We start from the raw sequence: 57,671 nt of genomic DNA, 5'->3' as shown, positions 1-57,671 counted from the left end.
TTTTCGTTTGCGCCTCCGGAAGTCGTGCGCCCGTTCGTGGTGAATACTTTTTTTCGCAAAGTGCTGGTGGGACAGGACCCGTTTAACCGTGAGCGTATCTGGCAGGATCTTAACCACTGGCAGCGCGGCAGCGCACATCAGCTAACGGAGCGCGCGCTGTCGTTTGTTGAACAGGCGCTGTGGGACCTGATCGGCCGCAGCCTTAAGATGCCGGTTTATAAGCTGCTCGGCGGCTATCGCGACACTGTCCCGGCTTACGGTAGCACCATGTGCGGCGACGATCTGCCGGGCGGCCTGTCGACCCCGGAAGAGTATGCCGCTTTTGCTGAGAAGCTGGTCGCCCGCGGCTACAAGGCCATCAAGCTGCACACCTGGATGCCGCCAATCTCTTTTGCGCCCAATCCCAAAATGGACATTAAAGCCTGCGCGGCGGTGCGCGAAGCCGTAGGGCCGGATATTGACCTGATGATTGATGGCTATCACTGGTACAGCCGCGCCGAGGCGCTGTGGATCGGCAAAGAGCTGGAAAAACTCAATTTCGCCTGGTTTGAAGAGCCGATGGAGGAGGATTCGATGTCCTCCTATGCGTGGCTGGCGGAAAACCTGTCGATTCCCATCGTCGGGCCGGAGAGCTTCGGCGGCAAGCACCACATGCGCGCCGAATGGGTGAAAGCCGGGGCCTGCGACATTCTGCGCGCCGGCGCTAACGGCGTGGGGGGGATTACACCGACCATGAAGGTGGCGGCGCTGGCGGAATCTTTCGGCATGGATTGCGAAGTCCACGGCAACGGAGCGGCAAGCCTGGCGGTGGTGGGCGCGATCCGCAACTGCCGCTGGTACGAGCGCGGCCTGCTGCATCCGTTCCTCGACTACGATGAACCGGCGGCCTATCTCAACAGCATTGTCGACCCGATGGATGACCAGGGATTTGTGCATTTGTCACAACGTCCGGGTCTCGGTGAAGACATTAATTTTGCGTATATCGAAGCCAATACCGTTAGCCACGACTGATTTAAAAAAATAAATACCCGATGGCGCTGCGCTTATCGAGCCTGCGGCCCGGTAGACCGGATAAGCCGAAAATGCCGCCATCCGGCAACATGTACCCTACAGTACAGGCAAACAGAGATATGAAAAAAAACTCCTTACTGGGAGCGTGTATTCTCGCGCTCGCCATGTCGATGGGGAGCGGGGAGGCGGTGGCGAAAACGCCGCCCGACCAGCTGATCATCGGCATGAATATGAATAACCTGCTCACCCTTGACCCGGCGGCGATGACCGGTAACGAAGTGGTGGGGATCGTGGTCAACCTCTACGACTCGCTGGTGGAGCTTGACCCTGAGCAGCTCACCACCGTCAGGCCCGCGCTGGCGAAATCCTGGGATATCAGCCCCGACGGCAAAACCCTGACCTTTCATCTGCGCGATGACGTTAAGTTTCACTCCGGCAACCCGCTGACCGCCGCCGACGTCGTGTGGTCAATGCGGCGCATCCTGCACCTCAACCTGGCCCAGGCCTCAGTATGGAAATCCTATGGCTTCAGTAAGAAAAATATCGACAGCCAGGTCAGCGCGCCGGACCGCTTCACGGTGCAAATCGTATTACCCAAAGATAACGATCCGCAGCTGGTGATTTACTCGCTGGCGGCGCTGGGCAACCTCGGAGTGCTGGACAGTAAAACGGTGCAAAGCCACCAGCAGGGTAACGACTGGGGTAACCGCTGGCTAACCACCCATGAAGCCGGTTCCGGGCCGTTTATCCTCGAAACCTGGCAGGCGAAAGATGTGCTGCGCATGAAGCGCAACCCTGACTACTGGCGCGGCGAGGCGAAAATGAGCCGCGTGGTACTGCGTCATTTCCAGGAGTCGCAAACTCTGCGCCTGATGATCGAAAAAGGCGACCTTGATATTGCCAACAATATGGCGGTTTCCGATATCAACGCCCTGCGCAGCGATCCGCAGCTGACCGTCGATGCGGTGCAGCGCGGCACCATGTACTACGTGGCGATGAGCATGAAAGAGGCGCACTTCGCCAATCCGAAAGTGCGCGAGGCGGTGCGCTATCTGATTGATTACCAGGGTATCAATAAAGCGCTGATGCCGGGCTACGGCGTGCTGCACCAGCGGCCTATCAAAGCGGGAATGCCGTCCACGCTACCCGATCCCGGCTACAGGCTGGATGTGGCGCGGGCGAAAAAGCTGCTGGCGGAAGCGGGATATCCCAACGGCTTTGATACCACGCTGCGGGTACTCTCCGATCAGCCATTTCTTAACATCGCTATCGCCGTGCAGTCGACGCTGATGCAGGCGGGGATTAACGCCAAAATCATCACCGGCACTGGTAACCAGATCTACGGCGCAATGCGCGAGCGTAAATTTGACCTGCTGGTGGGACGCGGCGGCAGCGGGATGGAGCCGCATCCGCACTCCAGCCTGCGCGCGCTGGTCTATAACCCGGATAACAGCGATAAGGCGCGCCTGACCAACTTCCAGGGCTGGCGTACCGGTTTTTACGACCCGCAACTGAATACGATGATTGACCAGGCCCTGCTGGAACGCGATCCGCAAAAACAGGTGGCTGACTACCAGGCCATCCAGACACGCTACGACCAGCTGGTTCCGGCTTTAATTCCGCTTTCGCAGATGGTTGATTCGGTCGTCGTGCGCAACGAGGTACGGGAGTATCAGCCGCACCCCTCCGCCACCACTTTTCTGCGTGACGTCTATAAAGTCCGCGAAGGAGAGAAAGGATGAGTACCGCAATCCTTGCGCCCGGCTCACGCGGCCGGCGCTTATCAAAACGGCTACTGCAGGTGGTGATTACACTGTTCGGCCTGCTGCTGCTGACCTTTACCATTGGCCGCGTCATGCCCATCGACCCGGTGCTGGCGATTGTCGGCCCGGATGCTGACCAGAGTACCTATCAGCAGGTTTACCAGCAGCTGGGGTTTGATAAATCGCTGACCACCCAGTTTGGCATCTATTTCGTCAACCTGTTGCACGGCGATCTGGGCAACGCGCTGCTGACCGGGAAACCGGTGGTGGACGATATTATCCGCGTCTTCCCGGCCACCATGGAGCTGGCAACGATGGCGATTATTGTCGGCGCGGGTCTTGGTATTCCGCTGGGCGTGTTGGCGGCGGCGCGGCGCAATAGCGTCTCCGATTATGTGGTACGCATTATCAGCCTGGCGGGCTACTCGATGCCGATCTTTTGGGTCGGGATGATGGGGCTGCTGGTGTTCTATGCCTGGCTTGGCTGGGTAGGCGGCGCCGGGAGGGTAGAGCTCGGGCTGGATGGTGTGGTGCCGCGCTGCACCGGGCTGATGACCGTTGATGCGCTGCTGGCCGGCAACGGCCAGGTGTTCTGGAACGCCATTAATCATCTGATTCTTCCCGCCTCGCTGCTGGGTTTTCACTCGCTGGCTTATATCAGCCGTATGACCCGCAGCTTTATGCTGGCCCAGCTGTCGCAGGAGTTCATTATTACCGCCCGGGTGAAAGGGCTGATCGAGCGCCAGGTTATCTGGAACCATGCGTTTCGTAACATCCTCGTGCAACTGCTGACGGTGGTGGCGCTGGCCTACGGCGCGCTGCTGGAAGGCGCGGTGCTGATTGAAACCGTCTTCTCATGGCCGGGGTTTGGCTCCTACCTTACCGGAAGCTTGCTGCTGGGCGATATGAATGCGGTGATGGGCTGCGTGCTGCTGGTGGGGGTGATCTTCGTGATGCTCAACCTGCTCTCCGACATGCTGTATCAATTCTTTGACCCGAGGACAAAATCATGACCGTTTCTCTGGATTCGCCGCTTTCGGGTGGTGCGGGCGAAGGCCGTCAGCGGCTGCAACGCGCGGCGGCGCGGGCCGTCGGGTTTATCGGCAAAATGGCGCGCAATCCGCTCACGGCCATCGGCGGAGGAATTATCTTTATGCTGCTGGTGGTGGCGATTTTCGCGCCGCTGATTGCGCCTTATAACCCGCTGGTACAGGACCTGAATAGTGCGCTGGTCGCGCCGAATGCGCAGCACTGGTTCGGCACCGATGAGTTTGGCCGAGATATCTTTAGTCGCCTGGTGTACGGCTCCCGCATCACGCTCTATATCGTGCTGCTGGTCTCAGTGACCGTCGGTCCGCTCGGACTGCTGCTGGGCGCCAGTGCCGGCTATTTCGGCGGTAAAGTCGATATGGTGCTGATGCGCGTCACCGATATTTTCATCTCCTTCCCGAGTCTGGTCCTGGCGCTGGCGTTTGTCGCCGCTTTAGGACCGGGGCTGGAGCACGTGGTTATCGCCATCACGCTGACCGCCTGGCCGCCGATTGCCCGTCTGGCGCGCGCCGAAACGCTCTCTCTGCGCCAGGCTGATTTTATCTCCGCCGTGCGTCTGCAGGGCGCTTCATCGGCCCGCGTCCTCTGGCGCCATATCGTGCCGCTGTGTCTGCCCTCGGTCATTATCCGTATCACCATGAATATGGCCGGGATCATTCTGACCGCGGCCGGCCTAGGCTTTCTCGGCCTCGGCGCGCAGCCGCCAGAGCCGGAGTGGGGAGCGATGATCTCCAGCGGGCGCACTTATATGATGGAGTGCTGGTGGGTCGTAACCATTCCGGGGCTGGCGATTTTGATCAATAGCTTAGCGTTCAACTTCTTAGGAGATGGCCTACGTGACATCCTCGATCCCCGTAGTGAATAATGCACCGCTACTCGACGTGCGCGATTTGTGCGTCGACTTTGTTAACGGTAGCGCGGTGACCCACGCCGTGCGCGGCGTCTCCTTCCAGCTTGGGCATGAGAAGCTGGCTATTGTCGGCGAGTCCGGTTCGGGTAAGTCCACCGTTGGGCGCGCGCTGCTGCAGCTGCATCCGAAAAAGGCCCGCGTCAGCGCCAGCCGGATGCAGTTTGCCGACCTCGATCTGCAGCATCTTAGCGAAGCGCAGATGCGCGGCGTACGCGGCAAACGTATCTCTATGATTATGCAGGACCCGAAATATTCGCTTAATCCGGTGGTCTGCGTGGGTAAGCAAATCGCCGAGGCCTGGCTTACTCATCATCCCGGGCGCAAAGATGAGGCGAAAGCCAGGGCGCTGGAGATGCTGGAGGTGGTGCGTATTCGCCAGCCGGAGCGCGTTTATCAGCTTTATCCGCATGAAATATCCGGCGGACAGGGGCAGCGCATCATGATCGCCATGATGCTGATTACCGACCCGGAGCTGATCATTGCCGATGAGCCCACCTCCGCGCTGGACGTGTCGGTGCGCCTGCAGGTGCTGGGCCTGCTGGATGACCTGGTTCAGTCGCGCGGGCTGGGGCTGATTTTTATCAGCCACGATATCAACCTGGTGCGCAGCTTCTGCGACCGGGTGCTGGTGATGTACGCCGGACGGGTAGTGGAGTCCATCGCCGCTAAAGATCTCGATCACGCCCGTCACCCCTACACTCAGGGATTGATTAACTCGCTGCCGGATATGCAGCATCGTCGCCCGATACTGCCGGTGCTGCAGCGTCAGGCCAGCTGGTTAACGGATTAAGGAGCGGATAATGATTGAAGTTCAACATCTCAACCTCGCGTTTGGCGAGGGGGAGAAGCGTAACCAGGTGCTGTATGACGTCAGTTTCCACGTTAAGCCCGGCGAGATCTACGGTCTGGTAGGAGAGTCCGGTTCCGGTAAAACGACGGTGCTCAAGTGCCTGGCGGGGCTGTTTACCCACTGGCAGGGGGAACTGACCATCGATGCTCAGCCCTTAGGGCATGAAATTAGCCGCGAGCGCTGCCGTCAGGTGCAGATGGTATTTCAGGACCCTTACGGATCACTGCATCCCCGTCACACCATTGGCGATATCCTCGAAGAGCCGCTGCAGATCCATCGTATCAACGACCGCGACCGGCGGATCAATGTGCTGCTGGATAAAGTTGGCCTCAACCGCGCCTTTCGCGAGCGCTATCCGCATCAGCTCTCCGGCGGGCAGCGGCAGCGCGTGGCGATAGCCAGAGCGCTGATTCTTGAGCCTCAGGTGCTGCTGCTGGATGAGCCGACGTCGGCGCTGGATGTGTCGGTGCAGGCTGAGATCCTTAACCTGCTGGCAGAATTGCAGCGGGAGGCTAAGCTCACTTACCTGATGGTCACCCACGATCTTGGGGTTATTGCCCACTTATGCCAGAAAGTGGCGGTGATGCAGTACGGGAAGATCCTCGAAACCCTGACGGTCGATGCGCTGGTCAGCGGCCAGGCGCAGACGGCCTATACGCAGATGCTGGTTAACGCCAGTCGGCAATATACGCGCGAAATGGCGCGTGAGGTGGCGGAATACTAAGCTTTATGGCGCATTGTCTCACGGAAGATGCGCCCATTTTAATAGGTAACTATTTGATGTTATAGGTTTTTTGTGGTTGTAGGTATCGTCTATTAATGTAAGCGCGTTGTTTGGATCGATATCCTGCCCAGGTTTTTCCTGCAGCCGCAGGTGCCGTTTTACCTTAACATTCAGAGGCTCAATCAACGAACCCGGCTGCTGTATACCAGCCGGGCACCGTCTTTGCTTTGCGAAGCCTGATCAGCGTAGCAGCGGGCAGTCGGGCGGCAGCCGGCAGCGCAGGGCCGCCGGTAACAGCTCCATACGGAAGGTTTTTCCGCTGAGCGGCTCGCCGTCGAGGTTAAACGTCATCTCATGGGGGGCGGTGATCTCAAACCAGGAGGAGACGCCGTCGACAATATTCGGCGAGTTTTCCGGATTCGCCAGGGTGCTGAAGAGGGCAGGGATCAGCTCTTCGCCGGTGAAAATGCGCAGATGCAGCAGACCATCGTTAATCAACGCCTCCGGACATAGCTGCTGGCCGCCGCCCGCCTGGCGGCCGTTGCCGATGCCGATGACCAGCGCATCGCCCTGCCAGTGAAAGTTCTCCCCGCGGATCTCGCAGCGGTCCGGCTTCAGGGTATCCATGCGCATCAGGCCATGGATTAAATAAGAGACACCGCCGAGCGCGGCTTTGAGCTTTTCCGGTGTTTCGGTGGTGATCCGGGTGCCGAACCCGCCGGTCGCCATATTAATAAAGCCGGTCTTATCATTAACCCGGGCGATATCTATCGGCACATCGCGACCGACGATCGCCAGCTTGAGGGCGCTGGCCAGATCCTGTGGAATACCGACGCTGGTGGCGAAGTCGTTGGCCGTGCCCAGCGGTAAAATCCCCAGCGCCATGTTGCTGCCGCGCTCCACCAGCGCGGTCGCCACTTCATTAATCGTGCCGTCGCCGCCGCCGGCGATCACCGTTTCAACGTTCAGCTGCAGGGCTTCATCGATAAACCGCGCGGCATCGCCCTTTTCCCAGGTCACGCGGACGTGAATATCAATCCCTTCATCGCGTAACAGGTTAACCGCTTCGCGTAGCTGCGGTTCATTGGCACCTTTGCCGTTAAGGATCAGTAAGCTGGCAGGAAACGTAGACATCATCAAGGGAACCTTTATTGCTCAATGTTGCATAAAGTGTACCGCATGACGCAAGTGAAGGCCGGAAGAGAGGCAAAAAAATAAGCCCGCGTAAGGGAGATTACGCAGGCTAAGGAGGTGGTTCCTGGTACAACTAGCATTTATGGGTTATGTTTTTCAGCGAAATGGATGATACCTGTTTCGATCGAAACGGTATGTGATCCGATTCTAATATCCTTACATCGTGAAAAAATAACGCAAATTAACTAGTTACCGTGCGGGTTTCTGGTTGTCTGACCAGTAAAGTTGCGCATCAGCAGCGCATACTGCAGGGGCAGGTCGTCCGGCACAGGCAACCATACGGTATAGCCGTCGCCCGGGGCCACCGGCATGGCTTCGCCTTTGCCATTTTCCATGTGCTCGAGGGTGAAGTTGACGTTACCCTGCGGAGTCATCAGTTCAAGGCTGTCGCCAACGCTGAACTTATTTTTGACCGCCACTGCCGCCAGCGGGCCGTTCCGCTCCCCGGTGAATTCGCCGACAAACTGCTGGCGTTCGGAGAGGGAGTAGCCATATTCGTAGTTCTGGTAATCGTCATGGGTATGGCGGCGCAGGAAGCCTTCGGTGTACCCGCGATGGGCCAGCCCCTCAAGGGTTTCCAGCAGGCTGGTATCGAACGGTTTGCCGGCGGCGGCATCATCGATCGCCTTGCGGTAAACCTGGGCGGTGCGCGCGCAGTAGTAGAAGGATTTGGTGCGGCCTTCGATCTTCAGCGAGTGAACGCCCATCTGGGTCAGACGCTCAACGTGGGCGATAGCCCGCAGATCTTTCGAGTTCATGATGTAGGTGCCGTGCTCATCTTCGAAGGCGGTCATGTACTCGCCCGGACGTTTGGCTTCCTCGATCATAAAGACTTTATCGGTCGGCGCGCCAATGCCGAGGGTTGGCTCCACGGTCTGCACCGGAATCGGCTCATATTTGTGAACGATATTGCCGACGTCGTCCTCTTTACCTTCCGCCACGTTGTATTCCCAGCGGCAGGCGTTGGTGCAGGTTCCCTGATTCGGGTCGCGCTTGTTGATATACCCGGAGAGCAGGCAGCGGCCGGAGTAGGCCATGCACAGCGCGCCGTGGACGAAAATCTCAATTTCCATCTCCGGCACCTGGCGGCGGATCTCTTCGATTTCATCCAGCGACAGTTCACGCGACAGGATCACGCGGCTGAGGCCCATCTGCTGCCAGAATTTGACCGTCGCCCAGTTGACGGCGTTGGCCTGCACCGAAAGATGGATCGGCATATCCGGAAAGTTTTCCCGCACCAGCATGATTAAACCCGGATCGGACATGATCAGCGCGTCCGGACCCATCTCCACCACCGGCTTCAGATCGCGAATAAACGTTTTCAGCTTGGCGTTATGCGGGGCGATGTTGACCACCACATAGAATTTTTTACCCAACGCGTGGGCTTCATTGATGCCGAGCTGCAGATTTTCGTGATTGAATTCGTTGTTACGCACGCGCAGCGAGTAGCGCGGCTGGCCGGCATAAACGGCATCAGCGCCATAGGCGAAAGCGTAACGCATATTCTTCAGCGTTCCCGCCGGGGAAAGGAGTTCTGGTTTAAACATGGTGTTCTCGTTCTGATGACAGGTCAGATTCGCCGCACCGGGTGCGGCGAGTTGGGGAGTGTCCCCACATTAAGGGCGGGCATTGTAGCGCCGCGGCGAAGGGGAGTAAATATCAGATGGGTATCTTTCAGTATGGCTAATTTGTTTGCCATTTTGAACCTGGGCAGTGCTCACACTGACAGCGCTCATAACGCTTGGTGTCATAGTCGCTACGGAGTTTCCCGGGTTGCGGCGTAAACGCCTTACCCGGGCTACGGATTGCAGACGGCGGTGGACTTGTAGCCCGGCTAAGCGCAGCGCGAGCCGGGAAAGGCTCACTACGCCAGCCGGCAGGCGTCGGCTTCCCAGCGGTAGCCAACCCCGTACACGGCGCGGATAAACGACTGTTCGGCGTCCAGCGCCTCCAGCTTGCGCCGCAGGTTCTTGATGTGGCTGTCGATGGTGCGGTCGGTCACTACCCGATAGTCGTCATACAGATGGTTGAGTAGCTGTTCGCGGGAGAACACTTTGCCCGGCTCCTGGGAGAGGGTTTTCAGCAGCCGAAACTCGGCGGGGGTGAGGTCCAGCAGCTTGTCGCGCCACGAGGCCTGAAAACGGCCCTCGTCGACAATCAGCGGACTCTGCGCGTCCAGCGCCTGCAGGTCGCGCTGCGGCTTGCAGCGGCGGAGAATGGTTTTCACCCGGGCGACCACTTCCCGCGGGCTGTAAGGCTTGCAGATATAGTCGTCGGCGCCAATCTCCAGCCCCAGCAGGCGGTCGATCTCTTCGATTTTCGCCGTCACCATCACCACCGGAACGTCGGAGAAGCGGCGAATTTCGCGGCACAGCGTCAGGCCGTCGGTACCGGGCAGCATCAGATCCAGCAGGATCAGGTGCGGCGGAGTCTGGCGAACGTAGGGCAGGACCTTGTCGCCATGGTTAATCAGCGTAGGCGCATAGCCGGCGGCCTGCAGATAATCAATCAGCAGCTGGCCGAGCTTGGGTTCATCTTCCACGATAAGAATGCGCGGGGTGTTTTCATCTACAGGCAATTCAGTCATACGTCTCTCGGTAAATCATGTTCCAGAGGTAACTCAACTTTAATGCTAACCCCGCCAAAAGGCGAATGGTCGGCACGCAGGGTGCCGCCGTGGGCCGCTACGATATTGAGGCAAATCGCCAGCCCAAGGCCGGAGCCGCCGCTGGCGCGGTTGCGCGATCCTTCTGCCCGGTAAAAGCGCTCGCACAGGCGGGCCAGCTGCTCATCGCTGACCCCGGGGGCGCTGTCGGCGAAGTCGATCACCAGCATCCGTCCGCTGCGGCGGGCGGTGATGTGCAGGCTGCCGCCGCTGTCGGTATAGCGCAGGCTGTTTTCCAGCAGATTGTTGAAGAGCTGCATCAGGCGGTCGCGGTCGCCGAAGATCATCGCCTGCTCCGGGAGCGACACCTGGATGCTCAGCTGCCGGCCGGCGAAGCGCTCGCGAAAAGCGCCTGCGGCTACCTCCAGCAGGGTGATGATATCCAGCGAGGTTTTCTGGTAGGCCAGCGCTCCCTCATCGGACATCGACAGCTGATGGAGATCGTCTACCAGCTTGGTGAGGGTGGCCACTTCAGCCTGCAGAGAGGGAATGGATTCAGGGGTAAAACGCCGGACCCCGTCCTGAATCGCCTCCAGCTCGCCGCGCAGCACCGCCAGCGGGGTACGCAGTTCATGGGAGATATCGGCCATCAGGTCGCGACGCATCTGCTGGTTGCGCTCCAGGGTGCTGGCAAGCTGGTTAAAATCCTGCGCCAGGCGGCCGAGCTCATCGCCGCCGGTCACCGTCACGCGGGTGGAAAAGTCGCCCGCCGCCAGCTTATGGGTGCCTTCCACCAGCCGTTTCACCGGCGCCAGCAGGCCGCGGGCCAGCGGGAAGGTGGCCAGCGCGGCAAGCAGGGTGGCGAGGGCGACAATCAGCCAGCTGGTGCGCTTCTGCTGCCGGTCGAAGTTAATGTCGGTATTGCGGGTTAGCCGCTCCACCGGCGAGGCGATCACTCTGCCTACCTCCACGCCGTTGACCATAATGCTGCGCTGGCTGCCGTCCTCCGGCACACGCTCGCGGGGGCCCACCAGCACCCGGCCAGACTGATCGACCACCCAGAACATGGTGCGCCAGCCGTGGGGCGGCATTTCCGGCCTCGGGCGCGGGCCGTCAGGGGGACCATCCGGCGGCGGCCCATCGGGACCGGCGTCCGGCGCGTCCATCGCCCCCGGCTTCATGGCGTGCCCCGGCGGCGAGCGGTCGTCATTATCCCGTTCGAAGGTGCGCAGCAGCTGGAAGATAAAGCGGTCATTGTTGCGCAGAAACGCCCAGCTGCCGTGCTGGGCATACTGCTCGCTCAGCGCGTCGCTAAGCATGGTTAACCGCTGCTCATTGCCGCGCTTGATGTAATCGATAAACCCGCGTTCGAAACTGATGCGCACCGCCCAGTGCATGCTGATCAGCAGCACGATGCAGGTGGCGAAAATAGCGAGGAACAGCTTGCCGGTAATGCCCGGGCGCCAAAATTTCACGATCCACTCCTGTTGCGTCGACGGATGACGGTATTGCTGCCGACGTCATCCGGTACCCGGGAAAAGATGAGCGCCGGCAGGGCGATGATCGCCGCCATGCTCAGATAGGTATAGAGAAAGACCTGATGGGTGCCGGCGGCGTCGAGGTTCAGATGCTGCTGGCCGTACAGCCCCAGCAGCAGCCCGGCGATGGTCACGCCAATACTCATCGACAGCTGCATCACCATCGACAGCAGGCTGTTGCCGCTGCTGGCCAGATCGTCCGGGAGATCTTTCAGGGTCAGGGTATTCATCGACGAGAAGCGGCTGGCGTTGATCATCCCCTGCAGAAACAGGATCAGCGGCAGCGCGTAATACCAGCCCGCCAGGGCGCAAAACATAAACAGCAGGCTGACCGCCGCCAGCCCCAGAGTGCTGGCGACCAGCACCCGACGGTAGCCGAAGCGGTTGACCACCTGGACCACGATCCGCTTCATCCCCATGCTGCCGAGCACCATCGGGATCATCATCAGCCCGGCGTGGAAGGGGCTAAAACCGAGGCCGATCTGCAGGAACACCGGGGTCATAAACGGCAGCATGCCGCTGCCGATGCGCCCGGCGAAGCTGCCGCCGAGGCCAAGGGAGAAGGTGCGGTTGCGAAACAGGTTAAGGCTGAACAGCGCCCGGGCGTTACCGCGGGCGTGCCACAGGTAGAGCAGCAGGGCGGCGAGGCCGACGGCCACCAGTCCCGCCAGCCAGGCGGGGGAAATGCCGAGCCCTTTCTGGCCATCCAGCGCCAGGGTCAGGGTCGCCATCCCGGCCGCCAGCAGCACAAAGCCGGCGAGATCGAAGCGTCGGGTCTGCATGGTGTAGTTGGGCATCAGGCAGAGGGTGGCGATGGCGCCGACGATCCCCACCGGGATGTTAATGAGGAAGATCCAGTGCCAGGAGGCGTACTCCACCAGTACCCCGCCCAGCGCCGGGCCGAGCAGCGGGCCGACCTGGCCCGGCAGGGTAACGAAGGTCATCGCCGCCATGTACTGATCGCGCGGGACGATCTTCATCACCGTCAGGCGGCCGACCGGCACCATCATCGCGCCGCCGATACCCTGCAGCACCCGCGCCATCACCAGCTGGTCAAGGGTGCTGGCCTGGGCGCAAAACAGCGATCCAGCGGTAAACAGCACGATGGCGGTAAAGAAAATATTGCGCACCCCGACCCGGTCGGCCAGCCAGCCGCTGGCCGGCAGCATCACCGCCACCGTCAGGACATAGGAGACGATGATCATATGCATATGCAGCGGACTCTCCCCGAGGCTTTTGGCCATCGAGGGGAGGGCGGTGTTGACGATGGTGGTGTCCAGCGACTGCATAAAGAAGCCGAACGCCACTATCCATAGCTGCCAGCGCACGCTGGCCGGGAGGTCTGTCATCTTATTCGCTTACCGGTTGAGTGGAATGACGCGAAAAACGCAGCCGCAAACGGTCAAAGAAAAGATAGACCACCGGCGTGGTGTAGAGCGTTAACAGCTGGCTCATCACCAGACCGCCGACGATAGTGATCCCCAGCGGCTGGCGCAGTTCGGAGCCGTCGCCGCCGGAGAGCACCAGCGGCAGGGCGCCGAACAGCGCGGCGAGGGTGGTCATCATAATCGGCCGGAAACGCAGCAGGCAGGCCTGGAAAATCGCCTCTTCCGGCGTCAGGTTGCCGGTGCGCTGCGCCTCAAGGGCAAAATCAACCATCATGATGGCGTTTTTCTTCACGATGCCAATTAATAACATGATCCCGATAAGGGCGATTAGGCTGAACGGGGCATCGAATATCTCCAGCGCCAGCAGCGCGCCCACCCCGGCGGAGGGTAGCGTCGAAAGGATGGTCAACGGATGTACATAGCTCTCGTAGAGCATCCCCAGCACGATATAGACCGTGGCAATGGCCGCGAGGATCAGGATCACCTGCGCGTTCATGGTCTGCTGGAACACCTGAGCGGTACCGGCAAATGAGCCACGTACGGTGGACGGCACCCCGAGCTGGGTCATCGCGCGGTTAATCGCCTCGCTGGCTTCCGACAGCGAGCGGCCGGTGGGCAGGTTAAAGGAGATTGTGGACGCCGCCGACAGCCCCTGGTGGTTCACCGACAGCGGGGCGTTGGCCGGCTGCCATTTGGCGAAGTAGGCCAGCGGGATCGGCTTGCCCTCGCTGTTGATGACAAACATCTTATCCAGGGCGCTGACGTCCTGGGTGTAGGCCGGATCCACCTCCATCACCACCTTGTACTGGTTAAGCGGCTGGTAGATGGTGGAGATCTGCCGCTGGCCGAAGGCGTTGTTCAGCAGGTTGTTGGCGTCCTAAACGCTGATGCCGAGGCGCGACATGGTATCCCGGTCATAGACCAGGTCCATTTCGGCGCCATTGTCCTGCTGATCCGAGTTGACGTCCGCCAGCTCAGGCAGCGCCGCCAGCGCTTTGCGGATCTTCGGCTCCCACTCGCGCAGCGCCGACAGGTCATCGGATAGCAGGGTGTACTGATAGCTGGCGTTCGACTGCCGGCCACCGACGCGGATATCCTGCACCGCCATCAGGAACAGGTTAGCCCCGGGCTCGTTGGCCAGCTTTTTGCGCAGTCGGTCAATCACCTGCTGCGCCGTCTCGTGGCGCTGGTCGCGCGGCTTGAGGGTGATAAACATCATCCCGCTGTTGACCCGCGAGCCGCCGGTAAATCCGGTGACGTTATCCACCGCCGGATCTTCGCGAATGATTTTCATAAAGTCCTGCAGCTTGCCGCGCATCGCCTGGAAGGAGATGCTCTGGTCGGCCTGAATGCCGCCCATCAGCACCCCGGTGTCCTGCTCCGGGAAGAAGGTTTTCGGGATCGAAATGTAGAGCCAGACGCTGAGGGCGATGGTGCCGAGCACCACCAGGCCGGTCAGGCGGCTGTGCTTCAGCACCCATTTTAACGATTTACCATAGCCGCCCTGTACGGCCACCAGCAGGCGGCCAAAGCCGCGGTTGCGCGTCGGCTGGTGGGGTTTGCCGCTTTTCAGCAGCCAGCCGCACATCATCGGCGTCAGGGTGAGGGAGACCGCCAGCGAGATGCCGATCGCCACCGACAGGGTGACGGCGAACTCGCGCAGCAGGCGGCCGGGCAGGCCGCCCATCAGCAGCAGCGGCAGAAACACCGCCACCAGCGACAAGCTCATCGACAGCACGGTAAAGCCGACCTCGCGGCTTCCCTGCAGCGCCGCCTGCAGCGGTTTCATCCCCGCCTCCAGATGGCGGGAGATATTCTCCAGCACCACGATGGCGTCATCCACCACGAAGCCGGTAGCGATAGTCAGGGCCATCAGCGACAGGTTATTGAGGCTGAAACCGCATAAGTACATCGCGGCGAAGGTGCCGATTAAGGAAACCGGAACGGCGACGGCGGGGATCAGCGTGGCGCGTCCGGAGCGCAGGAACAGGAACACCACCAGGATCACCAGCGCCACCGAGATCACCAGCGTCTGCTCCACCTCCTCCAGCGAGGCGCGGATGGTCGGCGAGCGATCCTGGGCGATCTGCAGGTCGATGGCCGCCGGGATGGTCTGCTGTAGCTCCGGCAGGCGGGCGCGGATGCTGTCCACCGTCTGAATGATATTGGCTTCCGGCAGTTTGCGGATCATCAGCAGGATCGCCGGCTTGGCGTTGGTCATCCCGGCGTTGCGCACGTCCTGCACCGAATCTGAGACGGTGGCAACATCCCCCAGCCGCACCGCGGCGCCATTCTGGTAGTGGACGATCAGCGGCTGATAGTCGGCGGCGGTCTTCAGCTCATCGTTGGTATGCACCTGCCAGCGGTGGGCGCTGTCCTCCAGCGCCCCCTGCGGCTTGCGCACGTTGGCGTCGCTGATGGCGGTGCGCACCGCGTCCAGCGACACGCCCTGGTTGAACAGCGCCTGCGGGTTGAGGTCGACGCGCACCGCCGGCAGGGAGCTGCCGCCGACGTCGACATCGCCGACGCCGTCAATCTGCGCGATGGTCTGCGCCAGCTGGGTGGAGGCGAAATCATACAGCTCACCCTGGGAGTAGGTGTCGGAGGTCAGCGTCAGGATCATGATCGGCGCATCCGACGGGTTGGCTTTGCGGTAGGTCGGCCGGCTGGGCATCCCGCTCGGCAGCAGGCTTTGCGCGGCGTTGATCGCTGCCTGGACATCGCGCGCCGCGCCGTTGATATCGCGGTCGAAGTTAAACTCGAGAATGATGCGGGTGCTGCCGAGTGAACTGGAGGAGGTCATCTCATTGACCCCGGCAATCCGCCCCAGGGAGCGCTCCAGCGGGGTGGCCACCGACGAGGCCATGGTCTCCGGCGAGGCCCCCGGCAGCGAGGCGCTGACCATAATCACCGGGAAATCGACCTGCGGCAGCGGGGCCACCGGCAGCAGCCGGAAGCCGAGAATGCCGCACAGGGTGATGGCCAGCGAGATGAGGATCGTCGCCACCGGGCGGTAAATGAAGAGGGCGAATAACTTCACTTACGCCTCCTCTTCCTGACGCGGGAAGCGGCGCTTCAGGTGCAGCGACAGGCGGTCGAACAGCAGATAGATCACCGGGGTGGTGAACAGGGTCAGCACCTGGCTGAGCATCAGGCCGCCAACCATGCCGATCCCCAACGGACGCCGCAGCTCCGCGCCGACGCCGGTGCTCAGCATCAGCGGCAGGGCGCCGAGCAGGGCGGCGAGGGTGGTCATCAGGATCGGTCGGAAGCGGAGCAGACAGGCCTGGTAGATCGCCTCCCGCGGCGGCATGCCCTGCTCGCGCTCGGCGGCCAGCGCGAAGTCGATCATCATGATGGCGTTCTTCTTCACGATGCCGATCAGCAGAATGATGCCGATGATGGCGATCACGTCCAGCTCGCTGCCCGCCAGCCACAGCGCCAGCAGCGCCCCGACCCCGGCGGTGGGCAGGGTGGAGAGAATGGTGATCGGATGGATAAAGCTCTCATACAGCACCCCCAGTACGATATACATCGCCACCACCGCGGCCACGACCAGCCAGACGGTGCTGCCCAGCGCCGACTGGAAGGCCAGCGAGCTGCCCTGGAACTGAGTTCGAATATCGCTCGGGAAATCCAGCGACTGTTCGGCGGTGAGGATTGCCTCTACCGCTTCGCCCAGTGAGTAGTTGTCCGGAACGTTAAACGAGATGGTGGTCACCGGGAACTGATCGAGGTGGTTCACCGACAGCGGGGTAAAGCGCTGCTCCACCGTGGCGATGGCGGTCAGCGGCACGATGCCGCCGTCGCTGCTGGTCAGGCGGATATTATCCAGCGCCGCCAGGCCCGGCGTCGCTTCGGTATCCTGCTCTAGCACCACGCGATACTGATTCGCCTGGGTGTAAATGGTGGAGATCAGCCGCTGGCCGAAGGCGTTGTACAGCGCGTTATCGACATCGGCCATCGAGATGCCGAGGCGGCTGGCGCTGTCGCGATCCACCTTGATATAGGCGGCCAGGCCTTTGTCCTGCCAGTCGCTGCTGACGTCGGCCAGCTGCGGCTGAGCCTGCAGGCGACTGAGCAGCGGCGGCACCCACGTGCTCAACGCCTCGAGGGAGTTCGCCTGTAGAGTGAACTGGTACTGGGTGCGGCTCACCGTGGTGTCGATGGTCAGATCCTGGGTCGGCTGCAGATAGAGCGCCACGCCCGGGACACCGGCCACCGCCTGCTGCAGACGGCTAATCACCGTCTGGACGCGGTCGTCGCGTTCATCCAGCGGCTTGAGGTTGATCTGCAGGCGGGCGCTGTTCAGCGCCGGGTTGGTGCCGTCGACGCCGACGAACGAGGTCAGGCTCTCCACCGCCGGATCCTTGAGAATAATGTCGGAAACCTGCTGCTGGCGCTGGGCCATGCTGGCGAAGGAGACCGACTGCGGCGCCTGGAGGGTGCCCTGGATAATGCCGTTATCCTGGATCGGGAAAAAGCCTTTCGGGATAAAGACCCACAGCAGAATCGACAGCGCCAGGGTGCTCAGGGCGACGCCGAGCGTCAGCCACGGGTGGTTCAGCACCCGACTCAGCCAGCGGCCATAGACGGCGATCACCCGGTCAAAGAAGCGCTCGCTGGCCCGCGAGAAGCGGTTCTGCTTACGCAGCGATTCGTGGCTTAACATGCGGGCGCACATCATCGGCGTCAGGGTCAGGGAGACCACCGCCGAGATCAGGATGGCGACGGCAAGGGTAACGGCGAATTCGCGGAACAGGCGGCCAACGATATCGCCCATAAACAGCAGCGGGATCAGCACCGCGATCAGCGAGAAGGTGAGGGAGATAATGGTGAAGCCGATTTCTCCCGCGCCTTTCAGCGCAGCGGCCAGCGGCTTCTCGCCTTTCTCGATATAGCGCGAGATGTTCTCGATCACCACGATGGCGTCATCCACCACAAAGCCGGTGGCGATGGTCAGGGCCATCAGCGTCAGGTTGTTGATCGAGAAGTCGAGGAACACCATCACCGCGAAGGTACCCACCAGCGACAGCGGCACCGCGACGCCGGGAATAATGGTCGCCGGCACGTTGCGCAGGAACAGGTAGATGATCATCACCACCAGGGCGATGGCCAGCATCAGCTCAAACTGGGTGTCGCGCACCGAGGCGCGGATGTTGGTGGTCCGGTCGGAGAGAACCTGCACCTTCACCGATTTCGGCAGGCTCTCGGTAAGCTGCGGCAGCATCTGGCGAATGCTGTCGGCGGTGTCGATAATGTTGGCCCCCGGCTGGCGCTGGACGTTCATCACGATCGCCCGCTGCTGGTTGGCCCACGCCCCGAGCCAGCTGTTTTCGGCCCCTTGTTCGACGCTGGCGACATCGCCGAGCCGGATCGGCGCCCCGTTCTGATAAGCGATAATCAGGCGGCGGTAATCCTCAGCGGACTGCATCTGATCGTTAGCGGAAAGCGTTACCGCGCGGGCCGGGCCGTCGAGGCTGCCTTTCGCCGAGTTAACGTTGGCGCTGGTGATGGCGGTGCGCACGGTTTCGCTGGTCAGGCCGAGGGCGGCGATGGCCTGGGCGTTAAGCTTCACCCGCACCGCCGGGCGCTGGCCGCCGGCGAGGGTCACCAGACCGACGCCGGAAACCTGAGAGATCTTCTGCGCCACCCGCGTCTCCACCATATCCTCTACCTGGGTCATCGGGATCGCGGAGGAGGTAACGGCGAGGGTCATGATCGGCGGATCCGCCGGGTTCACCTTGCTGTAGACCGGCGGGTTGGGCAGATCGTTCGGCAGCAGGTTGGTGGCGGCGTTGATGGCCGCCTGCACTTCCTGCTCGGCAACGTCCAGCGGCAGGGTCAGCTGGAACTGGAGCGTGACGACCGAGGCGCCGCCGGAACTTTGCGATGACATCTGCTTAAGCCCGGACATCTGGCCGAACTGGCGTTCCAGCGGGGCGGTGATAGCGGAGGTCACCACGTCCGGGCTGGCGCCCGGATAGAGGGTGACTACCTGAATGGTCGGGTAATCCACCTCCGGTAACGCGGAGACCGGCAGAAAGCGGTAGCCGATGATCCCGGCTAACAGGATCGCCACCATCAGCAGAGTGGTGGCCACCGGACGCATAATAAACAGCCGGGACGGGCCGCCGGTGCGGCCTGGGGGTAACACCTGCATCAGGAACGCGCTCCGTGTTTACCGCTCTGCCGCGGGGCGGGCTGCGCCTGCTCGCTGCCGCTGGCGGTGACAACTTCCACTTTCGCCCCTTCGGTCAGGCGGTCAATCCCGTCGGTGACCACGCGATCCCCGGCGGAAAGCCCGGCGCTGATGACCACTTTCTGGCTGTCCTGGATCCCCGGGGTGACGCTGTGTTTGCTGACCTTATTCTCATCGTTCAGCACCCATACAAAATGCCCTTCGTTGCCCATCTGCAGAGCGGCGGCAGGGATGACTACCGCGTTCTGCTGGGTGTCCACCAGCAGGCGGGCGTTAACGAACTGGTTGGGGAACAGGGCGTCGTCCAGATTGCTGAAGCGCGCCTTCAGCTTGATGGTCCCGGTGGTCGCATCGATCTGGTTGTCGAGGCTCAGCAGCTCCCCGACGCTGATTTTCTGCTTATTGGTACGGTCCCAGGCTTCGACGCTGAGCGCTTTACCCGCTTTCTGCGCCTGCACCACCGTGGCGATGCTGTTTTCCGGCAGGGTAAAGACCACGTCGATCGGATGCGTCTGGGTGAGAACCACAATCCCGGTGGTATCCCCGCTGGAAATCTGGTTGCCGATATCGACCTGCTTTAAGCCGACGCGGCCGTCGATCGGCGCGGTAATGCGCGTCCAGTCGAGCTGCAGCTGGGCGCTGGCGACGGCTGCTTCATCGGCTTTTACGGTGCCAGCGGATTCCACCACCAGCGACTGCTGGGTGTCGAGCTCCTGGCGGGAGACGAGATTGGTTTTCACCAGCTGCTGGTAACGGGCGAGATCGCGGCGGGCATTCGCCAGAGTGGCGTTATCTTTCGCCAGCTGACCCTGCGCCTGGGCGAGGGCGACTTTAAACTGGCTGGGATCGATCTGCGCCAGCAGATCGCCGGCTTTGACCTGCTGACCCTCCTGGAAGTGAAGGCTAAGCAGCTGGCCGTCGACCCGGCTGCGGACGGTGACGGTATTGGCCGCCGTCACGGTACCCAGCCCGGTGAGATAGCGCGGGACCGCTTGTTCGGTTGCGGTGGCGGCCTGCACCGGCGCCAGCGCGCCGCCAAAGCGGCCATGGCGCGCGCCGCCCGGACCCTGCGGACCCTGCCCGGTGGCGGGCGTCCCGCTGCCGCTCGTTCCACGATCGTGCCAGAACCAGTAGGCGGCCCCGGCGATAATCACTACCGCCAGCGCGGCGCCCCAACGACGTATGTTACTGCCTTTCATTAGTTTACGGTCTCATCCTGAAGCGTTTCGCTGAATGATACTAGTTTAGTGAGGGAAGGGGCCGTAAAAATGGAGGAATTATGAAAAGAAGGTTGAGAAATGTCTGGATAACGGCCGCGACGCCGGGCGTTCTCGCCGCTGATTTCCGGGGTGATATCAACTTTTAGTTTAAAAAAGCAAAAAATAGTTGTATCCGCGGGGGCTTTAATTAGATTTATGCGGTGAATAAATCAGTGCATTCTCATAATAATAAAATATGCACTTAAAAATCAACGTGTTAAATAATCAGGGGTCATTGCTGTGGCAAACGCAAACAAACTCACGCTCTTCATCGTCGTTTTTATGCTGATGGGGATCCTCTCCGGCGCGGCTATCCATGCCTACGCGACGCCGACTACCATCTCCGCCTGGGCAGACAACATCACGCTGCTGACCGATCTGTTTCTGCGCTTAATCAAAATGGTTATCGCGCCCTTGGTGTTCAGCACCCTGACGGTCGGGATCATGCGTCTCGGCGAGACGGCGACCATCGGCCGGGTGGGTGGTAAGGCGATGGTGTGGTTTATCACTTCATCGGTATTATCCATTCTCGTCGGGCTGGTGATCGTCACCTTCCAGCACCCGGGCGCCGGGCTGAACCTGACGGTACCGAAAGAGGCGGTGGATACCGGCCTGGCGGTCAGCGGCATGACCCTGAAAGGCTTCCTGTCGCATACCATCCCTACCAGCATCACTGAGGCGATGGCCAACAACGAGATCCTGCAGATCGTGGTGTTCTCGATGTTCTTTGGCATCGCCGGCGCGTCGCTGGGCGAGAAGTTTAATGCTCCGCTGGTGGCGGCCCTTAACGTGGTGTCGCACATTATGCTGAAGGTGACCGGCTATGTGATGTACGTTGCGCCGCTGGCCATCTTCGCCGCCATCTCGTCGGTGATTGCCTCGCAGGGGTTGGGGATTTTGCTCAACTACGCTTCGTTCATCGGCGGTTATTACCTGGCGGTGCTGTTGACCAGCGCGGTGCTGATTGCCGTCGGCTATATGGTGCTGAAGAAAGAGGTCTTCCGTCTGCTGAACATGCTGAAAGATCCGGTGCTGGTAGCCTTTACCACCAGCAGCTCGGAAGCTGCCTATCCGAAGACCCTCGAACGGCTGGTGAAGTTTGGTTGTTCGCGCAATATCGTCTCGTTCGTTCTGCCGATTGGCTACTCGTTTAACCTCGTCGGCTCGATGGTCTACTGCTCCTTCGCCGCGATGTTTATCGCCCAGGCCTATAACGTCCCGCTGAGCTTCAGCGAGATTACGGTCATGATGTTGACCCTGATGCTGGCCTCGAAAGGCATCGCCGGGGTACCGCGCTCGGCGCTGGTGGTGCTGGCGGCCACTATCCCCAGCTTCCATATCCCGGTTGCCGGGATCCTGCTGCTGATGGGCATCGATCATTTCCTCGATATGGGGCGCTCCGCCATCAACGTACTGGGTAACGGCATCGCCACCGCTATGCTGTCGAAAAACGAAGGTCTGCTGACCGACGAGGAAGCGCAGCCGGACTGGCAAGTGGAGAAAGTGGAAGCCTGATCCTGCCGCGCCCTCGTGCAGAGGGCGCCATTCCACACCGAAAAAAAGCCCCCTGACAGGCACGTCAGGGGCAATGTGACGAAGTATCAGTTTTCCTCGTAAATAGTCTTTTTTCTTATATAAAGGCGCGCGGTAACGTCTTTATACCGAGGAAGCGTCAGAGTTTAACGTTATGTCTGGCAGCGCTGGCGCTTTTTTAGCATCCTGTGGCTATTTTCGGATTTACGACAATATCGCCAGGCGAATATCTTATTCTCTTCTGCTCGCTATTTACCTACCAGCGCTCTCGTAACAGATTCATAAACTGGAAAAAGTCATGGTTATTATTCAGACTGTATTTTTCCATAATCTTATTTTTATGATAGGCGGCGGTACGGGGACTGACGCGCTGCAGGGCGGCGATTTTACTCATATCCATCCCTTCGAGAATACCGTGCACCACGGCGGTCTGCGAGCGCGACAGCACGCGGTGCGGGCAGCTGGCGCAGCTGAGTTCCCGACCCGCGGCGTCGGTGGCTGACGGGCTCATACAATGCTGGAGCTCGCTTTTAATGATCGTCAGCAGTTGCGGAATACTGGCGGTTTTTAGCGAAACAAAAATAACCCCTTTCAGGCAGTTAATCATGAAATCATCTTCCGGCAACTGGTCGTAGCTGTGGAGGATAATCAGCGAACTGCCTTTTTTCCTGTTTTTAATCAGCGTATTGCACAGGTAGATTTCGCCGGGGATCACTTCGCAAATGATGATGTCTTCCCCTGACAGGTCATTATTACGCCAGGAAAAACGCGCCCGTATTTCGCCCTGCGTGAGGTCATTGACCATAGCCATCAGCGATTCACGGACAAAGGTATTGCGGGTGTTGATGGTGACATTAATGTTTCTCATGGCGTTATTTCCTTACGCAAAAACATAACGCCATGCTGTGACACATCCTCCGGGCGTATGCGGTGTGTTGACTGTATTAAAGTACCTACAATATGTTTTTATTATTCTACAGTGAATTATTTACGACGCATTGAACGCTTATCGTTAAAGGTAAATTTCTGCCGTCTCCTGTCTTTCAGATAGGAAATAAAACTGTATACAGAGATGCTGAAGAAAAAAATGCATAGCAATAAAACTAACCACGTTTGCATGGCCATTGTTTATACCTTGTTTGTGTTGCATGGTGTCAGAATTTGCCGCGAACGGCTAATACGTTTTGTTATATGCTTTTCTGTCCGATGAAAATCATACGACATCATCCTGATGTAGTAGCACTATAAGAAAGTTCTGGTAATGCTGTCAACCTGTTGATGACTATTTTAATCTGTAGTCATTCAATCCTTGTAACATCAGGATGATCCTGGTGTCAGTGAAAATACGAAATCAACACGTTGGTATCATTACCGAAAGTTCTTAAGGTCATCGTCAGTCTCATTCCTCTCATTTCTCTCAGAAAATGAGAAAAATTAACACTTGCGAGTCATTCATATCCCGCGCGGCCGCCGACATGCCCCGTCGTTCAGGAGATAAAAGCCAGCCCCTTACCAAAGATTGCGCGTACGGGCAGGTGGATCCCCTGCTGGCGAGCCTTGTGGCGCAGGCGGCTAACCACCACGTCGATACGGTGCAGGTCAGGCTCGCTTTCATGGGCAAACAGGCAAGCATGAAGATCCAGTTTGCTACACACTTCGTTGCGATTGCGCATTAAGAGTTCCACCAGGCGATATTCCTGCTGGGTTAATTCCAGCGTCCGGGCGTCTGGGGAGATCAGTTTATCCTCATGCAGACGCCAAAGCCCGGTAGCGGGAGCGGGAGCGGGAGCGGGGGCGGCGCTGGCCATCTCTGGCTGCTGAGGGGCCGGCCGATCCTGCTGCAGGCGGGCGCCGAGGGCGGTCAGGGTCTCCGCGAGATGGGCGAAGTTAACCGGCTTGATCAGATAGGCATCGGCCCCGAGGCTCAGCGCCTGCAGTTTATCCTGCTGTTGGCCGCGGGCGCTGACCACCACCAGACCGTAGTGCCCCAGCTCGTGCAGGTAGCTCAGCACGCTGAAGCCATCCTCGCCGGGCAGACCGATATCAATCAGCACGATGTCCACCGGATGGCTGTGCAGTTGCCGCCAGAAGGCCTCAGCGCTCCGCGTCCCCCATACCTCGAAGCCGCGATAGCCCAACCAGGCCAGCAGTTCATCCAGCAGATCGGGGTTATCTTCAATTATCGCCAGCCGTAAAGCCATGCGTCGTTCTCCTCTTAAGCAACCGTGGGGAGGGTGAGAATAAAGGTGCAGCCGTCCGGGCCATGCTCGGCCAGCCACAGTTTGCCATCATGAGCCTGCACGATCTGACGCGCAACATACAGTCCGAGACCGGTGCCGCCCGGCACCGGCGACGTATGTTCCCCGCGGCGATAGCGCTCAAAGATCAGTTCCGCCTGTCCGGCGGGGAGCCCAGGGCCGTAGTCGCGAATGCGCAGCTCTGTTTGCCCGGCATCAGCGTGAATATCGATGGTGATTTCGCCCGGCGGCGAATACTTGACCGCGTTATCCAGCAGGTTAGCGATGGCGATGCACAGCAGACCGGCATCGGCCTGCAGCTGGGGGCTTTCCACCGCGCCGTGATGGCGGATGTTCAGGTAGTGATCATGGGAGATGGCTACCACCGAGGCGGCCATGTTGATCACCGCCAGCAGGGCGGTCTGCTGGCGGTCAACGTGTAGATCGTGGGAGGCGAGGCGCGCGTCGGCGAGGCAGTTATCGGTGAGCTGTACCAGACGGGTGGCGGCGCGGCCGATGCGATCGAAGCGCGCCTCCTGGCTGGCGGAGGCCGCCGAGAGGCGGAGATTCTCCAGCGCTGCCTGGATCACCGCCAGCGGGGTGCGGAATTCGTGCGCCACCATGCCCATAAACTGCCGCTGGTGGAAGCTGGCCTCGCGCTCAATCTGCAGCTCGCGCGCCAGGCGCTGCTTCTGCTCCAGCTGGCGGTTTTCAGCCCGCACCCGCAGGATGGCAATGATCAGCACCGTAATGATGTGGACGATCAGCGCATACTGCCAGAGGGAATAGATCGCCATATGAAACGGGATAATACCGTGGATCGACAGCTGCACCAGCACCGCGGCGGCGACATAGAACGGCGGCAGGAGCCCCAGCAGGAGAGTGTTGCGGTCGATAGCTTTTTTGCGCCACAGCCACCAGGAGGTGAACAGCAGCACCGGAGTGATAATGATAAAGATCACTCCTTCAATCTGCATCGCGAGGCCGTAAAAACCCAGCGGAATACTGACCTGCAGCAGCAGGTTGAGCACCACGGCGGCGATCAGCAGCCGGTAAAGCCGCGGCATATTTTTCTTTAAATCGAATATCTCACTGTGCAGCCAGAGGGCGGTGGCATAGCTGAACAGCGAGAGGCTGCTGATCATAAAATCCTGGAAGGGCAGCGCGGCGTGGCCGAAGAACCACTCCGGGAAGCCGTGCAGGGCAGCCACCAGCGGATAATTGAGCGAGAAGAAGCAGATGCCCCATAGCAGACGCCGGCGCAGGGCCAGGGCCAGCCACAGCGCCACGCCGCTGGCGACCGCCGCGAGACCAAAATAGAAGCTCCAGAAGGCGGTGTCGGCGGCGGCCCGTTGCACATAGGCCTGCGGCGAAGAGAGCGAGGCCAGCAGGATCAGAGTGCTGGTGCTCTGCAGACGAAAGACTATCTCATAGCCGGCGGCGGTCGGCGGCGGAGGGAGGATCAGCACGCTTTCCCGATAGTGAAGATCGCTCTCGCGGGCCGGGTCGCGGTCGCCAAAGGTACGCGCTGTCCACGGCGCGTCGCTGCCCAGTGGCCGGTAATAGAGAGTCAGGTGGTCGACGAAAGAGGGACCAATCTGCAGCCAGCGCGACTCGTCGGCAAACCAGCTGCCAGGCAGCTCGCTGCGCAGCCACAGGGTTTTGCGCGAATAGCCAAAAGAGGGGATCTGCCGGGTGGTGGCGAGCCGGTCCGCGGGCAGGTCGGCAAAGCGATCGATGGTCATCCGACCGCTGTCGTCCGCGTACCATTCGACGGGGATATCCGTCCCCAGTTGTCGGGGCGCCGACTGCGCCTGCGGAGCGATCAGCAGCAAGAGCAATCCGCAGCTGACCAGCCAGCCTGCCAGGAACTGCGGCCGGCAACGCCGGACCGCCGCGAAAATCGCAGACACCCTTTTCAATCACGCCCCCTTGCGGCATGGAAAGATTACTGACCGCAGACGACTGGCTACGGTATGGATAATACGCCCCCGGAAGCGGAGGAAAGTGGACAGGCCTGTCCGGAAGAACAGGCCATTTTGCGTGGGAGACCAGGAATATTCCAGCGTAATCTGCAGCGCCACGATCAGGACAGACCTGCTGCGCGGCAGCGCCGGGGGGGACTAGCGGAAAACCACCTGCGCCCAGCGGGCCAGCCCGGCGGTTACCGAGCCAAAATCATCGCCACCGGCCAGCGGAATACCGGGCAGCCGGGCCGCCAGCGCCTTTTTGATCAGCGGCGAGCGGGCGCTACCGCCTGTAAGATAGATCACATCCGGGGTGGTCTGGCTGCTGTCGAGGGCGAGCTGCACCTGCTCCATAATGCGGGCCAGAGGCTGATCCAGCGCCGCTTCCAGACCCTGCTGAGCGATATCGGTAGCCAGCTCGTCCTGAATAAACGGCAGCGCGGTCTCAACGCGGGCGGCGCTGGAGAGGGCGATTTTGCTCTCTTCGGCGCTGCGCACCAGGCGATAGCTCAGACGCTGACGCCAGACCTTCAGCAGCAGGGCCACCTTATCGGCATCCCGGGCGCTGCGCAGCAGATCGTTCAGCAGTCGGCCATTGGCGGTACTGTAGAAATCGCTCTGCGCCGGGACGTCGTTGATCGCCACCGCATTCCACCACGGGAGGATCGGCAGCGCGGTGCCTTTCTCCGTTTCGCCGCCCATGCCGAGAAGGGGCATCAGGCATTTAAAGGCCAGGGCAATGTCGAGGTCGTTACCGCCGATGCGGCAGCCGCTGTGACCGAGCAGGCTCTGCTGGCGGTCGGCGCGCTCCCGCCACTGCGGACCCATCAGCAGCAGGGAACAGTCGGTGGTGCCGCCGCCGATATCGACGACCAGCACCCGCTTCTCTTCATTGAGGGTAGCTTCGAAATCCAGGCCGGCGGCCACCGGTTCAAACTGGAAGACCACGTCGCGAAAACCGGCGCGGAGGGCTGCCCGCTCAAGGATCCCCTGCGCCTGGGCGTTGGCGTCGTCGCCGCCGAGGCCCTGGAAGTTAATCGGTCGGCCAATCACCGCCTGGTCAATCTGCTCGGGCAGCTGGCTTTCCGCCTGCAGTTTGATGTGCAGCATCATGGCGCAGACCAGGTCTTCAAACAGGGCCACCTGCTGCGGCTTGAGGCCGCTGGCGCCGAGGAAGGACTTTGGCGATTTAACGAAGTAGACCTCTTGCGGATCTTCAACATATTGATGCAGTGAGGCGAGGCCGAACTGCACGCTGTTGCGCAGCACCTCGATGTCTTCGTCGCGGTTGGCGGCAATCGCCCGGCGCAGCAGCGCCTGGTTTTCGTCGCTGTGGGTGGGCACATCGTGATGGCGATAGAGCCACTCGCTGACCGCTTCGCGCGTCGGCGCGCAGAGCATGGAGGGCAGCAGGGCGCTGCCGTTTTCCAGCGTCAACAGCTGGGGATTGTTTTCCCGCATCACGGCCACCGAACAGTTGGCGGTGCCGTAGTCAAAACCAATAAACATCGTCTGCAAAATCCCCATGCCGGTGAAGAAGGGGGGCGACTTTAGCGGATCGCCGTCATGCCGACAACCGGAATTTAAAAGCAAGGCGCTGACGCTGAAGGGCGACTATCATTGAAACGCTATATAAAGGAGAGCTTATGGTGTTGTTACCCTGGACCCCGCCTTACGACTGGGCGTGGATGGTTGGTTTTCTGCAGGCGCGTGCGGTCGCTGGCGTCGAGCGTTTTCATGACGGCGGCTACAGCCGCAGCTTTCGCGTAGCAGGCCACGGCGGGCTGATTCATCTGGCGCCGGACGAGGAGGCGCAAGGCCTGCGGGTGACGCTCTCCCCGGGGCTGCAGCCGGTGGCAGAGATCTGCTACGCGCGAATTGGCCAGCTGTTCGATTTGGCCTGCGACCCGCAGCAGGTCGCTCGCACGCTGGGCGACCTGGCACAGGCGCGACCGGGGCTGCGCCTGCCCGGGGCGCTGGACGCTTTCGAACAGGCGGTGCGCGCGGTGCTCGGCCAGCTGGTGAGCGTGGCGATGGCCGCCCGGCTCACCGCCAAAGTGGCGGCCGGCTGGGGCGAACCGCTGGCGGACGCCCCCGGCTATGTCTTATTTCCGACGCCGGAGGCGCTCTCCCGGGCCGATCCGCAGGGGCTGAAGGCGCTGGGGATGCCGCTTCGCCGCGCGGAGGCGCTGATCCACCTCGTCCGGGCGGCGCTCAGCGGCGAGCTGCCCCTGACGGCGCCGGCCGAAATCGACGCCGGGCTGCGTCAGCTGCAGGCGCTACCCGGGATTGGCCGCTGGACGGCAAACTACTTTGCCCTGCGCGGCTGGCAGGCGAAGGATATCTTTTTGCCGGACGACTACCTGATTAAACAGCGCTTTCCGGGAATGACGCCAGCCGCCATCGCCCGCTATGCCCGCCGCTGGCAGCCGATGCGATCTTATGCGCTGTTGCATATCTGGTATACCGATGACTGGGCGCCGGCGGCGGAATAGCCGTCCGGGGCGCATACCACTGGTATCGGGACGCTGAAATCCCTATAATTGCCGCGTTTGGCGGTCCGCCGCCACCCTCCATCTCTATCCAGGTTAATCAGGTCGCAAAAATTTATGACTGATATGTCCCATCAGTGCGTCATTGTAGGTATCGCCGGCGCATCGGCTTCTGGCAAAAGTCTTATTGCCAGTACTCTCTATCGCGAATTGCGTGAACAAGTTGGCGACGAACATATTGGCGTCATTCCGGAAGACAGCTATTACAAAGATCAAAGTCATCTGTCGATGGAAGAGCGCGTCAAAACCAACTATGACCACCCGAGCTCAATGGACCACAGTCTGTTGTTCCAGCATTTGCAGATGCTGAAAAGCGGCCAGCCGATTGAACTGCCGGTCTATAGCTACGTCGAGCATACCCGCACGCCGAACACCATTCACGTCGAGCCGAAGAAGGTGATTATTCTTGAAGGGATCCTGCTGCTGACCGACGCGCGTCTGCGTAACGAGCTCAACTTCTCTATTTTCGTCGACACCCCGCTCGATATTTGCCTTATGCGCCGCATTAAGCGCGACGTAAACGAGCGCGGCCGCTCCATGGACTCGGTGATGGCCCAGTATCAGAAAACCGTGCGCCCGATGTTCCTGCAGTTTATTGAGCCGTCGAAGCAGTATGCCGACATCATCGTGCCGCGCGGCGGCAAAAACCGCATCGCGATTGATATTCTGAAGGCCAAAATCAGTCAGTTCTTTGAATAACCTGGCCGAATTGTGTAACGTGCAAAGAGTAGCCCTGTTGCCCTCTCCGCCGCGAAGCGTGCGGGAAGCAGCCTTATAAGGAGAAAGCCCATGCGTCTGTGTGACCGAGATATTGAAGCCTGGTTGGATGAAGGGCGACTGGCCATCAATCCGCGCCCGCCCGTTGAGCGTATTAATGGCGCGACGGTTGATGTACGGCTGGGTAATAAATTCCGCACCTTCCGCGGCCACACGGCGCCGTTTATCGATTTAAGCGGCCCGAAGGCCGAGGTCAGCGCCGCGCTGGACCGCGTGATGAGCGAAGAGATCGTTCTGCCGGAAGGGGAGGCCTTTTTCCTGCATCCGGGCGAACTGGCGCTGGCGGTGACCTACGAGTCGGTCACCCTGCCTGCCGACCTGGTGGGCTGGCTTGACGGACGCTCCTCGCTGGCGCGCCTGGGGCTGATGGTGCACGTGACTGCGCACCGCATCGACCCGGGCTGGTCCGGCTGCATCGTGCTTGAGTTCTACAACTCCGGCAAACTGCCGCTGGCGCTGCGCCCGGGGATGCCCATCGGCGCGCTGAGCTTTGAACCCTTATCGGGCCCGGCGGCGCGGCCATATAATCGCCGTGAAGACGCCAAATATCGCGACCAACAGGGCGCGGTGGCGAGCCGAATCGACAAGGATTGATAACGTCAACGGGGTGTTGCTGAGGGTGCCATGAGACGAATACTGACAACGCTGATGATCCTGCTGGCGGTCATTGTCGCCGGGCTTACCTCGTTGGTATTGCTGGTCAATCCCAACGATTTTCGCGCCTATATGGTGCATCAGGTGGCAGAGCGCAGCGGTTATCAGCTTGAACTCGATGGCCCGTTGCGCTGGCACGTCTGGCCGCAGCTCAGCATTCTCAGCGGACGCATGACGCTGACCGCCCGAGGCGCCGAAGAGCCGGTGATCCGCGCCGACAACATGCGCCTCGACGTGGCGCTGCTGCCGTTGCTGTCGCACCAGCTGCAGGTGAAGCAGGTGATGCTCAAGGGGGCGGTGATCCAGCTGACCCCGAAAACCGAAGCGGTTCGCGATAGCGCTGCGCCGGTGGTGCCGCATGACAACACCCTGCCGCAGGCCCCGGAGGACCGTGGGTGGTCCTACGACGTGCGCCAGCTGCAGGTGGCCGACAGCGTGCTCTTCTTCCAGCATGAGAACGGCGAGCAGGTGACCGTGCGCGACATCCGCCTGCAGATGGAGCAGGATGAGAACCACCGGGCCACCGTTGATTTCTCCGGCCGCGTCAACCGCGACCAGCGCGACCTGGCGCTGAGCTTCTCCGCCACCGTGCAGGGTGGCGACTATCCGCACTCGTTAAAAGCCGACTTTAGCCAGCTCAGCTGGCAGCTGCGCGGCGCCGAGCTGCCCCCCGACGGCATCAATGGTCAGGGGAGCCTGCAGGCCAGCTGGCAGGAAGATAGCAAGACTCTGCGCTTTGATAATCTGAACCTGATGGCCAGCGGCAGCACCCTCACCGGCAACGGCAGTGTGGTGCTGGGAGACCGCCCGGACTGGTCATTGGATCTGCATGCCACCACCCTGAATCTCGACAGTCTGCTGGCATCCTCTTCGCCGGCGACCGACAGCAGCGCCAGCCAGCAGGGCCAGAGCCAGACGCGACCGCTGCGTCCGGTGATCGCCGACAGCGATGAGCGCGAAGATTATCAGAGCCTGCGCGGCTTTAACGGCCGGATGGCCCTGAGCGCCGACCAGCTGCAGTGGCGCGGCCTGAACTTCACCCAGGTGCAGAGCGAAATCAGCAATCAGCAGGGGCTGCTGACGGTCAGCAAAATGCAGGGCAACCTCGACGGCGGCCAGCTCTCCCTCCCCGGGACCCTTGATGCCCGCGGCGACACGCCGCAGGCGACGTTCCAGCCGGCGCTGCAGAACGTGGAGATCGGTTCGCTGATCAAAGCCTTCAACTATTCATTAAGCCTGACCGGCAAGCTGTCACTGACCGGCGAGTTTTCCGGAACGCGCATTGACGCGGATGATTTCCGCCGTCACTGGCAGGGCCAGGCGCAGCTCCAGATGACCGATACCCGAACCGAAGGACTTAACTTCCAGCAGCTGGTGCAACAGGCCGTGGAGCGCAGCATCAACGTGCGGGCGCAGGAAAACTATGACAATGCCACCCGCCTGGATGCCGTGAGCAGCCAGCTGACGCTGGATAACGGGCTGGTGACGCTGAACCGCCTGCAGGGGCAGTCCGATGTGATGGCGATGACCGGCGAAGGTCAGCTCGATCTGCAGAAAGAGAACTGCGATATGCGCTTTAACGTGCGCGTGCTCGTCGGCTGGAAAGGCGAGGGCAAACTTATCGACCGCCTGAAACAGACCGCTATCCCGCTGCGCATCTATGGCGACTGGCAGTCGCTGAGCTACAGCCTGCAGGTCGACCAGATCCTGCGCAAACAGCTGCAGGATGAAGCGAAGCAGCGCCTCAACGACTGGGTCGAACGTAATAAAGGCAGCAAAGAGAGCAAAGACGCCAAAAAGCTGCTCGATAAGCTGTAATCGTCCAGACCAGCAGCTCGGGACTTCCGGGCTGTGTCATTGCCGTCAAAGGGTGATGTCATGTTGATGCCGGGCGGCGGCTACGCCTGATCCGGCCAGGATTGTGCGGCAGGGGGTAATTCCCCGGTTTGTGTCGCCCTCCCGTAGGCCTGATAAGCGAAGCGCCATCAGGCAGTGTGGCGGCTGTAGAGCATCAATTCCTGTGATGTGAGCATGTCGTCAAAGTGTGATGTCACGTTAATGCCGGGCGGCGGATACGCCTGACTAGGCCTGGGTTGTGCGGCAGGGGGTAATTCCCCGGTTTGTGTCGCCATTCCGTAGGCCTGATAAGCGAAGCGCCATCAGGCAATAAACAGGGTACCTGGCTATCAATTTTACGGCCCGGGATACCCCGGGCCGTTATTTATCCCTTAGGATTACACCTCATAATCCAGCTCATCCTGCTTTACCGGCGGGACGATCTGCACCTTTTGCACCCGATGGCTGTCGACCTGCAGCGTGCGCAGGGTATAACCGTCAATCTCAATGGTTTCTCCCACCTGCGGCACATGCTGCAGATACTCCATCAGCAGACCGGCAACGGTGTGGTACTCACGCTTATCATCCAGCGGCAGCGGAACGTACTGCACCAGGTCCTCCAGCGGCATATGGCCGTTGACCGTCCATGAACCGTCCTGATGATGCTGAATATCATGTCGGGCGTCGATCTCCTCCACCTCGTTGGGCAGATTGCCGGCGATAGTCTCCATCACGTCGCTCAGGGTCACAATCCCCTCGACGGAGCCAAACTCGTCCACCACAAAGGCAAAGTGGGTGCGGGCCTGACGGAACTGCTCGAGCGCGGAGAGGAGCGGCAGCCCCTCCGGAAAGACCAGCGGCTGCCGCACCAGCGCCTGCAGATCCAGCGGCTCCTGGCGCAGGGACTGCTGGAGCAGATCGATAACATGCACCACTCCCAGCAGGTCTTCATTATCTTTCCCGCCGGTCACCACCAGGCGGGTATGCTGATTCTTTTCCACCAGGCTGCGGATCTCTTCCTCCGGCGCACTGAGGTTGATGCGCTCGATATCATGGCGGGAGGTCATAATACTGCTGACGCTGCGCTGATTCAGGTTCAGCACCCGCTCAATCATCAAGCGTTCCTGCGGATTAAACAGTGGATGATGATCCTGATCGGCGACCAGCGACGCCGTGTCAGCATCCAGTTCAGCTTTTTCTTTCTGACCGCTCAGCAGGCTCATCACCGCCTCGGTGGTGCGCTGACGCAGCGTCATATTGGCGGAAAGAAAGCGACGGCGGTTAAACAGCGCCAGCTGGTTAAGGGCTTCAATCATCACCGAGAAGCCAATTGCCGCATATAAATAGCCTTTCGGAATAATAAAGCTGAAGCCTTCAGCAATCAGGCTGAAGCCGATCATCAGCAGGAAGCTCAGACAGAGGATTACGATGGTCGGATGGCTGTTAACAAAGCGCGTCAGCGCCTTGCTGGCCATCAGCATCAGGCTGATGGCGATAACCACGGCGGCCATCATCACCGCCAGGTGATCGACCATGCCGACGGCGGTGATCACCGAGTCGAGCGAAAAGATGGCGTCGAGCACCACGATCTGCGCCACCACGGCCCAGAATTTCGCCCCTTTGCGCTGGGTGGGGTTATCGCTGTCTTTCCCCTCCAGTCGCTCATTAAGCTCAACGGTCGCTTTGAACAGCAGGAATAAGCCGCCAAACAGCATGATTAAATCGCGGGCGCTAAAGCTGAAGTCGCGAAAAGCAATTAACGGTTTGGTCAGGGTGACCAGCCAGGAGATAGAGGCCAGCAGCAGGAGACGCATGACCATCGCCAGCATCAGACCAGTGATCCGCGCGCGGTCGCGCTGGGCGGGCGGGAGCTTCTCGGCGAGGATAGCGATAAAGACCAGGTTATCGATGCCCAACACCAGTTCGATAACCACCAGCGTGACGAGACCTGCCCAGATTGACGGATCGGCAATCCATTCCATATGTATTAAAACCTGTACGACTGCGGTATGTGTTACCACGATCATGGATAAGATGAGTCTAAAATGCAATAACGACGCGGATATCGCCCTGCCATGGATGGATATATTTCCAGCACATAAAGCGAACCGATAAGAATTATGTTCCGGTAAAGAACAGTGAAAAAATAACACCATGGCGACTGCTCTGGAATAAGCGAGCCGGTATCAGAACTTTTTCGGCTGCGTATCAGCGTAGGCGGTAAAAGGGCTTCATCCCACGGTTCGTCACGACGAGCATTGATGCGCACAGGAGAAGCGAAGCGCGAAGCCCGCTCACAAAACCGGCAAAATTCATATTATGAAGTGAGCGCAGAATAGGGCAGATCGCAGTTCATAGACGCGGAATTGCGGTAATATGTCACCATATCTGGCTGTTTATGCTGAAATATATTGTCTGGCGAAATTTATTATCTATATCTATTCTTTGCGGGCACAGGCGCGGCGTGGCGGGCACGGCGCCCCGGAAAGCCCGCCTGGCGTGCCTCTCCGCCACATGGCGCGGTGCAGGAAACGAGCCGCTGAATAACCTGAACTAAAATAAGATTATTCTCAGCTCTAACTGTTGGTAAATGGAAGTTGTGTGTATTCTTTTACGTGACAGTGAATTTAAGAATTTGGCGGGCAGATGCCCGGGCAGTATCCGTGTATTATCAGTTTCAATGGATTTGTGACATGTACAATTTTGCATAACTGCGTGTTTTGCAACCAAACAGGTGAAGATGAATATGGCGAATTTGAAAGCGGTTATTCCGGTCGCAGGACTAGGCATGCATATGCTGCCGGCCACAAAGGCAATTCCAAAGGAGATGCTGCCGATCGTTGATAAGCCAATGATTCAGTACATCGTTGATGAAATCGTCGCCGCCGGGATCAAAGAGATTGTCCTGGTGACGCACTCCTCGAAGAACGCGGTGGAAAACCACTTCGACACCTCCTACGAGCTGGAAGCCCTGCTTGAGCAGCGCGTGAAGCGCCAGCTGCTTGCGGAAGTCCAGGCCATTTGCCCGCCGGGCGTGACCATCATGAACGTGCGCCAGGCACAGCCGCTGGGTCTGGGCCACTCCATCCTCTGCGCCCGCCCGGTCGTCGGGGATAATCCGTTTGTCGTGGTGCTGCCGGATATCATCCTCGACGGCGGCACTGCGGACCCGCTGCGCTATAACCTCGCCGCCATGGTCGCCCGCTTTAACGAGACCGGCCGCAGCCAGGTGCTGGCGAAACGCATGCCAGGGGATCTGTCCGAATACTCCGTTATCCAGACCAAAGAGCCGATGGTGGCGGAAGGGCAGGTGGCGCGTATCGTCGAGTTTATTGAAAAACCGGACGAGCCGCAGACCCTGGACTCCGACCTGATGGCGGTGGGGCGCTACGTGCTGTCGGCAGATATCTGGGCCGAACTGGAACGTACCGAGCCGGGCGCATGGGGCCGTATCCAGCTGACCGACGCCATTGCCGAACTGGCGAAGAAGCAGTCCGTTGACGCGATGCTGATGACTGGCGAAAGCTATGACTGCGGTAAGAAAATGGGCTATATGCAGGCCTTCGTCACCTACGGAATGCGTAACCTGAAAGAAGGTGCCAAATTCCGCGAAAGCATTAAAAAACTGCTGGCCTGACAGCTGGCGTGACGATGAGCGGCAGGGCAGAACCTTTCGCCACGCCGCTCATAACGTTATGCAGAAATTATTCATAACGTGAATGTTATAACGATTGTAAAGAAACGTATGGCTTCGGAGACTTCTGGTAGTTTGTCTCTGGCCTCTGTGGTGCAATGGTCGGAGTAGCGGCAATAATGCTTTATGAATAGTCACTTAGTGCGACAATTCCTAAAGGGCAGGGAAAGCGGTCAACGTCAGCAGAAAATAAAACTTGACTGCGATCATGTTTCCGCTTTAAACATCTCACTTGCATGCATAAAAATGTGAAATGAATTGGCATGCGAGCTGGTACAGACATTACGGATAATCCCTGAGCACGGCAGTGGACATCATCGAAGGATCACAGGTATATGAACTGGCAACTCATCTCATTTTTTGGCGATAGCACCGTTTTGCTGCCCAGCGCAGCGGCGCTGTTTATTGTCCTGATACTGCGTAAAACGTCGCGGTTGCTGGCGTGGCAGTGGAGTTTGCTGTTCGGCATCACCGGCGCCATTGTCTGCGCCTCCAAACTGGCCTTTATGGGCTGGGGACTGGGTATTCGCGAGCTGGATTACACCGGCTTCAGCGGCCACTCAGCGCTCTCCGCGGCCTTCTGGCCTATCTTCTTATGGCTGCTCAGCGCTCGTTTTTCGGCGGGTGTGCAAAAAGCAGCTGTCGCCGCCGGCTATGCTTTAGCCGCAGTGGTGGGGTATTCACGGCTGGCCATCCATGTGCATTCTGTCTCGGAAGTGATCGCTGGCCTGCTGCTCGGTGCTGCTGGCAGCGCTTTGTTCCTGATGCTGCAAAAACGTACCATCCATTCGGAAAGCGTGAGTATTTCCTGGGGCGGCGTCGTGTGCCTTGTGATGGTCCCGCTTATCCTGTTGCATAGTGGCAATAAAGCGCCGACTCAGTCCCTGCTGGGGCAAATCGCCACTGCAATTGGACCGCTGGATAAACCCTTTACTCGAACTGATCTACATAAGCAGGTCTGGTAATCGCCATTTGTTTTACAGGGGAAATTAAGTTTTCGCCGGTTAATTAGACAAATAAGAAAATAATCTACTATATGCCAGGCAATTGATAATTCATATTTATGAAATAATGAAGTGCTACTACATTGCTATTGCATATTTGCCTGGATATAGCAGGTATGAGACGTTTCTTAAATGCACTGAGAAAGGACCTGGAGCACGTCTGCTGAATATTCTGATACCAGGAAACTATTAGAAATTGTAGTTGACTTAGACGCCATCATCTGATTTTTGAATGTCGCGACCTTTCCGTAAAATGTGTTGTTTTACAGATGGTTAGCTTCATGCTTGATAGTGTGGCAACAACGTGACACTGTTTGGCCGTTTAACGTAGTGAATAATCTTAAGCGTTGATCCGCTTATTTTCGCCAATAAAAGGGCAAGCAGCATTAATTGGCAGATATTCGGCAGCAAGACTCCCAATTGTGACCGAAATCCCGTAGACTTAACGCCGCAAAAAATAAAGGCCTGACCAATTTATCACCCACAGGCCGATTAAATACGCCGTTCAGGTAGTCAGTGCGCTGGTAGCTGTTAAGCCAGGGGCGGTAGCGTCGCTGAAACCGCCTGCTGCAACACAAAACACTTTCTTTGAACGGCTATAAAAATCGACATACTCTGGGTGATCAGCGCCAAAGATATCAATCATGCTCATCAGATATCCTCATAAAGAGGTCAGGAGCGGCTGCTGATATCGCCTGTTCACCAATTTTCCCGTCTCATTGATAGCCTGTACGGTAAAATTCGCCTACATTGTGAGCTGGGTGGATGTTATAAGGGTGACAAGCAGCTTAGGGTAACTGTACTTGCCTCGCCGGTGTTGCACAGTGAAGTCAGCTGGTGCCGCGAGCGCTTTCTATCTTGGTATTCCCCTCATTCTCATTGAGATACGACAGCGGGGCTGAAAATGGATCTTGTACAATGATAAAAATTGCGCGCATTGCCGTGACGTTGGGCTTGCTTTCCTCACTGGGAGGCCAGGCTTACGCGGCCGGGTTAGTAGTAAATGATAACGATCTGCGAAACGACCTTGCCTGGCTTTCCGATCGCGGGGTTATCCATCTGAGCCTGTCGACCTGGCCGCTAAGCCAGGAAGAGATCACCCGGTCGTTAAAAAAAGCTAAACCGTCCTATTCTTCTGAGCAAGTGGTGCTGGCCCGTATCAATCAGCGACTGTCAGCGTTAAAAGCCGATTTTCGGGTCACCGGCTACACCTCAACCGACCAGCCGGGCACTCCGCAGGGGTTTGGTCAGACGCAGCCGGCAGATAACTCCTTAGGCCTGGCGTTCAACAACAGTGGCGAGTGGTGGGATGTCCACCTCCAGGGCAACGTTGAGGGGGGAGAGCGGATCAGCAACGGTTCGCGCTTCAATGCCAACGGCGCCTACGGCGCGGTGAAGTTCTGGAACCAGTGGCTCTCTTTTGGTCAGGTTCCGCAGTGGTGGGGGCCTGGATATGAAGGGAGCCTGATCCGCGGAGATGCGATGCGGCCGATGACCGGCTTTCTGTTGCAGCGAGCCGAGCAGGCGGCGCCGGAAACCTGGTGGCTGCGCTGGGTGGGACCATGGCAGTACCAGATCTCTGCCAGCCAGATGAATCAGTACACCGCTGTGCCGCATGCCAAAATTATTGGTGGCCGCTTTACCTTCTCTCCTTTCCAGTCACTTGAACTAGGCGCATCGCGCATTATGCAGTGGGGCGGGGAAGGGCGTCCTGAATCACTCAGCAACTTCTGGGATGGTTTAACAGGCAAAGATAACACCGCCGCGAATGATCCCAATGAACCGGGCAACCAACTGGCCGGTTTTGACTTTAAGTTCAAACTGGAACCGACCCTTGGCTGGCCGGTGAGCTTCTACGGACAAATGATTGGCGAGGATGAGTCCGGCTATCTACCCTCGGCCAACATGTTCCTAGGTGGGGTGGAAGGGCACCACGGCTGGGGTAAGGACGCGGTGAACTGGTATATTGAAGCGCACGACACGCGGACCAATATGAATAGCGTTGGTTACAGTTACACTCACCATATTTATACGGATGGTTACTATCAGCAGGGCTACCCTCTTGGTGATGCAATGGGTGGGGATGGTCAGTTATTTGCCGGTAAGGTGGAGGTGATTACAGAGGATAATCAGCGCTGGAGCACGCGTCTGGTGTACGCCAAGGTGAACCCAAAAGATCAATCAATTAATAAAGCATTCCCTCATTCAGACACACTTAAAGGTGTACAGCTGGGCTGGAGCGGGGATGTTTACCAGTCAGTTCGTCTGAATACCTCGTTGTGGTACACCAACGCTAACAACAGCGATAGCGATGACGTTGGGGCCAGCGCAGGGATAGAAATACCGTTTAGTTTATAAGGCTGAATGCTGAAAACAGGGGAGAGAGGGTGGTAGCGCTGCAGGACGCAGTCAGCTTTATCTCTCCATAAGCCAGCAGGGAAGCAACGGCTATGACAGCTGCTCAGGAATTGGCAAATTTTGATTTACTGATGATGTGACATTATGAAGAAAAAAATTGTTAGATTTTCGGCATTAGCACTGGCAATTGGGTTTTTATCTGGTTGTACGATCATCCCTGGTCAGGGATTAAACAGTCTGCGTAAGAACGTGGTTGAGCTTCCGGACAGTGATTACGATTTGGATAAATTGGTCAATGTTTACCCGATGACGCCGGGCCTTATTGATCAGCTTCGGCCGGAAACCGTTCTTGCTCGCCCAAATCCGCAGCTGGATAACTTACTTCGTAGTTATGAGTATCGCATTGGCGTTGGTGACGTACTTATGGTTACTGTATGGGACCACCCGGAGTTGACTACTCCTGCAGGCCAGTATCGTAGCGCCAGCGACACCGGCAACTGGGTCAACGCTGATGGTACTATTTTCTATCCCTATATAGGTAAGGTACAGGTAGCGGGTAAAACGCTTAGTCAGGTACGCCAGGATATTGCCAGTCGTCTAACCACATATATCGAAAGCCCACAGGTAGACGTTAGTATTGCTGCATTTCGTTCGCAAAAAGCATATGTTACTGGAGAAGTAACAAAATCAGGGCAGCAACCTATTACGAATATCCCGCTGACAGTGATGGATGCGATTAATAATGCTGGCGGTCTTGCACCTGATGCTGACTGGCGAAATGTTGTATTAACACATAACGGAAAAGATATAAAAGTCTCATTGTATGCATTAATGCAAAAAGGAGACTTAACACAAAACCACTTGCTCTATCCAGGCGATATCCTTTTTGTACCTAGAAATGATGATTTGAAAGTATTTGTCATGGGTGAGGTGGGTAAACAAAGTACTTTGAAAATGGATCGAAGCGGTATGACTGTAGCAGAGGCACTAGGCAATGCTGAAGGAATGTCGCAAGCATTCAGTGACGCTACTGGAGTATTTGTGATCCGTCAGTTAAAAGATGACAAGCAGGGTAAAATTGCTAACATTTATCAATTAAATGCTCAAGATGCTTCAGCAATGGTATTGGGCACAGAATTCCAGTTACAGCCCTATGATATTGTTTATGTCACAACTGCTCCGCTGGTACGTTGGAATCGTGTTATTTCCCAATTAGTACCGACTATTACCGGGGTGCATGATATGACCGAAACTGGTAAATTTATTAGGACTTGGTGACAGTAATGTTTGACTCTATTCTAGTCGTATGTACTGGGAATATCTGTCGCTCACCTATAGGTGAGCGCTATTTGCAAGCAGTTATGCCTGGTAAAATAATCAAATCTGCAGGAACTAATGCTTTAGTTGGCCATGCTGCGGATGCTTCCGCTGTGAGAATTGCTTTAGAGCACGGATTATCCCTAGAGGGGCATGAAGGTACTCAATTTACTTCAACTCTTGGCCGTCAGTTCGATTTGATATTAGTAATGGAAAAATCCCATCAAGAACTTTTGAGTAAAATAGCTCCTGAGGTGCGTGGCAAAACAATGCTTTTTGGTCATTGGTTAAACCAAAAAGAAATCCCCGATCCTTATAGGAAAAGTGATGAGGCATTTGCATCAGTTTATAAATTAATCGAGCAATCAGCACAGCGCTGGATAGAAAAGCTGGGTGCATAATTAGGAATTTACTCATGGCTTCAATGAAAAATAAAACATCATCGGAAAACACAGAACAAGTTGATCTCGGACGTCTAATTGGCGAATTCATTGATCATCGAAAATTAATCATATCTGTTACATCATTGTTTACTCTTTTGGCTCTAGTTTATGCGATTTTCGCTACACCTGTTTATCAGGCAAACGCTTTGATACAAGTAGAGCAAAAGCAGGCAAATGCCATTCTCAGCAATTTAAGTCAAATGTTGCCTGACAGTCAGCCACAATCAGCACCAGAAATAGCCCTTCTGCAATCACGGATGGTGATCGGTAAAACTGTAGATGATTTAAACTTACAAACAAGGATTAGAGAAAATTACTTTCCTGTGGTGGGTAAAGGGTTATCTCGATTAATGGGGAAAGTACCGGGCGAAATTGATGTATCACGGTTTTATTTGAAGGCTGGGGAAAATGAGCAGCCTAAAATTAACTTAACAGTAATTGATGATAATCATTTCAAGATCGATTTTGATGGTGATAATATCAATGGAGTAGTGGGAGAGTTAATTAATAAAAATGACATAGCGATAAAGGTTGATAAAATAAACGCTATGCCAGGCACAGAGTTTACTATTTCATATGTTAGTAGGCTCCAGGCTATTACCGATCTTTTAGATGTGTTTAGTGTAGCAGATATTGGCAAAGATACTGGTATGCTTTCGCTATCATTGACTGGTGATAATCCATTACAAATAGAAAAAATAATTAATAGCATCAGTAATAATTATTTGGCTCAAAATATTTCTCGACAAGCAGCGCAAGACGCTAAAAGTCTCGATTTTTTAAATCAACAATTACCACAAGTACGCCATGATCTTGATATTGCAGAAGATAAATTAAACCAGTATCGTCGCCAGAGTGATTCTGTTGATTTGTCTCTTGAAGCCAAATCGGTGCTTGATCAAATAGTTAATGTTGATAACCAACTTAATGAATTGACATTTAGAGAGTCAGAAATATCACAGCTTTACACCAAAGAACACCCAACTTACAAAGCGCTGATGGAAAAACGCAAAACCTTGCAAGATGAAAAGGTTAAGTTAAATCAGCGAGTTTCTTCGATGCCGAAGACTCAACAAGAAATATTAAGGTTAAGCCGTGATGTCGAGTCAGGGCAAGCCGTTTATATGCAGCTCTTGAATCGTCAACAAGAATTGAACATTGCGAAATCTAGCGCGATAGGTAATGTTAGGATTATTGACAATGCAATTACGCAACCAAAACCGGTTAAGCCTAAAAAGGTTTTAATTGTATTATTAGGTATTATTTTTGGATTGCTAATTTCTACTGGGCTGGTTCTCATCAGGGTATTCTTGCGTCGCGGAATTGAAAGTCCTGAGCAACTTGAAGAGCTGGGTATCACGGTATACGCAAGTGTTCCAGTGGCAGAAACGTTCATGAAAAACAACGTTTCTAAACCGAATAAACTTAAGTCGAAAGATAATGATATAAATTCATTACTTGCAATAGACAATCCCGCAGATCTGGCTGTAGAAGCTATACGTGGACTTAGAACAAGTTTGCATTTTGCAATGATGGAGTCAAGAAATAATGTTCTCATGATTTCCGGAGCTAGTCCTAATGCGGGTAAGACTTTCATTAGCTCAAATTTAGCTAGTGTTATTGCACAGACAGGGAAAAAAGTTCTTTTCGTAGATACGGATATGCGTAAGGGTTATACGCATAAAATATTTAATGTGAATAACGAAAATGGATTATCGGCCTATCTTTCAGGTAGGGTTGAAATAGGGAAAGTCATTAAGAAAATCGATGGCGTGGAATTCGATTTCATCACTAGGGGTGCAGTTCCACCAAACCCTGCTGAACTACTAATGCATAAGCGTTTTGGAGAATTGATTGATTGGGCTAATAATCATTATGATATTGTAATATTAGATACCCCTCCAATTCTTGCAGTTACGGACTCGGCGATTATTGGTAACTATGCAGGCACAACGCTACTTATTGCCCGATTTGAACTTAATACACCTAAAGAAATTGAGGTAAGTATTAAACGGTTTGAACAGAGTGGTGTCTTGGTTAAAGGATGTATTCTTAACGGTGTCGTGAAAAAAGCTAGCAGTTATTATGGCTATGGTTATAACCACTATGGTTATTCATACACAGATAATAAATAAAATAAAATAAAATAAAACATAAAAAAGGCGTCTGATTTAAGTCAGTCGCCTTTCTGTATGTAACTCAAGTACATATTAATAATATTCAAGAAATATTATGGAGAGGAAATCATGACGCCATTAGGCCGAAATATTATAGTCAGCTTAACGCTGGCACTTTCTGATTTTCTGAGCTTTGCAATATCAGCATATCTCGCAATGGGGATTTGCTCACTTATTATTCATGATTATGCTCTTTTATTTCCTGGGGAACAACTTGAAGGATGGCTGCTTCTTCATTGTTCATTAGCTCTTTGCTGCGTTGGATGGTACTCTATTAGATTACGGCATTACTTTTATCGTAAAACTTTTTGGTTTGAATTGAAAGAAATATTAAGAACACTTGTTATTTTTTCAGTTATTGAAATTGCTGTTATGGCTTTTACGACGTGGTCATTCCCAAAGTATTTATGGGTGCTAACTTGGATGTTAGTGTTGTTATTAGTACCAATTACTCGAATGTTTAGTAAATGGATATTAGATATTTTTGGACTCTGGAGAAGAGATACATGGATTATTGGAAATGCTCTTAATGCACTAGAGGCATATAAAGCAATAAAAAGCGAAAGAAACTTAGGCTTGGAAATAGTTGGATTTATCTCGATAGATGGTTGCAGCAATAAAGAAAATTTTATTGATGGGTTACCAGTATTACCCAATGACATTGATTGGCTAACCAATCAAAGTAAGCAAACACAATTCATTGTTGCAGTAGAATCTAATCAAGGTGATATTCGTAATGCGTGGTTAAGAAATTTCATGATAAGGGGGTATCGCTACGTATCGGTCATACCAACATTACGTGGCATGCCTCTAGACAGCACGGACATGTCATTTATATTTAGTCATGAAGTCATGATATTTCGTGTGCAACATAGTTTGGCTAAATTGTCTTCAAGAATACTAAAAAGAGCGTTTGATATTATTGGGGCAGTAGCCATAATAATTTTATTATCACCAGCATTAATCTATATATGTAGAAAAGTTAAAAGAGATGGAGGACCAGCAATATATGGTCATGAGCGAATAGGAAAAGGTGGGCGACCATTCAAGTGTTTAAAATTCCGTTCTATGGTAATAAACTCTAAAGAAGTTCTAGATGAATTGTTAAAAAATGATGATGAAGCTAGAAAAGAATGGGAAGCTACATTTAAGTTAAAAGAAGATCCTCGCATTACCAAGATTGGAGCTTTTTTAAGAAGAACAAGTTTAGATGAATTACCACAGTTATTTAATGTTCTTAAAGGAGAAATGAGCTTGGTTGGCCCCAGACCAATTATTACAGCTGAATTAGAGCGTTACAATGACGAAGTAGATTACTATTTGCTTAGTAAACCTGGTATGACAGGTTTGTGGCAAGTAAGTGGTAGGAGCGATGTTGATTATGAGACCCGGGTCTATCTTGATGCTTGGTATGTAAAGAACTGGTCCATGTGGAATGATATTGCTATTTTATTTAAAACAGTGGGCGTAGTACTAAAGAGAGACGGTGCATATTAAATTATATATGCGTAATTAATAACAATTGTGCATTTTTTTACGGATATATAATGGAAAAAGATTATATCATTCTAATACCTTCCTTCAATTCATCACAAAATGAAATAGAGAAAACGCTTGCTAGTACACCATTAGAAGCAAATATTCTAATTGTTGATGATGGTAGTGCTATTCCTTTTCAGGATACATATATTAAATGTAGTATTAAAAGAGAGAACTTAAGTATTTTGCGGTTGGATAAAAATGTTGGGATCGAAACGGCCCTTAAGTTAGGAGTCGAATCTGCCGCAAAGGAATACAAATACATTGCACGGTTAGATATAGGTGACGATGGAAATGAAAATAGATTCCAAATATGTAAAGATTTCCTGAATAATAACAAGGATATTGTCTTAGTCGGCACTTGGGCTCGTTTCGTAAATACTGAGGGTAATCAACTGTTTAAACATCGTCCCGATATTGATGATAAAAATATTAGGAAAAAGATGTTTATTAACAATATTTTTGTACATCCGTCAGTTATGATGAGAACTGATAGTGTATTAAAAGCTGGTAATTATAGTAATAAATATCCTGCTTGTGAAGATTATGATTTATTTTTTAGATTAATGAAATTTGGTAAAGTTGCTAACATCGATATGCCACTGGTCAACTATACAGTTGATTACAATAGTATTTCATCGAAGAAAAGAAAAAAACAAATCATTAATAGAATCAAAATTATAATTAATAATTTTACATTATTTAGAAATGGTGTGTATCCATATTATGGGCTTTTAAGAAATATTGCTATGTTACTTGTTAGCAGGAAATTATCAACATTGCTAAGAAAGGTTAGGAGAGGTTAATGATAATTTGCCTAGTTTGTGAGTCAACGGCTACAGGGACTCTTGCTATGGTTCATATAATTGCAAAAGGAATGCTACAAAAAGGCCATCAAGTACATTTGATATATTCTGTTCGTAGTGATACCCCAAAAAATATCGTTGAACTTTTTGATGGTGTTCAAATGCATTACATTCCTATGAATCCCAAAAAAAGTTTTAACGCTTTAGTTTTATTGAGGAAGACAATAGTAAAAATTAATCCTGATGTCGTTCATTTACATTCCTCGATAGCAGGTTTTCTTGGGCGCATTAGCTTGTTCTTTGACCCTAAATTTAAAGTGTATTATAGCCCACATTGTATTTCATTTATGAGGAAGGATGTTGGGATAATCAAAAAAAGATTTTTTACTTTCCTGGAAAAAATCTCATGCGTTCGGAGAAGTGTATATATTGCATGTTCAAAAAGTGAATTATTGGCTATCAGAAACAAATTACATGAAGATGCAATATTAATTGAAAATGGAATTGATATAGATAAAATAATTGACATAAATAGAAACCAAAAAAAGACTGAGAGTAATATTACCATACTCAATGTTGGTGGCTTGAGACCTCAAAAAGACCCTGTGCTATTTTCAAAACTTTCTGCTAAGTTGTCTAGTGAAAAAATAAAGTTTGTTTGGATAGGTGATGGCGATGAAGATATAAAGCGTCAATTAACAGACTCAGGAACTTTAGTCACTGGTTGGTTACAACAAGATCAGGTTTTGGCATATTATAAAAATGCTGATATTTTCCTATCAACATCGCAGTGGGAAGGTCTTCCAGTAGCAATGATTGAAGCAATGGCTAGCATGAATTGCGTAGTCGCGAACGCATGTGATGGAAATGTTGATCTCATCGAAGATGGTTTAAATGGTTTGCTATTTGATGGAAGTGAAAAGGATGCATATGATAAAATTCATAAAGTATTATCTGATACTCATCTTAGAGATAAATTAGCCTCGCAAGCTCACTATGATTCGGTTAATAAATTTAATAAAAATATTTTTTTAGATAAAATCGAAAAAGCATATGAACTTCATTAAGTGAGAGTGAATAGTAGATGTTAAATAAAAATTTTGAACATTCAAAAATTAAAGTAGCTACAAACCCACCTGATTTAATGATAGTTGAAGATGGTTTCATACTTCCACATAGAAAAGATCATACTGTTTGGGGTATAGGCGGAGTATTAGATGGTAATCAAAACTATATACCTGTATCAGGTTATGATGGTTGGTTTCCATTTGGAGGAAAATATGAATTTGATTCAGACTCTGTAATTTATCAAGATGAGGAAGTAATATGGTTTGGTATATTCACATATCATTGGGGACATTTTCTGGTCGATAATGTTAGTCGGATGTGGTATGTACTGAAAAATACAAATCATAAAATTGCGTATGTGCCTAAGAGTAAGGATATGGACTCCAATTTTATTGAGTTCTTCAAAGCTTTAGGTATAAATGAGGACCGGTTAATTCCTATTAGAATCCCTACAAAATTTAAAACTATATTTATTCCAGAATATTCAAAAAGTGATTATTCATATTCTGATGATTTTACACATATTTTTGATAAAATAGTAAAAACTATTCTATCAAATGATAAAATTGTCAATGATGCTGTTCCCAAAAAAATCTATCTTTCGAGATTGTCATTCAAGGATGCAAAAAGTAAAGAATATGGGGAGGAAAGGATTGAGAAGTTTTTTTTAAACAATGGCTATTCAATATACTATCCAGAGAAAATGTCTTTATTAGAACAGGTACGAATGTGGAATACATGCGAAACTATTGCTTGTATCAACGGAACTATTCCGTTGAACATTTGTTTCTGTAGAAATAAAAACATTGAACTCATTGTATTAAATAAATCATCGATACCACATACTAATCTTTTTGATTTTCAAAAGATATTTGACTTGCCTAACATAGTTTATTTCGATTGCTTTTCGAATAAATATGACAGATACGTCAAATCTCTTGGCAATGGCCCTTTTATTTTGAAGTTAACAAAGGAAGTGCAGTTATATGTCCTGAATAATAAAAAAAATGTCTTCGAGAATGAAACAATAATATATAAAGCTAAAGAATTCTGTTTTTTTGTAAAGCGACTTTGTAGCCTTATGATGATTAAACTCATAAAGAGCTGTTTACGCGTTATATCAAATATTAGAAGATAATGAAATAGAAATATGAGGTTTTTATGGGAAATGTTTTAATCTCATTTGTAATTCCAATGTATAATAAAGAGGATTACATAAGGGAAACAATAAATTCAATCATGAATTCATGTTTGATTAACCAATTCGAAAGTTATGAGATTATAGTTGTTGATGATGAATCAACTGATAATAGTTATGAGAGTATTAAAGACTATATTGCTAGTAATGATATAAAATATTATAAGCAAGTAAACCAAGGGCCATCGGCTGCTAGAAATAATGGGCTTAACAAGGCCTCTGGAGTATATGTTATTTTTGTTGACGCTGATGATATTATTTTACCAAAATATATCTCATTTATAAAATATGCAGCTGAACAAGAGATAAAAAAACCTGTAATAGCTGTTAATTATAGTGAAGAAAATAACCCATCATATGATCATTTTTTGAAAAATAGTGATTCGTCAGAAATTGCATTTGATCATATTTACTATATAAAAGACTTGTTTAATGCATGGAGCGTACATCAGTTTTTTTATACCACATCAGTATGTATATCTAGAAATTTCCTAATTAATAACAAGATACAATTTCCTGAAGGATATAATTCTGGAGAAGACCAATTTGTTTGGTTTGAGTTGGGAAAACTCACTGGAGTGTTGTTCCTTGATCAAGTAGGAGTTATATATAGAAAAGGTGTTGTGAACCAGTTATCTTCAAAATTACCACTAGATGTCGAGATACATGTCAAAAAATTATTGCAGATTGAGCGTTGCACATTCTTTACGAATAATTCAGTTACCCAATTGATTGATAAAAATTATACTTATATTATCGTCAATAATTTCTTATCCAGGAATCGAATCCAAGGTTTAAGATTGCTTTGTGAAAGGAAAAGAATATTATTACGAAAGAAGAGTCTCATAAAATTAGTTTTAGCTTTTGTAGTTCCCTCTATCTATCGTTCATTTAAAGGCAAAAAAAATGTTTAGCACTATAATATAATAAGGAGTGAAGAGTGAAAAAAATTTCTGCTCTATTATTATTTTTCTGGATGTCTTACGCGACTAGTGCAACAATGGGAATCTGCGTGCATCCTGATAGTATGAAAACAAATCCTAGTAATATTATATCTTTGGTTACTAAGTTCAATTTCAAGTCTATCAGAATGGATTATAGATGGTCAGATGTAGAAACTCACTATGGCAATTATCGTTTTGAAGGTGTTACTGAGGATATTTTACAGTTAGCTCTTCGAAATAATATTACACCGTTAATCATTTTGGGTGGATCTAACCATCTTTATGGTAAAGGAAGGCCTTGGGATGATAAAACACAATTAGCTTTTGCAAAATATGCAGAAAACATAGCTCAGCATTATTCCAATAAAAAAGTAATATTTGAGATCTGGAATGAGTGGTCATTAAAGCACAATTATGATCCTAAGTTATCTGACTTTAAAAATTTAGATTCTGCAACAGCATATTATAATCTTGTTAGAATTGTTTCGCCAAAAATAAGAAAATATGGCGGTAAAAATTTCATTATAGTTGCCGGAGGATTTAACCCTACAGATAAAAATGATCAAAATTGGGGAAGTCAGTTAATAAAAATGGGTATTATGAAATATATAGACGGAATTTCAGTACATCCGTATACTGATCTTAATCCTGAGGATAGTTTCATAATTATGGATAGAATGCAAGCTTCGTTCACCGCTAACAATAACGGTAATGTTGTACCTTTGTTTATTACTGAATATGGGATTCCTAATAGGATTGGAACTAAATATACTCAACGATATACTTATACTCTTGCTAAAAGGTTCATTAATGAAGCTTCTAAACGTAGTTATATCCAAGGCATATGGTGGTACGATCTCGTTGATGATGGAAATCAAATTAGTAATTCAGAACATAATTATGGTATATTGACGCAAGACATGAAACAGAAAGAGATATCTCAATTGTTTTTAAAATAGATTAAAATATGGACTTCAGCTATGTCAATGTACATACTTAGTATGTTATTTAATAGTTTTATTTCTTTTTTGAGCGTTATTACACGAGATAAAAAAGCTCATATGCTTTTTAAATTTATTCTTGTGTTAGGGCTTTCTATTCTCCCCGCAATAAAAAGTAAGTATGTCGGTACTGATTCACAGATGTATGTTGGTTTTTTCTCATTACATCAGACATATTCGGAATGGTTGAGTAATGGAACTGAACCAGCCTTTGTTTCTTCTATAAAACTATTGCAGTTTCTGGGTGCCGATAATTATTTCTATTTCTTTCTTTTTTTCTCTTTGATTTTTAATTATTTGATAGTGAATTCTATTTTTAAACTATCAAAAAACATTCCTTTGTCACTTTTAATATTTCTTTCGTATAGTGCTTTATATATATTCCATTTCAATGTATTAAGACAAAGTATGGCAGTTGCTTTTGTTATATTTTCTCTGCGGTACTTATTTACAGCTAATTATTTAAAATTTTATATGGTAGTTGCGATTGCATCTCTTTTTCATTACAGTGCAATATGCACAGTTACATTTCCTATATTATTAAAAATATTAAATTCGCGTCCATTGGTATTATATGCATTTACATTTATTATATTAATTTGTTTTTCTTATACTAGTAATCAAATCTACGTCTTATTAAGTTCTGCAACAGGAGCTAGTCGTTATAGTAATTATGCTGATCTTTCAGCTGGTGATTCGGCTGGGAAATTATTTTTCCTCAATGTAATGTTGTTATTTATATTTATTGCATTGTATTGCAAATTTAAAATAAAAGACTTACAAGATTCCTTCTTCTTATATTTATTTTTTACAAGCGTGGTAATAAACTTTTGCATATCATTTTTGGGTCTTCGCTATGAAGGCGCAGGTAGAATAATTAATTATTTTTCATATTCAAGTATTTTTGTTTTCCCAATTGCACTGTCAAGATTAAAAACATCATTCAGGGTTCTATCTTATTACTTTGTGATTTTATTTTGCGTTTCATTTATAATATTTATGTTATATGTGGCAAATGCTCATGGATTGCTGCCATACACTGTAAATCCCTATCTAAACGACTTGTTATAAGTAATTTAAGGCAAGATTTTATGGATGTTAAAAATAAAGCAATAGCAAAAAATACATTTTTTTTGGTTGTTCGAACTATTATATCCTTACTTATCACTCTATATACAACGCGTATAGTTTTGAAGGAGCTTGGTGTTGAAGATTATGGGGTATTTTCGCTAGTATATGGCGTGGTAATGTTATTTACATTTATAAATACGTCAATGAACGAATCCGTTCAACGTTATTTTGCAGTTCATTATGGCAGGGGAGAATATAAAGATTTAGGAGCTTTTTTTAAAAGTAGTATTTATTTATATTTTTTCATCGCATTATTCTTTTTTATATTTATGCTTTCATTGAGGCATTATGTTATTTTTGATTTTCTGAACATTGCGAACGAAAAGAAAGACGTTGCAAGTAATATTTATATTGTTGCCGTAATAGGTATTTTATTTTCTGTTATGCAAACGCCTTCTAATTCTTTGGTTCTTGCAGCTGAGAGAATGTCATTCTACGCCTACGTTTCAATTTTCGAATCCATATTGAAACTTTTCGCTAGTATCGGTATTACGCTAATAGCACATGAGAAGTTATTTTATTACTCAATACTATTGTTAATAAGTAGTATAATTATCTTCCTCACGTATTCTATCTTTGTTTTTGTTAAATTTAAAAATATTATCTTCCTTGGTGATGCTGATCGTAATAAAGCCAAAGAATTATTCTATTTTTCATTCTGGAATGTTTTGGGTAATTTCTCAACTGTTTTGAGAATTCAAGGGGTTAATATTATTATTAACTTGTTTTTTTCTACTACTGCGAACGCTGCCTATGCTGTCTCTAATTCCATTAATGGTGCTCTTAATTCATTGAGTACTTCATTGAACATTGCAATTAAACCACAGATTTATAAAGCATATGCAACAGGGGATATGGATAGATATTTTCAACTTATTATTCATGGATCGAAATTGACTTTTTTATTCCTCTTTTTGTTGTGTATGCCAATTTTTATTAATCTGCATGGAATATTGACCTTTTGGTTGATTAACCCACCAGTTTATACGTATTTACTTACTTTTATTGTGTTGCTGGTTTCGTTAATAGACAGTCTTTCATTTCCTTTAATGGCGGCATTACAAGCAACAGGAAGAATAAAAACTTATCAACTTATTGTAAGTTCAATAACAATTCTATCAATTCCTGTTATATATTTGCTGTTTAATTTTGGTTTTTCTCTTTATATTCTGGGTGTTGTTTTAATTGCATCTTCAATACTAACTCTATGCATTCGTGTACATTTGCTTGACTTACTGACATCAGTAAAGAAAAAAACGCTCTATTTAAAAGCTATCATCCCATGCTTTCTTGGCGCTGCAATTTCCTCTTTATTAATCCTCTCTTGTCATCGCTTTTTTCTTGATGATGGTATATTTCATATTATAATATCTTCTATATGTGTTGATATAATTACGATCTCTATTTTTTACATTCTTATTTTTAATAGGAAGGAAAAAATGATGATTAATAACTTTGTTTCGAAAATTTTCAGAAAGCTACTTAGGAATAATTAAAATGCAAATTTATTATTATAAAGATTCTGTCGGCAACTTTGGCGATGATCTTAATGGTTGGCTCTGGGATCGATTACTGCCTAATTTTTTTGATAGTGATACCAGTGTTCGCGTCTCTGTAATTGGGACAATTATTAACGAGGTAATGCCTAAGGCTGATAAATGGTTTGTTTTAACTAGTGGGGTGGGATATGGACATTTACCTGAGGGATTTGGTAATGATAACTGGAAAATACTGAGCGTGCGAGGGCCTTTATCAGCTAAAGTATTAGGTCTAGGAAGTGATAAATATATTACTGATGGCGCAGCATTATTAAATACTTTAGCTGAATTTAAGCCGTTACCAGAAAATGAGCGAAGTGGTGTGATATTTATCCCTCATCATCATGCCATCTCAGTTGGTAACTGGGAGGAAGTTTGTCGTTTGGCAGGGGTAGAGTATGTAAGCCCGCAGTGGAATGCCGTTGATGTTATCAATAAGATAAGAAATGCTAAATTAGTAATTGCAGATGCTATGCATGCTGCAATCATAGCTGATGCTATGAGGGTTCCATGGGTTCCTGTTATAACCTCACCTCAGATAAATACATTTAAATGGTTGGATTGGGCTCTCACAATTAATACACCATACAGCCCTATAGATCTTGGGCCATCACATTTTCATGAAAGTTTGAGAAGTAATACCTTAAAGTACTATGGTGAGAAATATAAGTTATCTGATATCTCACCTGAATCAGCAATAAAAGATTTTTATTTTAAAAGAAAATATAAAAGCAGTAAGCTATGGCCGACTTATAGCCGCATTGCAAGAAGGTTGACTTATAATTTGCCATATAAGATCTTGTCTTCTCTTAAGGATTCTGAAATAAAAAATAAAAATTTGGTTTATACTGAATCTGCAGCAGAACGTCTGATTAAAGTTAAAAATAGCTCTGGTTTTTTAAGCGATGATGTTGTTTTTTTCAATAATGTCGATGGCTTACTATCCAAGTTAGATATCCTTAAGCAACATAAATGATTTTTAAAAGATCACCTGTTTTGAGTTTGTATAGTTTGAGGGTTGTATGAATGTCTTAAACATATCGCATTCTCTTGACTTTTGCTTTAGTACTAGGCACTTTTTTAGCTTTGGGTTAAAATAATACTAGTAATTAGGCTACGAACGTATCGTAGTTATAACACCAGACAGGAGTATGTAATGTCCAAGCAACAGATCGGGGTTGTCGGTATGGCCGTGATGGGGCGTAACCTCGCGCTGAACATCGAGAGCCGTGGTTATACCGTCTCCGTTTTCAACCGCTCCCGTGAAAAGACCGAAGAAGTGATTGCCGAAAATCCAGGCAAGAAACTGGTCCCTTACTACACAGTACAGGAGTTTGTTGAATCCCTCGAAACACCACGTCGTATTCTGTTGATGGTGAAGGCCGGGGCTGGCACCGACAGCGCCATCGATTCCCTGAAGCCTTACCTTGACAAAGGCGACGTCATCATTGATGGCGGCAACACCTTCTTCCAGGACACCATCCGTCGTAACCGTGAACTGTCTGCCGAAGGTTTCAACTTTATCGGTACCGGTGTTTCCGGTGGTGAAGAGGGGGCTTTGAAAGGACCTTCCATCATGCCTGGTGGCCAAAAAGAAGCCTATGAACTTGTTGCTCCGATTCTGAAACAGATCGCGGCGGTTGCTGAAGACGGTGAGCCTTGTGTCACCTATATCGGTGCTGATGGCGCTGGTCATTATGTGAAGATGGTTCATAACGGCATCGAGTATGGTGATATGCAGCTGATTGCCGAAGCCTATGCGCTGTTGAAAGGCGGTCTGGCGCTCTCCAATGAAGAGCTGGCACAAACCTTCACTGAATGGAACGAAGGCGAGCTGAGCAGCTACCTGATTGATATTACCAAAGATATCTTCACCAAGAAGGATGAAGAGGGTAAATACCTCGTTGATGTTATTCTTGATGAAGCAGCAAACAAAGGTACCGGCAAGTGGACCAGCCAGAGCTCACTGGATCTTGGCGAACCTCTGTCTCTGATCACCGAGTCCGTGTTTGCTCGCTATATTTCTTCGCTTAAAGACCAGCGTGTAGCCGCGTCGAAAGTGCTGAGTGGTCCGCAGGCTCAACCGGCCGGTGATAAAGCGGAATTTATCGAAAAAGTGCGTCGCGCGTTGTACCTCGGTAAAATCGTTTCCTATGCTCAGGGCTTCTCCCAGCTGCGTGCAGCTTCTGATGAATACAACTGGGATCTTAACTACGGCGAGATCGCTAAGATTTTCCGCGCTGGTTGTATCATTCGTGCGCAGTTCCTGCAGAAGATCACCGATGCTTATGCGCAAAACGCTGGCATTGCTAACCTCTTGCTGGCGCCGTACTTCAAACAGATCGCTGATGACTATCAGCAAGCGCTGCGTGATGTCGTGGCTTATGCTGTGCAGAATGGTATTCCGGTACCGACGTTCTCTGCCGCAATTGCCTACTACGACAGCTACCGTTCCGCTGTTCTGCCAGCTAACCTGATTCAGGCTCAGCGTGATTACTTTGGTGCGCATACCTATAAGCGTACAGATAAGGAAGGCGTTTTCCATACAGAGTGGTTAGATTAGTCATATGTTAATCAAACCCTCGGATATCTCCGAGGGTTTGATTCTTCAATAGTTATTTTTTTAATTAGCTCTAACGTAACCTTCCATTTTTTATTCTTCTTTCTTCGTTTATAAACTGTTAAATCTATTTAACGGTGTTAATGTCATACGCTTCTTATTATTTTATTAATTCGAGTAATTAAAGGTATAAAACTATGAAGATTCTTGTCACCGGGGGCGCAGGCTTCATCGGCTCAGCTGTGGTTCGTCATATCATTGAAAATACCCGGGATGAAGTCCGTGTGATGGACTGCCTGACTTACGCCGGTAATCTCGAATCCCTGGCGCCGGTGGCCGGGAGCGAACGCTACTCGTTTTCCCAGACTGATATCACCGATGCCTCAGCTGTGGCAGCCCAGTTCAGCGAGTTCCGCCCGGATATCGTGATGCACCTGGCGGCGGAAAGTCATGTGGACCGTTCCATTGATGGCCCGGCCGCATTTATCCAGACCAACGTGATCGGCACTTTTACTATGCTGGAGGCGGCCCGTCACTACTGGTCCGGGCATGGGGAAGCGCAGAAGCAGGCCTTCCGTTTCCACCACATCTCCACCGATGAGGTGTACGGCGACCTGCACGGCACCGATGACCTGTTCACCGAAGAGACTTCGTACGCTCCGAGCAGCCCGTACTCCGCCTCCAAAGCGGGCAGCGACCATCTGGTTCGCGCCTGGAACCGCACCTACGGCCTGCCGGTGGTGGTGACCAACTGCTCCAACAACTATGGTCCGTATCACTTCCCGGAAAAACTGATCCCGCTGACCATCCTTAATGCCCTGGCGGGTAAACCGCTGCCGGTATATGGCAACGGGGAGCAGATCCGTGACTGGCTGTATGTTGAGGACCATGCCCGTGCGCTGTACAAAGTGGCGACCGAAGGCAAGAGCGGCGAGACCTACAACATCGGCGGTCATAACGAGCGTAAAAATATCGATGTGGTGCGCACCATCTGCACCATTCTCGACAAGGTGGTGGCGCAGAAGCCGGGAAACATCACCCACTTTGCTGACCTGATCACTTTTGTCACCGACCGTCCGGGACATGACCTGCGCTACGCTATTGATGCCGCGAAAATTCAGCGCGATCTGGGCTGGGTGCCGCAGGAAACGTTCGAGAGCGGGATTGAAAAAACCGTGCACTGGTACCTGAACAACCAGACCTGGTGGCAGCGCGTGCTGGACGGCTCCTATGCCGGCGAGCGTCTTGGCCTGAAAAACTAATAAGGAAGTAAAGATGAAAGGTATTGTTCTGGCCGGCGGCTCCGGCACGCGTTTATACCCCATCACCCAGGGCGTCTCCAAGCAGCTGCTGCCTATCTACGACAAGCCGATGATTTTCTACCCGGTGTCTGTCCTGATGCTGGCGGGCATTCGCGATATCCTTATCATTTCCACGCCTGACGACATGCCTTCCTTCCAGCGCCTGCTGGGTGACGGGTCGCAGTTCGGGGTGAACTTCAGCTACGCCATTCAGCCGTCGCCGGACGGTCTGGCGCAGGCCTTTATCATTGGCGAGAAGTTTATCGGTAACGATGCCTGCGCTCTGGTGCTGGGGGATAATATCTACTTTGGCCAGAGCTTCGGTAAAAAGCTGGAAGCGGCAGCGGCGAAGACCTCCGGTGCCACGGTGTTTGGCTACCAGGTGCTGGATCCGGAGCGCTTTGGCGTGGTGGAGTTTGACGAGCACTTCAAAGCGCTGTCAATTGAAGAGAAACCATTAAAGCCGAAATCGGACTGGGCGGTGACCGGGCTCTACTTCTACGACAATAACGTGGTGGAGATGGCGAAGGACGTGAAGCCTTCGGAGCGCGGCGAGCTGGAGATCACCACCCTGAACCAGATGTATCTGGAGCGCGGCGATCTGCAGGTGGAACTGCTGGGGCGCGGTTTTGCCTGGCTGGACACGGGCACCCACGACAGCCTGATGGACGCATCACAGTTCATTCACACCATTGAGAAGCGCCAGGGGATGAAAGTGGCCTGCCTGGAAGAGATTGGTTACCGTAATAAATGGTTGTCGGCGGAAGGGGTGGCGGCTCAGGCGGAACGCCTGAAGAAAACCGAGTACGGTGCTTATCTGAAGCGCCTGCTGAACGAGCGTTAATGCCTTCTTCGTCAACGACAGGATACAGAGAATGAAGATTTTACTGATTGGCAAGAATGGCCAGGTGGGCTGGGAGCTGCAGCGTTCCCTGTCCACCCTCGGCGACGTGGTCGCGGTGGACTACTTTGACAAAGAGCTGTGCGGCGACCTGACGGATCTGGAAGGTATCGCGCAGACCGTGCGTACCGTCCGCCCGGATGTGGTGGTGAATGCCGCCGCGCACACGGCCGTGGACAAGGCCGAAAGCGAGCGGGAGCTCTCCGACCTGCTGAACGACAAAGGGGTGGCGGTGCTGGCGGCGGAGTCGGCGAAGCTGGGTGCCCTGATGGTGCATTATTCCACGGACTATGTGTTCGACGGCGCCGGCAGCCATTATCGCCGGGAAGATGAAGCGACTGGCCCGCTGAACGTCTACGGTGAAACCAAACGCGCCGGTGAACTGGCCCTGGAGCAGGGCAACCCGCGTCATCTGATTTTCCGTACCAGCTGGGTGTATGCCACCCGCGGCGCCAACTTTGCCAAAACCATGCTCCGCCTGGCGGGTGAGAAAGAGACGCTCTCCATCATTGACGACCAGCACGGGGCGCCCACCGGCGCTGAGCTGCTGGCAGACTGCACGGCGACGGCAATCCGTGAAACGCTGCGTAATCCGGCGCTGGCCGGCACCTATCATCTGGTGGCCAGCGGCGAGACCAGCT

The 57,671-nt window shown here is 52.6% G+C and carries 43 protein-coding genes and 2 pseudogenes (1 of these 45 running past the window's edge); 30 read left to right on the top strand and 15 right to left on the bottom strand.

The genetic code is table 11. The annotated features are described in order from the left end of the window. From MKS11_RS24415 to MKS11_RS24390, 6 genes are all read left to right on the top strand, one after another. Positions 1-1,011: the 3' portion of a mandelate racemase family protein gene (locus MKS11_RS24415; RefSeq protein ID WP_004214749.1), read on the top strand. 144 nt of this gene lie to the left of the window's left edge; only the last 1,011 of its 1,155 coding nucleotides appear in the window; the start codon falls outside the window, past its left edge; its stop codon occupies positions 1,009-1,011. 119 nt (positions 1,012-1,130) lie between these two features. After that, positions 1,131-2,753, top strand: a complete 1,623-nt coding sequence (locus tag MKS11_RS24410) for an ABC transporter substrate-binding protein (RefSeq protein WP_122542355.1) — start codon at positions 1,131-1,133, stop codon at positions 2,751-2,753. Beyond that, a complete protein-coding gene (locus MKS11_RS24405; protein WP_108450960.1) occupies positions 2,750-3,787 on the top strand; it encodes an ABC transporter permease in 1,038 nt (345 codons plus the stop codon). Before MKS11_RS24410 ends, MKS11_RS24405 begins: the two co-directional genes overlap by 4 nt. Continuing rightward, positions 3,784-4,689 carry an ABC transporter permease gene (locus MKS11_RS24400; RefSeq protein WP_284109735.1) on the top strand — a complete coding sequence of 302 codons (906 nt, stop codon included), beginning with the start codon at positions 3,784-3,786 and terminating at the stop codon, positions 4,687-4,689. The genes MKS11_RS24405 and MKS11_RS24400 overlap by 4 nt, the downstream gene beginning before the upstream one ends. Next, on the top strand, positions 4,661-5,524 hold the full coding sequence (locus MKS11_RS24395) for an ABC transporter ATP-binding protein (RefSeq protein WP_004175147.1): 864 nt from the start codon (positions 4,661-4,663) through the stop codon (positions 5,522-5,524). The genes MKS11_RS24400 and MKS11_RS24395 overlap by 29 nt, the downstream gene beginning before the upstream one ends. A 10-nt stretch (positions 5,525-5,534) precedes the next feature. Then, entirely contained in the window at positions 5,535-6,308 is a 774-nt protein-coding gene (locus tag MKS11_RS24390) for an ABC transporter ATP-binding protein (RefSeq protein ID WP_004180550.1), read from the top strand. A gap of 240 nt (positions 6,309-6,548) precedes the next feature. On the opposite strand, the gene yegS is transcribed toward MKS11_RS24390, so the two are convergent. From yegS to MKS11_RS24350, 8 genes and pseudogenes are all read right to left on the bottom strand, one after another. Continuing rightward, positions 6,549-7,445 (bottom strand): lipid kinase YegS, encoded by an 897-nt coding sequence (yegS, locus tag MKS11_RS24385; RefSeq protein ID WP_017899357.1) that lies wholly within the window; start codon positions 7,443-7,445, stop codon positions 6,549-6,551. Positions 7,446-7,687: 242 nt separating this feature from the next. After that, positions 7,688-9,049, bottom strand: coding sequence for a tRNA 5-hydroxyuridine modification protein YegQ (gene yegQ, locus MKS11_RS24380; protein ID WP_064794887.1), 1,362 nt, complete (start codon positions 9,047-9,049; stop codon positions 7,688-7,690). 317 nt (positions 9,050-9,366) lie between these two features. Beyond that, on the bottom strand, positions 9,367-10,089 hold the full coding sequence (gene baeR / locus MKS11_RS24375) for a two-component system response regulator BaeR (protein WP_004201558.1): 723 nt from the start codon (positions 10,087-10,089) through the stop codon (positions 9,367-9,369). Beyond that, positions 10,086-11,582 carry a two-component system sensor histidine kinase BaeS gene (gene baeS, locus MKS11_RS24370; protein WP_017899359.1) on the bottom strand — a complete coding sequence of 499 codons (1,497 nt, stop codon included), beginning with the start codon at positions 11,580-11,582 and terminating at the stop codon, positions 10,086-10,088. The genes baeR and baeS overlap by 4 nt, the downstream gene beginning before the upstream one ends. Continuing rightward, a complete protein-coding gene (locus tag MKS11_RS24365) occupies positions 11,579-12,994 on the bottom strand; it encodes an MFS transporter (RefSeq protein WP_259596630.1) in 1,416 nt (471 codons plus the stop codon). Before MKS11_RS24365 ends, baeS begins: the two co-directional genes overlap by 4 nt. Position 12,995: 1 nt before the next feature. Next, positions 12,996-16,073 (bottom strand): annotated as a pseudogene (gene mdtC / locus MKS11_RS24360) (multidrug efflux RND transporter permease subunit MdtC). After that, positions 16,074-19,196 (bottom strand): MdtB/MuxB family multidrug efflux RND transporter permease subunit, encoded by a 3,123-nt coding sequence (locus MKS11_RS24355; RefSeq protein WP_017899361.1) that lies wholly within the window; start codon positions 19,194-19,196, stop codon positions 16,074-16,076. It lies immediately after the preceding pseudogene. Then, complete coding sequence (locus tag MKS11_RS24350; RefSeq protein WP_259596628.1) at positions 19,196-20,434, bottom strand: MdtA/MuxA family multidrug efflux RND transporter periplasmic adaptor subunit; 1,239 nt, start codon at positions 20,432-20,434, stop codon at positions 19,196-19,198. Before MKS11_RS24350 ends, MKS11_RS24355 begins: the two co-directional genes overlap by 1 nt. Positions 20,435-20,734: 300 nt before the next feature. Here MKS11_RS24350 and MKS11_RS24345 point away from each other — a divergent pair, with 300 nt between their 5' ends. Further along, the gene (locus MKS11_RS24345; RefSeq protein WP_032456376.1) at positions 20,735-22,009 is read left to right on the top strand and encodes a dicarboxylate/amino acid:cation symporter; all 1,275 of its coding nucleotides are present in this window, start codon (positions 20,735-20,737) and stop codon (positions 22,007-22,009) included. 274 nt (positions 22,010-22,283) lie between these two features. Here the strand turns inward: MKS11_RS24345 and MKS11_RS24340 are convergent, their stop codons facing one another. From MKS11_RS24340 to yegD, 5 genes are all read right to left on the bottom strand, one after another. After that, on the bottom strand, positions 22,284-22,895 hold the full coding sequence (locus tag MKS11_RS24340; RefSeq protein ID WP_004201550.1) for a LuxR C-terminal-related transcriptional regulator: 612 nt from the start codon (positions 22,893-22,895) through the stop codon (positions 22,284-22,286). 116 nt (positions 22,896-23,011) lie between these two features. Then, positions 23,012-23,152, bottom strand: coding sequence for a small membrane protein (locus tag MKS11_RS24335; protein WP_004146563.1), 141 nt, complete (start codon positions 23,150-23,152; stop codon positions 23,012-23,014). A 362-nt stretch (positions 23,153-23,514) separates the two neighbouring features. After that, entirely contained in the window at positions 23,515-24,228 is a 714-nt protein-coding gene (locus tag MKS11_RS24330) for a response regulator transcription factor (RefSeq protein WP_004201549.1), read from the bottom strand. A gap of 14 nt (positions 24,229-24,242) precedes the next feature. Beyond that, positions 24,243-26,099: a sensor histidine kinase gene (locus tag MKS11_RS24325; RefSeq protein WP_135698914.1), complete on the bottom strand. Its 1,857-nt coding sequence runs from the start codon at positions 26,097-26,099 to the stop codon at positions 24,243-24,245. A gap of 288 nt (positions 26,100-26,387) precedes the next feature. Continuing rightward, on the bottom strand, positions 26,388-27,740 hold the full coding sequence (yegD, locus tag MKS11_RS24320) for a molecular chaperone (protein WP_194417797.1): 1,353 nt from the start codon (positions 27,738-27,740) through the stop codon (positions 26,388-26,390). A gap of 137 nt (positions 27,741-27,877) precedes the next feature. Between yegD and alkA the strand changes: the two genes are divergently transcribed. From alkA to asmA, 4 genes are all read left to right on the top strand, one after another. Then, positions 27,878-28,726: a DNA-3-methyladenine glycosylase 2 gene (alkA, locus tag MKS11_RS24315; protein WP_284109734.1), complete on the top strand. Its 849-nt coding sequence runs from the start codon at positions 27,878-27,880 to the stop codon at positions 28,724-28,726. A 114-nt stretch (positions 28,727-28,840) separates the two neighbouring features. Further along, positions 28,841-29,482 carry a uridine kinase gene (udk, locus tag MKS11_RS24310; protein WP_002912442.1) on the top strand — a complete coding sequence of 214 codons (642 nt, stop codon included), beginning with the start codon at positions 28,841-28,843 and terminating at the stop codon, positions 29,480-29,482. 90 nt (positions 29,483-29,572) lie between these two features. Next, complete coding sequence (dcd, locus tag MKS11_RS24305) at positions 29,573-30,154, top strand: dCTP deaminase (protein WP_004151145.1); 582 nt, start codon at positions 29,573-29,575, stop codon at positions 30,152-30,154. Positions 30,155-30,184: 30 nt separating this feature from the next. Continuing rightward, positions 30,185-32,032 carry an outer membrane assembly protein AsmA gene (asmA, locus tag MKS11_RS24300; RefSeq protein ID WP_284109733.1) on the top strand — a complete coding sequence of 616 codons (1,848 nt, stop codon included), beginning with the start codon at positions 30,185-30,187 and terminating at the stop codon, positions 32,030-32,032. Positions 32,033-32,448: 416 nt separating this feature from the next. On the opposite strand, the gene MKS11_RS24295 is transcribed toward asmA, so the two are convergent. Continuing rightward, a complete protein-coding gene (locus MKS11_RS24295) occupies positions 32,449-34,032 on the bottom strand; it encodes a TerC family protein (protein WP_023318705.1) in 1,584 nt (527 codons plus the stop codon). A gap of 758 nt (positions 34,033-34,790) precedes the next feature. Between MKS11_RS24295 and galF the strand changes: the two are divergent. Then, positions 34,791-35,764: pseudogene (gene galF, locus MKS11_RS24290) on the top strand (GalU regulator GalF). Positions 35,765-36,079: 315 nt separating this feature from the next. Continuing rightward, entirely contained in the window at positions 36,080-36,709 is a 630-nt protein-coding gene (locus MKS11_RS24285; protein ID WP_259596626.1) for a phosphatase PAP2 family protein, read from the top strand. Positions 36,710-37,253: 544 nt separating this feature from the next. Here the strand turns inward: MKS11_RS24285 and MKS11_RS24280 are convergent. Next, complete coding sequence (locus MKS11_RS24280) at positions 37,254-37,400, bottom strand: hypothetical protein (protein ID WP_158512652.1); 147 nt, start codon at positions 37,398-37,400, stop codon at positions 37,254-37,256. Between the two features lie 266 nt (positions 37,401-37,666). Here MKS11_RS24280 and MKS11_RS24275 point away from each other — a divergent pair, with 266 nt between their 5' ends. The 17 genes from MKS11_RS24275 to rfbD all read left to right on the top strand — a co-directional run. Next, positions 37,667-39,106 (top strand): capsule assembly Wzi family protein, encoded by a 1,440-nt coding sequence (locus tag MKS11_RS24275; protein ID WP_043520401.1) that lies wholly within the window; start codon positions 37,667-37,669, stop codon positions 39,104-39,106. A 144-nt stretch (positions 39,107-39,250) separates the two neighbouring features. Further along, positions 39,251-40,384 carry a polysaccharide export protein gene (locus MKS11_RS24270; RefSeq protein ID WP_043520403.1) on the top strand — a complete coding sequence of 378 codons (1,134 nt, stop codon included), beginning with the start codon at positions 39,251-39,253 and terminating at the stop codon, positions 40,382-40,384. A 5-nt stretch (positions 40,385-40,389) separates the two neighbouring features. After that, positions 40,390-40,824, top strand: a complete 435-nt coding sequence (locus MKS11_RS24265; protein ID WP_072042526.1) for a protein tyrosine phosphatase — start codon at positions 40,390-40,392, stop codon at positions 40,822-40,824. A gap of 14 nt (positions 40,825-40,838) precedes the next feature. Next, entirely contained in the window at positions 40,839-43,001 is a 2,163-nt protein-coding gene (locus tag MKS11_RS24260; protein ID WP_043520404.1) for a polysaccharide biosynthesis tyrosine autokinase, read from the top strand. A 111-nt stretch (positions 43,002-43,112) separates the two neighbouring features. Then, the gene (wbaP, locus tag MKS11_RS24255; protein ID WP_284109732.1) at positions 43,113-44,540 is read left to right on the top strand and encodes an undecaprenyl-phosphate galactose phosphotransferase WbaP; all 1,428 of its coding nucleotides are present in this window, start codon (positions 43,113-43,115) and stop codon (positions 44,538-44,540) included. A 50-nt stretch (positions 44,541-44,590) separates the two neighbouring features. Continuing rightward, a complete protein-coding gene (locus MKS11_RS24250; protein ID WP_284109731.1) occupies positions 44,591-45,388 on the top strand; it encodes a glycosyltransferase in 798 nt (265 codons plus the stop codon). 47 nt (positions 45,389-45,435) lie between these two features. Next, the gene (locus MKS11_RS24245) at positions 45,436-46,455 is read left to right on the top strand and encodes a glycosyltransferase (RefSeq protein WP_167875391.1); all 1,020 of its coding nucleotides are present in this window, start codon (positions 45,436-45,438) and stop codon (positions 46,453-46,455) included. Positions 46,456-46,472: 17 nt separating this feature from the next. After that, complete coding sequence (locus tag MKS11_RS24240; protein WP_284109730.1) at positions 46,473-47,594, top strand: DUF563 domain-containing protein; 1,122 nt, start codon at positions 46,473-46,475, stop codon at positions 47,592-47,594. 23 nt (positions 47,595-47,617) lie between these two features. After that, positions 47,618-48,568 (top strand): glycosyltransferase family A protein, encoded by a 951-nt coding sequence (locus MKS11_RS24235; RefSeq protein WP_077257245.1) that lies wholly within the window; start codon positions 47,618-47,620, stop codon positions 48,566-48,568. A gap of 26 nt (positions 48,569-48,594) precedes the next feature. Beyond that, a complete protein-coding gene (locus tag MKS11_RS24230) occupies positions 48,595-49,557 on the top strand; it encodes a cellulase family glycosylhydrolase (protein ID WP_094309770.1) in 963 nt (320 codons plus the stop codon). 21 nt (positions 49,558-49,578) lie between these two features. Beyond that, the gene (locus MKS11_RS24225) at positions 49,579-50,670 is read left to right on the top strand and encodes an EpsG family protein (protein ID WP_072042529.1); all 1,092 of its coding nucleotides are present in this window, start codon (positions 49,579-49,581) and stop codon (positions 50,668-50,670) included. A 20-nt stretch (positions 50,671-50,690) separates the two neighbouring features. Beyond that, positions 50,691-52,226 carry an MATE family efflux transporter gene (locus MKS11_RS24220; protein ID WP_284109729.1) on the top strand — a complete coding sequence of 512 codons (1,536 nt, stop codon included), beginning with the start codon at positions 50,691-50,693 and terminating at the stop codon, positions 52,224-52,226. A 1-nt stretch (position 52,227) separates the two neighbouring features. Then, positions 52,228-53,244, top strand: a complete 1,017-nt coding sequence (locus MKS11_RS24215; RefSeq protein ID WP_072057615.1) for a polysaccharide pyruvyl transferase family protein — start codon at positions 52,228-52,230, stop codon at positions 53,242-53,244. Positions 53,245-53,424: 180 nt separating this feature from the next. Continuing rightward, a complete protein-coding gene (gene gndA, locus MKS11_RS24210; protein WP_043520418.1) occupies positions 53,425-54,831 on the top strand; it encodes an NADP-dependent phosphogluconate dehydrogenase in 1,407 nt (468 codons plus the stop codon). Positions 54,832-55,025: 194 nt separating this feature from the next. Next, the gene (gene rfbB, locus MKS11_RS24205; protein WP_284109728.1) at positions 55,026-56,090 is read left to right on the top strand and encodes a dTDP-glucose 4,6-dehydratase; all 1,065 of its coding nucleotides are present in this window, start codon (positions 55,026-55,028) and stop codon (positions 56,088-56,090) included. Positions 56,091-56,103: 13 nt separating this feature from the next. Further along, the gene (gene rfbA, locus MKS11_RS24200) at positions 56,104-56,973 is read left to right on the top strand and encodes a glucose-1-phosphate thymidylyltransferase RfbA (RefSeq protein ID WP_284109727.1); all 870 of its coding nucleotides are present in this window, start codon (positions 56,104-56,106) and stop codon (positions 56,971-56,973) included. A gap of 31 nt (positions 56,974-57,004) precedes the next feature. Next, a partial coding sequence (gene rfbD, locus MKS11_RS24195) for a dTDP-4-dehydrorhamnose reductase (protein ID WP_284109726.1) occupies positions 57,005-57,671 on the top strand: 667 nt, incomplete at its 3' end.

The organism is Klebsiella sp. K5-45, assembly GCF_030128605.1.
Classification (GTDB): Bacteria; Pseudomonadota; Gammaproteobacteria; order Enterobacterales; family Enterobacteriaceae; genus Klebsiella; species Klebsiella quasipneumoniae.
This window is presented reverse-complemented; position numbering and strand designations above follow the sequence as displayed.

Excerpts from the sequence above, each read along its gene's own strand:
- MKS11_RS24245 (WP_167875391.1), top strand. The coding sequence starts at position 45,436 with ATGGTTCATATAATTGCAAAAGGAATGCTACAAAAAGGCCATCAAGTA.
- rfbB (WP_284109728.1), top strand. The coding sequence starts at position 55,026 with ATGAAGATTCTTGTCACCGGGGGCGCAGGCTTCATCGGCTCAGCTGTG.
- MKS11_RS24215 (WP_072057615.1), top strand. The coding sequence starts at position 52,228 with ATGCAAATTTATTATTATAAAGATTCTGTCGGCAACTTTGGCGATGAT.
- MKS11_RS24405 (WP_108450960.1), top strand. The coding sequence starts at position 2,750 with ATGAGTACCGCAATCCTTGCGCCCGGCTCACGCGGCCGGCGCTTATCA.
- MKS11_RS24355 (WP_017899361.1), bottom strand. The coding sequence starts at position 19,196 with ATGCAGGTGTTACCCCCAGGCCGCACCGGCGGCCCGTCCCGGCTGTTT.
- yegQ (WP_064794887.1), bottom strand. The coding sequence starts at position 9,049 with ATGTTTAAACCAGAACTCCTTTCCCCGGCGGGAACGCTGAAGAATATG.
- MKS11_RS24365 (WP_259596630.1), bottom strand. The coding sequence starts at position 12,994 with ATGACAGACCTCCCGGCCAGCGTGCGCTGGCAGCTATGGATAGTGGCG.
- MKS11_RS24225 (WP_072042529.1), top strand. The coding sequence starts at position 49,579 with ATGTCAATGTACATACTTAGTATGTTATTTAATAGTTTTATTTCTTTT.
- rfbA (WP_284109727.1), top strand. The coding sequence starts at position 56,104 with ATGAAAGGTATTGTTCTGGCCGGCGGCTCCGGCACGCGTTTATACCCC.
- baeR (WP_004201558.1), bottom strand. The coding sequence starts at position 10,089 with ATGACTGAATTGCCTGTAGATGAAAACACCCCGCGCATTCTTATCGTG.
- MKS11_RS24280 (WP_158512652.1), bottom strand. The coding sequence starts at position 37,400 with ATGAGCATGATTGATATCTTTGGCGCTGATCACCCAGAGTATGTCGAT.
- MKS11_RS24330 (WP_004201549.1), bottom strand. The coding sequence starts at position 24,228 with ATGGCTTTACGGCTGGCGATAATTGAAGATAACCCCGATCTGCTGGAT.
- MKS11_RS24340 (WP_004201550.1), bottom strand. The coding sequence starts at position 22,895 with ATGAGAAACATTAATGTCACCATCAACACCCGCAATACCTTTGTCCGT.
- MKS11_RS24270 (WP_043520403.1), top strand. The coding sequence starts at position 39,251 with ATGAAGAAAAAAATTGTTAGATTTTCGGCATTAGCACTGGCAATTGGG.
- MKS11_RS24240 (WP_284109730.1), top strand. The coding sequence starts at position 46,473 with ATGTTAAATAAAAATTTTGAACATTCAAAAATTAAAGTAGCTACAAAC.
- yegD (WP_194417797.1), bottom strand. The coding sequence starts at position 27,740 with ATGTTTATTGGTTTTGACTACGGCACCGCCAACTGTTCGGTGGCCGTG.
- MKS11_RS24400 (WP_284109735.1), top strand. The coding sequence starts at position 3,784 with ATGACCGTTTCTCTGGATTCGCCGCTTTCGGGTGGTGCGGGCGAAGGC.
- MKS11_RS24390 (WP_004180550.1), top strand. The coding sequence starts at position 5,535 with ATGATTGAAGTTCAACATCTCAACCTCGCGTTTGGCGAGGGGGAGAAG.
- MKS11_RS24275 (WP_043520401.1), top strand. The coding sequence starts at position 37,667 with ATGATAAAAATTGCGCGCATTGCCGTGACGTTGGGCTTGCTTTCCTCA.
- MKS11_RS24260 (WP_043520404.1), top strand. The coding sequence starts at position 40,839 with ATGGCTTCAATGAAAAATAAAACATCATCGGAAAACACAGAACAAGTT.
- MKS11_RS24250 (WP_284109731.1), top strand. The coding sequence starts at position 44,591 with ATGGAAAAAGATTATATCATTCTAATACCTTCCTTCAATTCATCACAA.
- MKS11_RS24295 (WP_023318705.1), bottom strand. The coding sequence starts at position 34,032 with ATGGAATGGATTGCCGATCCGTCAATCTGGGCAGGTCTCGTCACGCTG.
- MKS11_RS24410 (WP_122542355.1), top strand. The coding sequence starts at position 1,131 with ATGAAAAAAAACTCCTTACTGGGAGCGTGTATTCTCGCGCTCGCCATG.
- MKS11_RS24265 (WP_072042526.1), top strand. The coding sequence starts at position 40,390 with ATGTTTGACTCTATTCTAGTCGTATGTACTGGGAATATCTGTCGCTCA.
- asmA (WP_284109733.1), top strand. The coding sequence starts at position 30,185 with ATGAGACGAATACTGACAACGCTGATGATCCTGCTGGCGGTCATTGTC.
- MKS11_RS24235 (WP_077257245.1), top strand. The coding sequence starts at position 47,618 with ATGGGAAATGTTTTAATCTCATTTGTAATTCCAATGTATAATAAAGAG.
- wbaP (WP_284109732.1), top strand. The coding sequence starts at position 43,113 with ATGACGCCATTAGGCCGAAATATTATAGTCAGCTTAACGCTGGCACTT.
- MKS11_RS24220 (WP_284109729.1), top strand. The coding sequence starts at position 50,691 with ATGGATGTTAAAAATAAAGCAATAGCAAAAAATACATTTTTTTTGGTT.
- gndA (WP_043520418.1), top strand. The coding sequence starts at position 53,425 with ATGTCCAAGCAACAGATCGGGGTTGTCGGTATGGCCGTGATGGGGCGT.
- udk (WP_002912442.1), top strand. The coding sequence starts at position 28,841 with ATGACTGATATGTCCCATCAGTGCGTCATTGTAGGTATCGCCGGCGCA.
- alkA (WP_284109734.1), top strand. The coding sequence starts at position 27,878 with ATGGTGTTGTTACCCTGGACCCCGCCTTACGACTGGGCGTGGATGGTT.
- MKS11_RS24285 (WP_259596626.1), top strand. The coding sequence starts at position 36,080 with ATGAACTGGCAACTCATCTCATTTTTTGGCGATAGCACCGTTTTGCTG.
- yegS (WP_017899357.1), bottom strand. The coding sequence starts at position 7,445 with ATGATGTCTACGTTTCCTGCCAGCTTACTGATCCTTAACGGCAAAGGT.
- MKS11_RS24335 (WP_004146563.1), bottom strand. The coding sequence starts at position 23,152 with ATGGCCATGCAAACGTGGTTAGTTTTATTGCTATGCATTTTTTTCTTC.
- dcd (WP_004151145.1), top strand. The coding sequence starts at position 29,573 with ATGCGTCTGTGTGACCGAGATATTGAAGCCTGGTTGGATGAAGGGCGA.
- MKS11_RS24350 (WP_259596628.1), bottom strand. The coding sequence starts at position 20,434 with ATGAAAGGCAGTAACATACGTCGTTGGGGCGCCGCGCTGGCGGTAGTG.